This window comes from Mycoplasmopsis pullorum (assembly GCF_001900245.1).
GTDB lineage: Bacteria > Bacillota_I > Bacilli_A > Mycoplasmatales > Metamycoplasmataceae > Mycoplasmopsis > Mycoplasmopsis pullorum.
In genome coordinates this window covers 57,672-115,342 of record NZ_CP017813.1, presented here as the reverse complement: position 1 = coordinate 115,342, position 57,671 = coordinate 57,672, and the positions used below count along the sequence as shown (strand labels likewise).

The window sequence follows — 57,671 nt, the reverse complement described above, 5'->3', positions numbered from 1 at the left end:
ACAAGCTTGATCCAAGAATTAAGATTATTCTAACAATCAATTACATTGTTTTAACATTTATTTCGTCATATTTCATTGATACTTTATTAATTTTGTTACCTTTAGTAATTACATATGTTATTTCAACAAAACGAATTTCACCATTAATTAATTCTGTTAAATTTCCTTTATTTATAACATTTTTTATTTTTATTATTAATGTTTATTCGCTTAAATATAATGATAGTTCTTATAAAGATTGAGCGATTCCAATTTGAAAACAAAAAGATATTTATATTACTTATGAAGCTATAAATAAGACAATTACTTTGTTTTTAAGAATCTATATTATGATTATGGTGACAACTTTATTAACAAATACAACTAAACCAATTTTGTTAACCAAGGCAATCGAGGATTTACTTTTACCTTTAAAATTATTTTTTGTTCCAGTTCATATTATCGCTATGATTATTTCAATCTCCTTGCGTTTTATTCCGACATTATTAGATGAAGCTAACAGAATCGTCAAAGCTCAAACATCACGTGGTGTGGACTTTAAAAATGGAAAAATTAAAGAAAAAGTTGTTGCATTCACTACCTTAATAATCCCTTTATTCGTATCCAGTTTTTCCAAAGCTGAAGATTTATCAAACGCAATGGAAACACGAGGATATAATCCATACAAAAAAAGAACTCGTTATCGTAAATTGCAATTTGGTTTAGGAGATGCTTTAGTATTATTATGATTGATTCTATTAACTTCATTTATTATTATTAATCATGTTAATGCATTTGACTATTTACCTAATTGATACACCTATTATTTTAAAATTGTTTAAATCAATTAAATAGTTATTTGAATATTTGGATAAAAAATATTTTATAGTATAATACAAAAGCACTATTTTAATAGTCATAAAATTAGCTAATTAAATGAAAGGAGATCCTATGGCAAGAAAAGATATGATTACTGGTAAAGGACCTCAATTTGGAAACACACGTTCACACGCTATGAACGCTTCAAGAAGAAAATTTAATGTCAACTTACAAAAAGTTAGAGTTAAAACAGCTTCAGGTGTTAAAACTTTAAGAGTTAGTGCCAAAACAATCAAAACATTAAAAAGCAAAAATTTAATTTAATATTTATTCAAAATTGATCAATTTAAGACACCATTTTGGTGTTTTTTTATTGCTTTTTGTCAAAAAAAAAAAAAAAAAACTAGTCGCGAAGACTAGATATGGTACGTTGTGCAGGGTTCGAACCTGTGACCCGCTGGTTAAGAGCCAGCTGCTCTACCGACTGAGCTAACAACGCAACTTAATTTCTTATATTATAACACTATAATACAAAAATGTTTAATTAAGATTAATTCTTAAAGGTTTTTGGTAATATATAATTTATTTGAATTAAAATAAATTATAGGGGTTTATTATGAGCGAAACAACAGCAGAAAATAATTTTTTTTCTATCAAAAAGACTATAACTTCTATTGATGATATATATGTCAAAAAATATAATAAAGAAATTTCGTTTAAAACAAGACTTTTTGTGTTCATTTTATGCCTTTTATATTTATCATGTAAAAATAAAAACGAAGGTTCTAATAATTCGGAAAGTATCGAAAAAAAATATTATTACTTTTTAAATCAGGATACACATAGCGAAATAATCGATTATTTATTTGAAGGAAAAAAGTATTCTGAAATAAAAATAGATACAAATTTTGCTAAAGAATATTTTACAAAAATTGAAAAATATGAACTTGATGAAAAATATGAATCTATAAATGACGATGTTATAGAGAATTTATTAGAATATAGTCTTTCTCCTAATGGATTTGTAAAAACGAATTATAACGATAATGAAATGAAAGAATATTATGAAAAAATACATTTTCTTAATTTAGACAATAATAATCATTTAAGTAGTAAAAATATCGAAAAATGGATAAGTATAAATCCCGAAAATAAATTTCACTATACATTAATATTAAATTCAGTACTTGAAACCTATAAAATTGCATTAAATTCAGAAATAAAAAAACTTGCAAGACAAAAAATAGAAAACTATAAAAAAACTGAAAACGAAAAAACTATAAATAAAGTTAATGAACTCAACAAAATTCTCGAGGTACTTGAAGAGGTTAAAAATATAGATAAATTATTAGAAATTAAAAGTGAAGTGAATAAATATAATGCAACAGAAGTAAATGATGTAACATATGTAACAGAAGAAAAAAAATTATTTAATAAATATAAATTGAAAAAATTAGCAACAATTGATATTTTATCAAATGATTTATTCGATAAAATTTTGGATGGTCTAAGAATTGAAAACAATTCTTTTGAGAATCACAAATCTATTAGAAAGAAATATATTCAACATAGAATGTTTCTAATATTATTGTTGATTTTTGTTTCACTATTTGGTGCTTCAGGAATAGTTTTCAGTGCTTATGAAATAATAAAAGAATTTTGTCGGCTTACTAAATAAAATTTGAGTTGTGTTATCAATTGTAGTTTTAATAATATTGTTTATTTTCTTTATTTGATTAGCAATTTTCATTGGAATAAACAAAACAAACATGAACCTAAAATTCACAGATAAAATTGAATATAAAAAACATTATATCCCTACAAAATCAGTTGAAAAGGTCTTGGATATTTTGGATGAAATAGCATTGTTAATTAAATCTACAAAAAATGAGAATAATGTTGTTTTAATATCAATAAGAATGGTAGATTTTTCTGAAAAAGATATAAATGTTTATTTTTTATCGAAAATTTCAGATTTTATAAAAAGTGTTTTTCACGCTAAAGCTATCAATACAGCAATTACCAAAAATAAAGAGAAGTATGAAAATATTTATTTTGAAATAATTTTCGATAAAGAAGCATTTGATTATTTAAAAACAAAAAAATATAAATTTATAACTAATTCTAAGAATGTGACATTTTCATATGAAAAAAATAACGAAGTTAAATCAAAGGAATAATACCTATTTGAATATTACTAACTTAAACTAAAACAAGCACCAAAACTAATTTTAATTTATATTAGTTTTGGTGCTTGTTTTAGTTTAATAGTTATTTAGATTCTTAGGATTAAATTGACAATTAATCAAGATAAAAACACTTAAATAAATTAATGATCATAAAATGATAAAACATTGATATTGAAAAATAGCAATTCTGGTGTCTATAGAAATAATACTAGGAGTAAATGATCAATAACTTAAAAATAATGATCGACTTTTTAGATAATATGAAAAATCCGCTTCATCCATCCTGTATCATGGTGAATATGTAGGATAAATTGAAAAATAGACAACAACAATTAAAAGAATAGAAAATAATAATAATGAAAATGTAATTTTTTTTATTTCAGAGTTATTGCTTGTTCTATTATTAGTTTCGATTGGAAAATCTATTTTGTGTAAATATATAAGATCTAAAAACGGAATTAATAAAAATCATGATTTAGGATTTTTAAAAGTCATATTTTTGAATTGTTTGGATAATAAAATAATTCGAAATATGAATATTCAGAAAATACCAGTATATAAAAAAGTAGACAAAAAGTTATATTGTTTATAACCTATTATTAAATATAAATCTCCATCAAAAGTATAAAAAGGATCAATTGGTTTAGAACTAATTTCTCCAAATTTAGGTTCAAGTTTCAGCAAGAATGCTTTTAAAAAAATAGTCAATAAAATGAAAAGTAGTAAAAATGTATTTAAAATTTCGACATAAATTAAATATTTTTTATTAGTATTTAACATATTCGTAATATTTGTTGTTTTCATAAATTAATCTTTGCCTATTGTGTTTGAAAAAGCTATTTCCGTTGTTCTTCAGCTTGAAATATAATTTTTGTATGTTGGTAAATCAGAATATGTCGGAAAATCCAAATCTTGTTTTCTCACTAATACTCATTTATATTTACCTTTTTTATTTACGTTGAATTTAATATATTCCAGATTTTGAAAATTTGAATCAGAACTAGCCAGAACATTACCTTTATCATCTTTTAAAATTAGATCAAAATTTCTTACGAATGGAAATTTTCTTTCTTCTTCTTTGTTATTGTTTTTATGTACGAATTCACTTTCTCAAGCAATCGCACCTCTAATAACATCATTTTTATCAGCTTCTATTGTTTTTAAAAGCATTTCCTTATCTTTGGTTAAGTGTGTATGTGAAAACATTGTTGAGATACTTCATTTATCTGTTACTTTAATATATTGTAAAGAGTCAAAAGATTTTTTTAGTTTTGAATAATCAAAAGTACCTGCTCCATATTCAGATAATTTTTCATTATTTTTATTTAATGAATAAGTTGAAGTACTTGAAGCAGCTAAAGCAATTATATTATTTTTACCTAAGTCATATTTATTTTTATATTCTTGAAGTGTGTAAGATAAAATTCCACTAATGAATGGAGCTGAAAAACTAGTTCCATCGTGTTTTTTGTAATATTTTTCACCATTTGCTAAAAGTGTTACTCTTTTTCTATCTGTGAAATTAGAACGACTTGAAAAACTGCTAATTTCACCTTTTTCATTATTAGAACCTACGACTATACCATTTCAAGCTAATTTATGTCCTAATAAATCATTAAATCAAGTTTCACCGTTATTTCCTGCCGAAGTAACAAAAAGTACTTCTGGTTTTCTTATCATTAAAGAATCGAAAAATGATGAATCTGGATTATATTTTGAATATCACTTTATAACATCTGGTGTTGCACCTTCAGACATAGCACCAAATGATGTGTTAATTACTGAACAATCATTTTTTAAAATTAAATTTTCTATTTTTCTAAAAAAATCACCTTCACCGCTATATCCATCACTATAAATTCTTGTATGAAGATTTACACCTCCTTTACCACCAATTATCGAGGCGACCAGTGTTGCATGTTCCGAAATTCTCGCACCTGCTCCATTATTAACATGAAATACTTGATTAACTCCTTTGTTTCATTTATCAGTGAAAAAATAATCAGAGTCTCCAAAATTTACTAGATACTCATTTTTGTCACTAACTTCAAATACACCGACATTAATTCTATTAACCTTGTCGAATCTATAAAGATTTATATTATCTCTGTCGCCTGAAGTCAATCTATTTGACAGAAAATTTGTTAAATGTGGATTAACAACATAAGCGTTTTTATCCATGTCAGTGCTATCATCAAGTTTAAAAGGTCCCAGAATTGGTACTGAATATTCGCTTTTATTATTTAAAGTTGGATAAACATTAAAACTAAATTCTTCTAATAAATTATCGTTATTTATTTTTTTCAAAAATTTTTCAACTTTTGGAAAATCACTTTCTTTTACGTTTTCAAAATTTAATGAAAAATAATTTACGAGTTGACTTCTATAAATGTTTCATTTAAGGTTCATTAAATTTAATTCATTATTAAGTTTTGTTTCAAATTGATCCATATTAGATTTATTAATAAAGTCAACGTTATAATCTTTTACTCTAAATAAAATTGAAATTTTTTTTAATTCTTCTTTTTTTATTTCATTGCTTGTTGCACCAATCATTAAGAATGGAGTACAGGATATAGTTCCTAGTCCTAAATATTTATAAATTTTTTTTAACATAATTACCTCGTTTTAAATATAAATTTAACTTTTAAGTTTATTTTTATTAAAGATAACAAACTGAGTTTTTATTGAAGTTAAAATACAGATATAAAAAATTGATCATCAAATTAAAGATAAAGAATATTGCATTATAGCTATATTCGTTTTTATTAAAACTACTTTTTCGCTATCATTAAGTTTTAATTCTTTCGAGTTAAGACTTTTTGAACCGTATATTCAATAATATTCTTTTAAACTTATATTCGGATGATATCTATCATTATAAGAATTAATTGACAAAATAATAATTGTCATAACACTTACAATGATAAAAGCTATAATCAAAATAATTTTAATTTTATTTTTAGTTTTTTTAAAAGGGATTAAATTGATATTTTCAATGCTATTTTTATTTAGCAAGAAAAAGACTTCAAAAAATGGAAATAATAAAAATATAAATTTTATTCAATTCTTCAATAATTCTTTTTTTCAATATACGAATAATAAAATAATTCTAAAAGTATAAATAGATATAGCACTAATAACAAAAAAAGTTGTGATTATATTGTAAACTCTATAATCTATTATGAAAATCATTTGTTCTTGGTAATACAAAAAATGTTTTGGAAATGATGTTCAATGGTACACAGCTTTAGCATCTATTGCAGTTTTTCATTTTTTTAATTCGTCTTGTACTCAAAATTTTTCAAAAAGCATTAATAAAATCACACAAATTATTATTGATAAACTTAAAAATAAAGTATTTATTAAATATTTTTTAGTTGTGTAATTCATAAATTAATCCTTTCTCGGGGTTTTAAAATTTAAATCAACACATGGTTTAATTAGATATCAAAAACTTTTATTAATTAAAACTCACGAAATAACAAACATAATGTATTGTGGTATTGTTTTTGTGACGTTCAACTTCAATTCATTATTTCAAAAGTTTACATAACCTACATTATGTAATCGATAACCTGGATAATGATCACAATTAATGCAATCAGGAGCGTTAAGAAATTCTATAACATCTCTCTTTTCAAAAACAAAGGCATTAACTGATAAAGCGAATATAGCAAAAATCACACCAAAAGCAAATGATATCATGACTCAAGACTCATAACATTTTTTAGTGGTATAAGTATCCGGTTTTGAGTTTATTAATTCCAAATTTTGTCTTAGTAAGAATAAATCTAAAAATGGAATTAACAAAATTAATCTTTTAAAAAAATTTTGATTATTTTGTTTTGACCAAAATTTATAAAGTATCGATAATCTATTGATATAGACAAATACTAACGTCACAATTAAAAAACTGTGAATTCAATAGAAATAGTTGTAGCTAGTTGTGTAAATATTATATTTTTGAAAAAAATTCAACGGTTGATTTTTTTGATATAAGAATAAAAATAATAACAACAATACAACCAAAAAACTTAATATTGAACTTTTAAATAAATAGATACGTTTTTGTTTTGTCATTACAAATTCCTTTCGAAGGTTTCATAATATGCACACTTAATTAAATTAACTTTTTTCCTTTCTCACTTTAATTTTATTGAGTTATATGCTTATTTTTCAGAAAATAAAAAAATAGAGATAAAAAACATCTAAATATGAAAAATAAATGAAAAAAACCATTACTTTTCCATTAAAAATGCTCAAAATATGAAATTCTGTTTCATATACTAAAATTAACTATTTAAAGTCTTTTTATTTGCAACAAAAAACGAAACACCGACTATCCAAAGAATAGTTTCATGTTCCGTTTCTTCTTAGAATTATTAAATGTTTATTATTTATTAGTTTGATTTAAAGTTGATAATTTGAATTCAGATTTTAATAAACTGAAAATACTCATATAAATTAATGATCATGCGACTATAAAACTAATATATCCAGATATTGCTAAAATAGTTTTAATATTTATAGCAATATGATCATAATTTGGAATGAATTTATTTAATTTTAAATCGTATGCTCCACTTGATCATCTATATGTGAAAGGATCTATTTCTTGTCATCATTTCAAATTATAAGGCGAAATTTTCATAAAAGTATAAATTAAACTTATAGAAATTACTACCGCTAATAAAATCAGAATTCACTTAAATTTTCATTTGCGATCTTTAAAAGGTTTTTCATTTATATCGTTTATTGAATAGATATTTAAAAACAACATATCTAAAAAAGGGATTAATATAAAAATAAATTTAAGAAGTCTTTTTGAAGTTGTTTTTTGTCAGTACTTGTATAAAACAACACATCTAAATAAATATATCGCAATAGCACTCACCATTAAAAAAGTCGTAATCATGTTGTATGCTCGATAATCAATTATATAAAGTAACATTTCTGGATAATATTGAAAATGTTTATAAAATGATGTTCAGTGATGTAGATAATTTAAAGCATGTCAATTTTTTAGATCTCTTTGCACTCACAAAATTTCGAAAAATACTAAAAGTAATACAAAAATTAAAACCATTAAATTCAATAATTGAGTATTAATGAAATATTTTTTAGTATTTGTGTTTTCTATTTGTGTTTTTTTTCAAAGTTTAAAATCAAGTCTAAAAATTGGTTTAATTAAGTTTCAAAAAGTAAGATTAATTAATACTGAGCATAACAAACAAATAATATATTGTGGTATTGTTTTATAAATATCTAAACTTAAATTTGGAAGTGTAAAATCGAAAAAACCATCTCAAGGTATTCATGTAATTTCTTTAGCTTCTGCTTCTAATGAATTACTTACATTTAAATAAGGAGTCCGTTCAAAACTATAGGCCATAGAATTAATTGAAAAACAAATATAAATCAAAATTAAGCTAATTAGCGGTAATAATCAAAACAAGAATCCTCTGAATTTAGCATTTGAAAAACTATCATTATTTATAGTATTTAAATTCGGATCTTTTTTTAGAATGAATAAATCTAAAAAAGGTACTATTATTAAAAATCAAGTTCAAAAATCGTCTTTAATCTTATTTTTTCAATATTTAGAAAGAATAAAAATTTTATGACCAAAAATAAAAAATATAGAAACTAATAAGAATGAATGTATTAAATAAAAATCTAAATGATAATATAGAGTTCCGTTATATTTGCTAAAAAAGAAGAATCGCTCTCGTGATCATAAAACAATTAATATCAGAAGAAAAACACAAAATAAAACATTTAAACTTTGAGTTATTCATAAATATATAAGTTTTTTTGCTTCATTTTAATCCTTTCCTTTAGTATTAGCAAATGCTATTTCTGATTTATTAAAGTCTGAGAGGGGTATACTTAAAAATAAACCAGTTAATATATGTTTAAAAAATTTTTTTGTCATATTTGACTCCTTTTATTGAGTTTTATTTTTATATTAAAACAATTCTCCTTTCATTTTAATTTTATTTCTTTAACTAAATATTTTTCAAAAAATGAATAGTTTTATCTTTTAGAAATAAATTTATGAAAAATAAATGAAAAAACCATTACTTTTCCATCAAAAATGATAATAATATGAAATTTCGTTTCATAATAAAAAAACAAAAACACACGCACTTTGATATACGTGTGTTTAAAGTTAAATAACTTTATCAAATGTTCTTAATAAACTAATTTCATCTAATATACTTGAAACTGAACTATTTGGATTATTTGAAGATACTGCAACAATTAAACCTTCAACTAGTGGTCCATTAGCAAGAAATACGTTATCAAGTGCAAGCATTTCAATTGCCATTTGAGTGTTCATTAATGAACTTCCTAGTTCACAAAAAACTATGACATCTCCTTTAGGAGCTAATTCTTGGATTTTGTCCATGATAATTGTTGCATCGGTACCATATTCTTCGCTATCTTGTAAACCACCTGCATTAAGAATTTCAAATTCAAACATTTGCATTGATTTTGCAAGATTAATCGCTTCTTGTGCTAATTTTTTATTATGACTAACAACTACAAAATTAATCATTATTCTGCAAGAGTTTCTAAAATTAAGTACATAGTGAGCGATCCAGGATCAGTTGTTCCTTTACTACGCTCACCAAGATAACTAGCACGTCCTTTAGTTGCAATTAAATCTTTACTTTTATCAAGTTGAATTTTCGCAACAGCTAAAGCAGCAGTCATTGCGTCTTTGTGATTTTGACTTTCTTTGAATACACGATCATATTCAATACTTGCTGGTTCAATAATGTCCAGCATAGTCTTTTCGCCTACGACCGCTTTTCCACGTGCTTTGATTCCCTCTGATGCAGCAAGTAGCATTTGGTTAAGATTGTCAACTTTAGACATTCCTAAAAAAGCACTCGCAAGTAATGGACCAGAAGAACCACCAACTTTTGACATTAAAATCATTGCACAATTTTTGAAAATAGTACTTACATTTGCATCTTTTCAAGCACCTAATTGTTCTTGAATATTTGCAAATCCACGTTTAATATTAATTCCGTGGTCACCATCACCAATTAAACGATCTAACTCAGTTAATTCTTCAGAATTTGCAATTAATTTGGTTGCAATTTTATCCAAATAAGTTAATACAGTTGAATTTTCCATCATATCCTTTTAATTAAAATAATGTTGTGAATGTTGGTTCGTCAAATAATTCTTTAGTTTCTTGATCTAACTTAAGAATTGAAATTGAGAAACCTGGCATTTCAAGTGAAGTCATGTAGTTTCCAACTAATGAACGGTAGATTTTTACACCGTGAGCTTGTAATTGTTCATTGACTTCTTTATTAATAATATTTAATTCCATTAATGTTGTAGCACCAAGTCCATTGACTAAAACAACTACTTCTTCGTCTTTAATTTCTGATTCTTTTAATAATTCAGTAAGCATGTATTTAACATGTTCATGTGCACTTTGGAGTTTTTCACGGTGTGTACCAGGTTCTCCGTGGATTCCTAATCCCATTTCGATTTCGTCCCCAGCTAATTCGAAACTTACTTTTCCGCTAGCTGGAACGGTACATCCACCTAATGACATTCCAAGTGTTTTTACATTAGTAATAACTTTTTCAGCTACTGATTTAACTTGAGCTAAAGTGTATCCTTTTTCGGCTGCAGCTCCAGCAATTTTGTGAACTAAAACTGTCCCAGCAACACCACGACGTCCAACTGTGTACAAGCTATTTTTAACAGCAATATCATCATCAACAACAACTTGTTCTACAGCAATATCTTCCATTGCGGCCATTTCTTTTGCCATTTCGAAGTTCATAACGTCCCCGGTGTAGTTTTTGATAATTAAAAGTACACCTTCTCCATTATCGCTGACTTGAATTGCTTTTAAAACTTGATCTGGGGTTGGTGATGTAAACACTTCACCAGACACAGCAGCATCTAACATACCTTTACCAACAAAACCAGCATGAGCAGGTTCGTGACCTGCACCACCACCTGAAACTAAAGCAACTTTTTTACTTTTTTCTTTACGAGCAATAACATTAAAGTCTTCTACTTTGTATACACGTGGATTTGCATATTCCACTCCTTTAAGCATTTCGCTCACAACGTTTTCAACATTATTTAATAATTTTTTCATAATTTACCTTTTTCCTTTTTTTATTCTATTGATTAAGCTTTATATTTGATTCCTAATGCATTTAACATTGGCATTAAGAAGAAGTTAAATGGTTTGTTAAAGTGTGGTAAGAAGAACACGTCGGTTAAAGCAATTTCTGGTAATGTCATTTGTTTTTGAATTGCTAGAGCAAACATGTAAATTGTTTCAACGTGAATATCTTTACCTCATGAACCGATTTGTACACCAAGTAATCTTAAAGTTGTTTTATCATAAACAATCTTGCAAGCTACTTTTGATGCATCTTGCATAAATTCACAACGGTCATTGTCGATTCAATATTCTTCCCCAATATTGTCCGCATCAAAACCATTTTTAACCGCAACAGCTTTTGTGAATCCTGTTGAAGCATAGTGACAATCAAAAACATTAATTGCATTTGTCCCAGCTACACCAGGGAATGGTACATTCGCACCAGCTAAATGTAAAGCGGCAACAAGACCTGACTTAACTGCGTTTGTTGCTAATGCAGTGTGTTCATAATCATTTTTAACACAGTTTTTCATTGCACATGAATCACCTATTGCATAGATGTTTTGGTCGCTAATTGAACGTTGGAATTCATCAACTTTAATTGCACCATTTGGAGTTTTTTCAACATCTGGCAATGCATTTGTGTTAGGTTTAAATCCGATACACATAATTACTAAATCAGCTTTATATTCCCCTTTGTCGGTCACAACAGAAGAAACGTGTTCACCATCTTTAGATTTGAATTCAACAACTTTTTCATTCAATTGAAGTTGTACACCATCACGTTTCATTCTTTCTTCCATCTCAGAGGTAAACTCAACGTCAAAGTAATTTGGTACCACACGGTCTTGTAAATCCACTAAAGTAACTTTTTTACCTTTTTGATGGAATGCTTCAACTAATTCAACACCAATGTATCCAGCACCAACAACAACGATGTTTTTAACTTTTGGATCATTTGCTTTTTCAACAATCGCTTCTGCGTGTTGGAATAATTTTGAAAGCATAATATTTTTGTATTCTTTACCTTTAATATTAGGTTCAATTGGTCATGTTCCACCAGCAAAAACTAATTTGTCATATGTGTCTACAAATTCTTTACCAGATTCAAGATCTTTAACTAAAACTTCTTTTTTAGCACGATCAATATTTAAAATTTCGTGATTGATTTTTAAATCAACACCATATTTTTCTCTTAAAATTTCTGGAGATGAGTAGAATAAACAACTTGGATCTTTAAATAATCCACCTACTCAAATCGCAATTCCACATCCTAAAAATGATGTATTTGTATTACGATCGTAAGCTACAACTTCAGCATTAGGATTAACTGTTTTTAAAGTTCTTAAAAAAGATGTCCCAGCGTGGTTGGCTCCAACTACTAAAATTCTCATAATAACTTTCCTTTCTTTACATGTTATTTATTTAGTTTAATCATAATAATTTTAATTTAAAAAACTGGATTAACTAGTTTTTGAAATTTTTTTCACATTTATGAAATAAAGTTTCAGTTTTTTCCACATTCTTTTTTTTCTCATATATATGAATATAGGATTTAGACTCAAATGTTAACTAAAATTTCTAAATTTAGATCAAAATACAAATTCTAATTCTGAATGTTTTTTAACTTGACAAACTTGTTCTTAGTATTTTTATTTAAAAACTCCTTGCATATAATAAAAGCTAAAACTTTTCAAATTAATAAAAAATATGGTAAATTTTACTATATGCGAAAATTAGTTATAGTTGAGTCACCTAATAAAGTGGAGACAATTCAAAAATATTTAGGTGCAGATTACGATGTTGAAGCAAGCATTGGACATATCGCAAAATTAAAAACTAGCGGTTTGTTTGGTCTTGGGATTGACATCGAAAATTGAGAACCATCATATTCAATCGAACCCGATCGCCGTGAAATTGTAAAGAAGCTTAAATCTTTATCTAAAGATGCAGAGTGAGTTTACATTGCAACTGATCCCGACCGCGAGGGGGAAGCTATTGGGGAACATTTAGTCGATTATTTAAAATTAAATGATAAATATTCACGTGTAAAATACAACGAAATTACTAAAGATGCTATTTTAAAGGCTTTTGAGCATCCAACTACATTGGATGAAAATTTAGTAAATGCTCAAAAAGCACGTCGTATGCTTGATCGTATTATCGGTTTTAGATTAAGTCAATTAATTAAAACTAAAATTTCAAATGCCCCAACTACCCCAAGTGCGGGACGTGTACAATCAATCGCACTGAAGTTGGTAGTGGATCGTGAACGTGAAATTTTAGCTTTTATTCCCGAAAAATACTTCAAACTAACAGCTAAAATTAACGATTTAATTTTTGCTGATTATTTTAATGCTCAAAATCCAAGCGATCGTAAGGAATGAATCTTTCCTGATCAAATCAATGAAATCAAAAAATACTTTGAACAAGCATCAAAGGATTTATTAGTTAGTGATATTAAAGTGACTGAACGTAAAGTCCAAGCAATGACTCCATTTAAGCAAGCTGTGCTTTATCGTCGTAGTCCCTTGAGTTCAACTTCGACTCAATCAGCTGCTCAAAAACTTTACGAGGGATACGGTGAAGGTGGATTGATTTCATATCCAAGAACCGACTCAACTCGTTTAAGTCAAACCTTTGTGGACCAAGCACAGGGGTACATTAAAAACAAATGAGGGGACGCTTATGTTGCGGACAATGTTAAAGGATTCTCTGGGGACCAAGATGCTCACGAGGCTATTAGACCTACCGATGTAACATTAACCCCAGAATTAGCACGTAAAACCTATCCTCAAATGTCAAATAATGAATATACGGTTTATAAATTAATCTACGAAAATACTTTGATGTCATTAATTACTCAACCAATTCGTATTTCTAAACAGTACACATACTTAAATGGTGAATACACATTTAGAAATTCATTCTCGAGTGTTAAATTTGATGGATACTATGTTGTAACTGGATACGAGCCAGATTTACCTGATCCAAATTATGAATTAAATCAAGTGGTACCAGTTGAAGAATTTATCTTTAGTGACCATGAAACTAAACCAGCTCCACGTTATAGCGAGGGTGCACTGATTGAAGCTTTAGATAATATTAAAGTCGGTCGTCCTTCGACCTTTGCTACTACAGTAAAAAATATCAAAGATCGTTTATATGTTGTTAATGAAAATTCAACCTTAAAACCAACTCAATTCGGAATTGATGTATTAGATAAATTAACCAGTTCATTTAGTGATATTATTAATGAATCATATACTGCAAAAGTCGAAGAAGAATTAGATTTAATTGCTGAAAATCAAATTGAGAAAAACACTGTAATGCAGAGTTTTTGGGATGATTTTAACAACGTTTTTGATAAAGCAAAAGACACTATGGAAAAAACTGCATATGCTTTAGAGCAATTAGAAGAACCATGTCCTTTTGACAAAGGTGTTTTGGTAATTAGAAATAATAAAAAAGGACAAAAATTTGTCGGTTGTCTTAATTTTCCAAAATGTAAGTTTGCTGCCGGAATCAATTTAGAAACCAAAGAAATTATTCCAAACGCACCAAAAGAAAAGAAGAAATAGTGTAGTTTACTACACTTTTTTTATATAATTCAAAAATAAGGAGACAAATCTATGGCTGCTAAATTAGTCGAAGCAAAATGCAATATTTGTGACACACAATATTCATACGTTTTTGGAGTTGTGACTGAATTAATCGCGATTAACGAATTCTTAAGAATTATGATTCGTGAACAACGTAATGGACTTGAATCACTCGAAACTTGCACCGAAATCATTAAAAAAATCTTTGAAAAATCTGACGATTATAATCAAATGAATGATGAAGAAAAGTCAGTTTTTATTGAAAAAACATATAAATTCATCACTGAATTCTTTAACGATCAAGAAAAAGAAATTTTTGCAAATGAAATTATAATTAAAGCATCTTGTGAAATTTATCCATATGTTAATTTTGAAGACGTTAAAGAAGATAGACAAGTTCAAAATTTACCTTTAATTACTATTGAAACACTTAACAAAAAACAATACATTCGTACTTATCCAGGACTTTCATACGTTAACTTTAGTAACGATCGAAAATTAATTTTATGTCCAAAAGATTTACAATTAAGTGCAATCGTACAGGAGCAAAAAGATATTTAAACGCAATCAATTTGCGTTTTTTTATCTTTTTTAAATGTAATAATTAATCAGATATGATTCTAAATATAAATTTGATTTCAACAAAATTACTATTTAAAACGTTTCTTATAAGCAAAAAACTGGAAAAAATGAATATTTAATTTTCATATTATTTTTTATAAAAAGTCCTATTTTATAGTTGTTTTGGTCAAAAAAACATTTCCTAAAAAAATACTAAGGTTAAAAATGACTTTTAATACTATAAAATAATGCTAAAAATACAAAAATACTATATAATAAAATTGTATTAATAGATAACTGATATAAGGAGCGTTATGAAACGTTTACAATGTTTATATAGACCAAATGAAAACAAAGAATATCCATGAGCACTTAAGCATCCAAAAGTTAAGTCAGCTTTAGCTTTATTCAAAACTAGACAAGAAGCTACAGACTGATATTTATCTTTACACCTAGAATGTGTGTACTGATTCCAAAATGACAAGCAAATTTGAGCTGGACAAGTTATTTCAGGTAGAGAAGAAAACGGTGAATTTGAACACGAAGTTGTAGTAGATAATTTCGATGGTGCTATTTCATTTGAAGATACATGTAGAGAATTCCACATTAATCCTTCAACATGAAAACGTGATGAAAATGAAGAAAAAAGAAGAGTAGCAAGAATTCAAGATTTCAAATTATTAAAAGATCCTGAAAAATACTTCCCTGTTGAAGATATTAAAAGACCTGTTAGAAAAAGTAAAAAAGATATCGAAATTGCTGAATTAAAAGCTAGAATTTCAGAAATCTTATTATTACTTTCTAAATCTTCAAAAGACTACTCAAAAGAAATTCAAGAATTAAATGACAAATTAAACGATACATCATCAGATAAAAGCGAATTGCTAAAAAGATTAGCTGAATTACAAGCTGAAGTAATGAAAGAAAATCAACAACCTGTTGAAGTTGTCGAAAAAGAACCTGAAGTTGTTGAAGTTGAAAAAATTGTTGAAAAAATTGTTTACGTTGAAAAAGAAGGCGACAATGAAGTTAAAGTTGATTACCACAACGTTGCTAACTATGAATTAAGTGATCAAATTGATGCCTTAGCTTTATACTCAGAAAAAATTCAAGAAATTTCAGACAACTTAACAAACTCAAAAACAAACAACGAAGACTTAGCAGAAATTAAAGCTAACATTAACACAGTAAATATTCACTACTCAAAACTACAAAAATCATTATCAAAAAATCACGAAACTCAAAAACGTACAATCGAAACATTATTGTCAAACTTAAAAGCTAGATCATTAGCATTAATCGAAAAATTAGAATTAGATGAAAATGCTAAAAACACACCAACAACTAAAGCATACTTCCGTGACAACTTCACAAAAGACAATGTTTCAGTTGCTGAAGGTACATCATTCGTCCACTTAAATCAACAACATGTTGGTTTCGTAGAAAAAGACAAATACAAATATTCAGTTGATAAAAGTGCTAAATTAAGAAAACAAAAAGTAGTTATCTTAGAATCAGGTAAAGAAGTAATTGTTGAAAAAGAAGTTATAAGAGAAAGTTCAAAAGTATCTTCAATCTTATGATGAATTTTATCTCCTTTATTGTTAATTTCAGCATTAGTTCTTATTGGTCTATTAATTTACGTAGGTATCCATTTAAGTAAATAAAACACAAAACCACAAAAGTGGTTTTTATTTTCATTTTGAACATGAAATAAATGTGAAAATTTGTTTATCTTTTTAATAACATAATATAAAATAAATGGTATATTTAAGGAAATAAAATATATGCAAAAATTAGTAAATCATCTCAAAAATAGCGGTTTTGTTTTTCAAGGTAGTGAAATTTACGGAGGACTAGCTAACACTTGAGACTATGGTCCTCTTGGTGCTCTTTTGAAAGACAACATCGAAAAAAAATGAAAAGAAAACTTTATTTTTAACGAAGCGAATAATTATTTAATTGACTCGAAAATTTTAATGAATCCACAAGTGTGAGTAACTAGTGGACACGTTGCAAATTTTAGCGATCCACTTATTGAAAACAAAGTTAACGGTAAAAGATACCGTGCTGATAAATTAATTCAAGAAATTGATCCAAACTTAATTCCTGAAAAAATGACTTTTGAACAAATGAGAGATTTTTTAAATGAAAATCTTTTAGAATACGAAAACTCAAAAGCTCAATGATCAGAAATTCGTAAATTTAACTTAATGTTTGAAACTAAGCAAGGTGTAACTGAAGATACTAAAGCGACTGTTTACTTACGTCCTGAAACTGCACAAGGTATCTTTGTTAACTTTAAAAACGTTCAACGCACTATGCGTGCAAAACTACCTCTTGGGATTGGTCAAGTTGGAAAAAGTTTTCGTAACGAAGTCACACCGGGGAACTTTATTTTTAGAACTCGCGAATTTGAACAAATGGAATTAGAAGTGTTTACTCAGCCTGAACAAGCTGATTCAATTTTTAACTACTACATTGACAAATGTTACAAATTCGCCTTAGAATTAGGTATTAAAGAAAAAAGTTTAAGAATTCGTAAACATGACGACGAAGAATTAGCTCACTACTCAAAAGGGACAAGTGACATCGAATTTAACTTTCCATTCGGATGAGGGGAATTGCTTGGTGTTGCCAACAGAAGTGATTTTGATTTAAAATCACACATGCAGGCCACTGGGGAATCTTTAGAATATTTAGATCCAAGTGACAATAAAAAAATTATCCCATGAGTTATTGAACCAAGCATGGGATTAGATAGAATGATGCTTGCCGTTTTAGCTGATGCATACAATGAAGAACAATTAGAAAATGATGAGCGTATTGTTTTAAAATTAGCAAAAGATATTGCTCCATATAAATTTGCTGTTTTACCATTGGTCAAAAAACTCAATGATAAAGCAAGTGAAGTAATTAATCAATTAAAAAAATTGAACCAAAGTTTTACCTACGATGAAGCTGGTTCAATTGGTAAAAGATACAGACGTCAAGATGCAATTGGTACCTATTATTGTTTAACAATTGACTACGATTCACTTGATGATAATTGTGTAACAGTTCGAAACCGGGACACAATGGAACAAATTAGAATTTCAATTGATGAATTACACAAATTAATTTAGATTTAAAATAATTGAAGGTAATAAATGAGCACTCAACAAATGGATTTTTCTCAAATTATTGATAGTACTGATATTGTCGATGTAATTGGTGAAGAGGTTTCTCTTACAAAAAAAGGTAAAGATTACATTGGTTTGTGTCCGTTTCACTCTGACTCAAATCCAAGTATGAGCGTTTCGCCAGAAAAGAGAATTTTTAAGTGTTTTAGTTGTAATAAAGCTGGTAATGTTGTTCGTTACTTGATGCTTAAAAAAGGTTACAACTATTTAGAAGCTATTCAAAATCTAGCTCAACGTCAAGGTATCCACCTTGACTTTAATCGTTTTAATAAGGAACCAAAACTGAGTGAATCACAACAAGAGAGCATTCAAATTTTGTCCGATTTTAATGCTTATTTTAAAGCTTCTTTATTAACTAACCAAAAAGCACTAGATTACTGTAACTTTCGTCGTTTGTCAAATCAAGTACGTGAAAAATTCAACATTGGATTTATTACTAATGATGCAATTTTAAAATTTGGTGAAGAATTAAAATACGAAAAATTCAAACTTCATCAAGCTGGTTTATTAAACTCTGACCTATATCCTATTTTTCGTAATCGTTTAAGTTTCGGAATTTGTAATGAATATGGTCAAATAGTCGGATTTAGTGCTCGGACACTTGAAAAAGACGAAAAACCAAAATATATCAATTCAATCGAAAGTCAAATTTTTAATAAATCCAAAATTTTATACAACTTTCATAACGCTAAAGACGAAATCAAAGCACAAAAAAAGGTGTATCTAACCGAAGGATTTATGGACGTTATCGCAATTGATTCAATTGGTTATCATAACGTCGTGGCCCTAATGGGGACAGCTTTGACACAAGATCAAATCAACCTCATAAAAGGTAACGAAGCGATTTTATTTTTAGACAATGATAGTGCTGGTTTACAAGCTACTAAAAAATCAATTTTAGCTCTACTTAAAAATAAAATAAAAACCTATGTTATTCACAATACCTTTTCAAAAGATCCGGATGAAATACTTAATAAATACGGAAAAGACCAATTAATTAACCTTATTGAAAATAAAAAAGTTGGTGCAATTGACTATATTTATGCATGATTAGTCAAATTCTACAATCTATCAAATAACTCAAGTTTTGAAGATTTTAAAGAATTCAATGCTGAATTTGCACCGTTTTTAGAGAACGAAAATCAACAAATTCAAGAATTTTATTCAAATAAATTCTTTAATAATTACGGTTTCCATCTGAAAATCAAGTCAGTTGTCCCTGGGGAAACTTACGGATATTATTCTGACTCAAATGACTATGATTATTCATATTCCGAAGATGTGGACAACCAATATAATAAAATCATAAATGAACAAATAATCCCAAATAGTCCCTCACATTATAGTTCTCATACCACCAAAAAAGTGGTCATTAAAGGTACTGATCTCTTGTGAGGTAGGGACTGTTCAATTTTGATTTTGATGAATTTATTTCATAACAAAGATTTTTTCAAGTATTTTGTTAGTGAAAGAAACGCGGAATTCGATTTTTATGTTATTTTGAATTCGCTCCGTTATTTTAAAACTTACCAATTCTTTTTTGAACTTAAAAAAATAGTTGAAAAAAATCAGAATTTTGATTTAGTTCATTCTTTTGAAGAATTTAAAAAATTCGAACCTCAGTTTTTAAAATGAATCTTAAATGAAATTTATGTCTATGCTAATGATACAACCGTTTCAATTGACGAATTAAAAAAACTTGTTTGATCTGAGACGGAGTGATCAAGCACGAAATACTATACAATCCTAAGAACTGCAAATGACTTTTTAAATCAATTTAGTTCTGAATTAGAAAATTCTGCGACTACTTGAATTGCCGAAAATCTCAACAAATACAACGATCAAGAACAATTATCAAACGACTTTGTTTTCTCAACTGAATATGATAGTGATTTATGACTATTTGATTATAATTTCTTAAAGTTAATGATTTTACATAAAACTCACCTTATAAAAGACGAAAACGATTTAAAAGACAAACAAAAAACATATATAAAAAACTTATTATTAAAAACAAAACTAAAAAAGGAGCGAAATGAGTAAACACGAAAATATAATAAACGCGATTGATAGATATAGAAAATCATTAAAAAAAGAACATTTATCACAAGAAGAAGTCTATAACTTTTTAGAATCTAAAAATCTATTTATCGAAGATGAAGATGTCGCTGATGAATTATTGCAAGAATTAATGGAAATTGGAATTGTTGAAGATCATGTAGATGATGGTGATGAAAATGATGTTTCTTTTGACGATTTTGAAGGTGTTTCTGAAAAAGAAAAAAACAAAATTAAAAAAGAAATCTCAGCTGATGATGAAGAAGATGAAGAAAACTTTAAGGATTTTTCTGATGAAGACTTAGATTCTGACGTTTTTGATGACTTAGAAGATTTAGAAGATGATTTTAACGAAGATGAAGACTTTTTCGATGATGAAGATGAAGAAGAGTCTGATGAAGAAAATGATAAGGACGATGATGAAGATGAAGAAGACGATGAAGATGATAGCGAAGATGAATCTTTAGACGATCTTGAAGACTTAGATGAAGAAACTAATTTAGAAAACTTAGACTTAAACGCTCTAATTGATGAAGATATTGACTTAGAAGAAAACAACCACCAAAAACTTAAAAATCTTAATAACAAACTTACCGAAACTAATGATATTGTTAAATGATACATGCGTTGAATCGGTAAATATGGTGAATTATTAAAACCCGAAGAAGAAAACGAACTTGCTAAAATGATGAACAAAGGTGGTTTCAGAGGAAAAAGAGCACGTGATAAATTAATCAAACGTAACTTGCGTTTAGTTATTAATAATGCTAAAAAATACAAAAATCGTGGACTATCATTTATCGACTTAATTTCTGAAGGTAATGCAGGTATTTTAAAAGCTGTCCAAAAATATAACGTTGATAAAGGATTTAAGTTTTCAACTTATGCAACTTGATGAATTAGACAAGCAATTACTCGTGCAGTAGCAGACCAAGCTAGAACAATTCGTGTTCCTGTCCACATGGTTGAAACTATTAATAAAATCACAAGATATGAACGTGAATTACAACAAGAACTTGGTAGAGAACCAAGCGATGAAGAAATTGCTAAAAAATTTGGAAAAGATTATAACGCTGAAAAAGTTAGATACATTAGAAAAATTAACATCGATCCTATCTCACTAGATAAACAAATTGGTAAAGAAAATGATTCATCATTTAGTGACTTTGTTAAGGATGAAAGTGTACCAAACCCTGTTGATTACGCTTCACAGGAACAACTTTCTGAATTTTTAGACGAATTAATCGAAAATCACTTAGAACCAGAAGAAAAAGAATTAATTCGTAAGCGTTACGGTGTCGGAGTTAATGAAGATGGTGAAAAATACCGTGTACACAGTTTCGAAGAATTAGCTAAAGAACGTGGTGGTGTTTCAAAAGAAAGAATTCGTCAAATCGAAAACAAAATATTAAGAAAAATTAAAAACACCAAAGATGGTAAATTATTGAGGGACTTTCTTAAAAATTAATAATGCAAATTAAAAAAATTACTGATTATTTACTTAATAAATATCCACTTTCAAATGCTGAAATTTGAGATCCGACCGGCTGAGCAATCAAATTTCGTCTTTCAGAAAAATTAACTGGTGTTATGATTGCAATTGATTTAACTAAAGAAGTTTTAAAAAAAGCAATCGAATTAAACTGTAATTTAATCATCACACATCATCCTTTTTTATTCGAAAAAACACGTGAATTAGAACTGTTAAAAGCTCCTTATAAAAAAGAAATGATTCAAATTATTAAAGAAAAAAGAATCAATGTAATTGGTTTTCACACAAATTATGATAATGATGCTTATGGTACTAGTTATCAAATTGCACGTTATCTAGGAATGCAAAACAACGTGACCTACAAGGATTTTGGATATCCTGTTTCGGTATCATATAATATTAAATTTAACGATTTAATTCAAAAATTAAAAACCGATTTATTACTGAGTGATTTTCGTACAAACGTGAGTGATTTAGAAATGAATTTAAGCAGAATTGGTATCTTAAGTGGTAGTGGTTACATTACTGAAGTTAACAATTTTTCAAGACTAAATTACGACTTAATTATTACCAGCGATATCAAATGAAGTGACTGAATTAATTACGATCAAATTGGTGCAAAAGTGCTAGAAGTACCACATTTAGATGAACAAGTTTTTGTTTGAGATGTCTATGAACAACTTAGATCTAAATTTCCTGAAATTAATCTAAATTTCATGAATTTAGCAGTACCATATAAAAATATCTCTTAATAAGAAAAAATACAAATTGACCAAAACTGTTGTAAAACAGTGATTTTGGTCAATTTTTATTTCTTGAAAGTCTCCTAAGCGTATGTGAGCTTTTTTGTTATCATTGTTATATAACAATGATAAGCTCTAAAAAAGCTTAAAAGGAGTTATTATGAGTAGTAGAAAAAACAAGATAAAAAGAAATTTAGCTGGTGTCATATTCGTATCAGCTTTTTCGTTATTGGCAGCTTCATGTACTAGTCCATTCGGAGCTAAAAAAATCCCTAGTTCAGAAGATGCTAACGTCAAATACGATGACAAAAGTGATGATAACTTTGGTGAAGTGGTTAGATATTCTGATCCGGATAATTCAAATGTTATCAATAACGACAACAAAAACGACGAAAATTATGTTGAATCTGTTGCTAAACTAACCCCAACTTCTGCACTTCCAGTCGAAAAACAAAAGTCAGAACACTTCATTACTGCGGACGATAAAATTCGATACGTGGCTATTGGGGACTCTATTTCTGCCGGTTTTGATGGTACACTACCACGGGACTTTGAAGGTGAATTAGTTAATGGTGAAATTACCGGAGCTAGTTTTCCAGCTTACTTGGCTAGATTACTCAACGGCGAAAATAATCGTGTTGAATTTTTCAGAAACCACGCAAAAACAGGTAGCGAAGTTCAACAATGATTTGAACTTTTAAACTACGATAAGAACATTGACAAAATCGTCCCAGAGTCAGAATTAATCAAAAAATTTGGTACCAATTGACGTGAAAAAGCTAAAGAAATTATCGAAGACTTAAAAAATGCTAACCTTGTAACTGTCACCTTAGGGGCTAATGACTTGTTGCATAACTTACTTAACGCGGTACGTGATTCGGGACTACTGGGTTCACTCAAAAAAATGATTTCAAGCGATCCGGAAATAGGCGGGACATTTTTAAGTATCAAAACTATTTTAGATCATACCATTTTAGAAACTTCGAAAAGATGAGCTAATTTAGTTGCTAATTTACGTCAACTTGCTCCTAATGCAAACATTAACTTAGTTTCATATCCAATGCCAGTTTTAAAAATGAAAAATGTTTTTGACACAGCATTTTCAAACTTAATTGGAATGAAAGATTTTAGTATTACTGACTACTTAATCAAACAACTTAACAACGTTTCAAAAGTTAATGCAAAAAGAAATAATGTTAATTATGTTGATGTTTTTAATAATTCTTTTTGAAGTAACAACACTGACCGTCTGGGTACAATTTGATTTGATATTCATCCCAACAGTAACGGATACAAGAAAATGGCGATGGACATTTTCTTAAAATTAACTAATCCCTCACTAAGAAACCAAGACTATAAATCATTAGGTGAATTTGATTTTTCACAAGATTACTTAATGAAAGATTTTGATGCACTTAATTACCAAATTGAAGTACCAAACTACAAAGAATATATTGCAAAAGTAATTGGTCGTACCAGTTTTGATTACATTAATAAAAAATACGATTTTGATAAACAAATTGATCCACTTAGAGATCCGAATAACTTCGGTTCAAAAATTAACAACGAGATTGTCAAATTCTCTAAAGCAGCAACTTCTGCACTTAAATTAATTCAAGACTCACCAACTCTTAAAGAATACGATCCCGATGGATTAATCATTAACTTTATTACTGAAAATGGCGGTAAAAGAGTTAACCAATTTTTTGATTGAATCGTAAATTCAAACTTCATTTTAGACTCATTAAATGATGTTCAAAAAACACTAACCGAACTAGAAAAAACTACGCGGATTGACCAACCAAAAACCGTGATTGATGTTTTTGTAAACTCATTTACAAAACCAGAAAGAATTTTAAAATTAATTAAAAGTCTAGCAAAAAGCGATTTTATTCAAGAAAATAAAAATGAAATCAAGAACTTGGCTAATGTTTTAGCAAATGGTAAATTATCAGAAAAAATCTACTCACTCCTTATTGATAAAGTACCAAGTTTAGTCGCTCCACACACTGAGAAATACGGAATTACTGAAGATTATATTCGTTCAATTTTAAGCGAAACAATTACTCAAAATGATGTAGCGAATATTTTAATTGCTTTTGTTAATGACTTTATTGATGCAGCTGATGAAATTCAAGAGGTTAAATCATACCGTGAATTAGTATTCTTAATCTTAAGAAAAAACAACGTTTTCAATGCAATCAAAAACAGTGCCTCAAAAATTGTTGAAAAACTACTTGAAAATGAAGTTGTTCGCACCAATATTACCGATATGTTGATGAAATTCTTGAAGTCAAAACATCTTGATACCAACATTGAATCGGCTAAATTACACAATTTAGTACAAGATTTAACATCATTTATTAAAAATAACCCTACTGCAAATGGACTACTTAAAAACTTTGTAACTAGCTTAATCGTTAATATTCAAGCTAACATTTTAGAAACTGATGATATTTCATTAATTGTGAAAAATTCACTTAAATCAGCAGTTTCAGCTACATCTCAAGACTTATTTAAAGATAATACAATCAATAAATTGATTAATGGTTTAATTGAAAGTCGATTGGTGACCAAAAATGCTGCAACAATCAAACAATTACTAAAAAACTTATTGTCAAATCCAGACAATATTATTGATAAACTTGTTGATAGCTTCTTACCACAACCATCTGATTCAAGTTATAAATTCGTTGAACGTGAAAATGTTAAAGATTTAGTGACATTCGTTCTAACTCATCCAGAATTTAAGTCAATTGCAAGTTCTTTAATTGACGTTTTAGTTGACAATATCAATAATTTTGCTAACGTGCAAAATAGCAAAGACCTTGCCTTTGTGTTATTAAAATCAATAGTACAAAACACTGACAAGCAAAAATTGAAAAACTTCTTGAACTCAATTTTAAATTACGTACAAGAACGTGGCATTCTAAAAAATATCATCAAACGTTACTTTGAATTAATTGGACTTAATAGTGGTATTGAAAAATACGCAAAATTAATCAATGACCTTAGTGTTCAACTCGACAGCTTCATTAATGACTATGCAATTGTAGATCAATTAATTGACCAGTTATACACAAATGTACAAAATTCAATTTCATCGAATGACTTTTTCAATAATCTAACTGCTTTATTTACTCCAGTTTTAAGTAATTTAATCCAAAGTAATGAATTTTCAGTTGGAATCTTATTTGATAAATTATTCAATTCACGTATTTACAATGAAAATTCTGAAGCTATCTCAGATTTAATTTCAGCTTCATACGATTACCTAAAAAATAAAAAAATTTTCAGAACTATTATTAATGCTTTAGTTAACAAAATACCACCTGCACTAACTCAATACATCTCTTTAGGTGAATTACAAAATTTAGTTTACGAATTAATTCGTAGTGAAGAAGTTGATTCAATTTTCAAAGCTTTATTGCAACAATTAATTACAAATAAAGAATGATTTAAAAAATTACCTAACTGAAGTGCAGCAATTGGTTCAATTTTACAAAACGAGCAATTTAAAAACCTACTTAAAAACCAATTGCCAAGCGTAATTAATCAATTAGCTCACAATTCACAATTTAGTCGAATTTTGGTTGGACTATTAAATAACTGAATCGTACGTAATCACCTTGATACAAATATTAGTGACACCAATGCATTGGTAAATCTTTTCTACAATGTTGTACGTGACAATGTTTTAGATTCTGCAACAATCAATAATTTAATTGCTGAAATTATTGATGCTCTAGCTGCTCAAAATTCTGAACAGGGCTCAAACTTTGGTTCGCAAATTTTCAAATTATTGGAAAAATCAGCTTGACGAATCTTCAAAGACATCATCAACAATCCACAAGTGGAAGCTAAATACACTGACATTCGTCAATTGGTAACTAACATTTTTAATCACTACTCAAGTCCTGCCAAAATTGTTGAATTAGTTGCATTCATTCAAAAATTCCAAATCCTTCCTGAATTTATCGATACTAAAACACTCGAAACATTCTTGCAGAATTTAATCACTCAAGCACAAGTTAAAGAATTATTCTTGAGCTTACTTGACCAAATTCACAATAACAAAGCAGCATATAGTCAACTTGATTCATTCAACGAATTAGTTAAAGCAATCTTTGTTGATAATCAAAGTCCGTTTGCACAACAATTCAAAACTTCAACTAAATTATTAATTACTCAAATCATTGAAAATAAAGCAACTAAAGATTTATTAACTAAATCAATTACCAATTTAATTAAAAATCAAAATAATGCCAACGACTGAATTTTCGAAGGTGTTTCAGATCTTGAAACATTAGTTTCAAACTTAATTTCAATTATTAATAATCTTGAAACTGAATTACAATTCAAAGAAAACTTAAGCAATGTTTTAATTACCAACTTTGCAAATAACGGTTTTAAATTTAGTAAATTCGACTGAAGTGGACTATTTAGACAAATTATTAGTTTTGATAATCCGACTCAAACCGAACAACAAATTATTGCATTAGTTAAAAAAGTTGCGGCAACGCCTGAGTTTACAACTTTAGCAAATGATTTAAAACAAATTTTATTCAACGTTTACAATCGCTTCAAAAATCACGACGGTACAATTGAAAAATTCGTTGAAAATCTTAACCTTTTATTTCCAAGTTTAGTTGAACCAATTTTCAACTCACAACAGAACTTGGTTAAATTAATTAAATTCTTAGTTAACAACCAAGATTTTGATGCTATTTTTAAATCACTTGTCGGAAACATTTTTAATAATGTGCAAAGCTTATCAAATGCAAATAGTTATGGTGATTTAATCAAATTAATGCTACAAAACTTCGATTTTGATTCACTTCAACAAAACTTTAAGAATTTATTTAACGAGTTAATCACTAATGACGTGACTAAGACAATCTTAAAAGAGATCTTAAGTAAACAAATTGCAAAATATGTAACTACTAATGCAAGTCAAATCGACAACTTTACGACTAAATTAGTTAACGATTTACCGCAAATTTCACAAATTTTAAGTTTAGCAGATACAATTATTCCGAACTTATTTGCAAAACTAAAAGAAATTCAAACCAGCACAAATCCTTTAGAAGTATTTGATTCACTCATTTCATCTATTTTTAAAGACTTAATCGATAAAGTTTCAGCAAATCCATATCAATTTGTCAAAAGCATTCTTGACTTACCAAGCATTTCATCACACCGTTCTTTAGTTGCTGAATTAGTCGAAAATCTTTACGAACAAATTTCAAAATCAATTAATTGACAACCAATTGCACAAAAAATTGCCAAAATCTTATCTGACAAATCAAATTCTTTAGTCGATCAAACTGAAGTTTCAGTTTTAATTAATTCAGTTTTATCAATTCCACAAACTCATTCAATTATTAAAAAATTAATTGCTAATGTAATTAACACTCCTGAGATTTTAAATCAAAGCGACACAAACAAATTACTTGATCAATTATTATTTACTAATTCAACAAACGAACAAATTGCTCCATTTATTAGTGAAATTTTAGACACTATTTTACCTGATCAATTAAGCAATTTAACTATCACACTGTCGAATTTAATTAATAAGCAATTGCAAAAATTCAATTTATCATTAACTCAAGACGAAGCTAAAACAATCACTAGCGATTTAATTAAATTAATTAAACAAGTTGCTGAAAAACTTGGCGGATTCTCACAGTTAAGCACTAAAATTGGTGAATTACTTGCTCAAAGTACTTCAGTTAGTGATTTTACAAATAAAGTGATTGCACACTTTAGTTCATTATTTAACTTAAGTGATTACTCATGATTCAAATTAATTATTAGTAGTGAATTAGTCCAAAATAACAAAGAACTACTCAAATCAAAAGTTGTCGCATTGGTTGATTTTCTAGTTACAAGTGAAGAAGTTCGTGCAAAAATTAAAGAAATTGACTTAGCTACAAAAATAAATTCACAAGATACTTCAATTAATGAAACCTTTAAATCTTTAGTTGATAAATACTTAGCAAATGACGATCTTAAAACCTTATTTAAAAATGCGATTGAGTTCCTATTTGATAATGTCGAGGCAATTAGTCAATTCAACTCATACAACGAATTAGTTCGATTTATTCTAAAACAAAGAAACTTCTGAAGTCAAAATCAAGATTTATTAGTTTCAATCGTAAAACAAATCTTGAATGACGAACAAATTCAAAGCTTAATTGCTAAATTTGCTGATTCATACACAGCTAAGGACGAGTGAAGTTGAGTTTTTGAAAAAGTAACAAACAAAAGTGAATGAATCAAACAAGCGATCAAATCACTTGTTCAAATCGAAAGTTTCATCAACTTATCAAACAAAATTATTACTCCATTAATTAATTCAGACGAGTCACAAAACTTTGAAACAAATAACTATATTAATAAAGTTATTGATTTATTTAAAAATGAATTTAATAATGAAGCAACAATTATTAATTTAATCAAGCAAATAGTTAATACTCCATTACTTAACCAACAAAAAGATAATACTTTCCAAATTATTAAGAACATTTACAACCGTTTAGCAACTAATGAAGAATTATTAGATAAATTATTAGGTATTATTCCAAGTTCACTCAAATCTCAAATCAATAGTTCAATTACTGATGTTGAATTAAAAAACTTAATTCAAAAAGTATTGACCAATAGTGACTTTAAAAATGTGATTTTTAGTGCATTAGATTCAGCTAAAAACAACTTACAAAATCTTAATAATGCAAGCAGCTACTCAGATTTAATCAAAATTTTAGTTGCAAATATTAATTTTGATACAAGCAAAGTACAAATCAAACGTGTAATTAACTCATTGCTTGCAGATTCTAGCGTTCAGAGAATTTTCGGTGATTTTGTACGTAATTGAATTAGTAACAATTTAGGAATTGATGCACAAGATGCACAGTTAAATTCCTTCACTACATCATTAGCTCAAAACTTACAAAATCTTTTAAACACTCAAAATGTTTATGATGAATTACTTGATATCATCTTTAACAAACTAAAAACCGCACAAGCTAGCGATGACTTTTTAGGTAATTTTGCAGGTGTATCAAGTGAAATTATCAATTACTTCAAAACAATGGAAAATCCAATTGGATTTATCAAGGAAATTCTTAATCAATCTCCATTTAGCACCAATAAAGATTTATTAGCAAAAATTCTAAATAAACTTTATGACAAATTTATTAGTACTGAATCAATGGTTAATAAAGCAAAAGAGTTGATTCAAAATGCTAGCTCAAATGCGACACTTAATAAATATACCGATGCTAATGAACTAGCGGAATTATTTGTCGAGTTAATTAATAACAAAGACTTTAACAACATAATTCACACAACCATTGAGAATTTAATTACTAACCAAAACTGATTAAACAACAGTTCAGATTTAGCCTCATTAAGCTTTGCAGCACTTAAACAATCACAAATTTTCAATAATTCGCAAGGTTTAAGTAATGTAATTAACACGATCTTAAAATCTCCGAACTTACAAAATACTTGAGCTAAAGTTTTAAATACAGTTTTAGCTCAAAAAGTTAGTCCAAATATTACAATTACTCCTGCTTTTGCAAAAGATTTAATTACTACAATTACTAATGTTATTAACCAAAACGGTACATTAGCAAAAATTATAACTGCTGCAAATACTGCTTTAACTAGTTCAAACAATTGAAATGAATTTGTAAATTCAGTCTTTAAGGAAATTGCAAAAGTAATCGACTTTAAAGATTACTCATACATGCACGCATTCTTGCAAAGTAATTTTGCTCTCACACACAAAGATGAATTACACAATTTAATTAGTCAAATTTTTGATGAATACATCAAAACTAATGACTTGAGTTTCATTGACAATTCGTCAATCTTTAACTCACTTGCTAAATACAACATCAACACTAATGAATTAATTACTTTAATTAAAAACACAATCAAATCTGATTCAGTTAAAGAGATTTTATTATTAATTAGTGACGATTTAAGTACTAACTTAACACAATATCGTTTAGCAAATTCATACAATCAATTATTCAAATCAATCATTCAAAATGTAAATCAAAACGGTACACTTGAAACCAAAATTGTCGCAATCGTGAAAAAGATTATCAATGATTCAAATGCTAAAGAATTAATTAGCAAAATCATTTCTCAAGAACTAAACAATGAAAAAATTGCACCAATTTTTGCTAATCTGCGTGATAAAGATGGTTTAATTCGTGATTTTGTCAACTTATATGACACTTTAGATACACACTTGGATTTAAGTGTCCTAATCACTCGTGCATTTTTAATTAATGCTTCGGAAAATGGATTGGAATTCAATTTCTCAAGCATCATTAGTTCAATTTTTGGAGCAATTAAACAAAAATTCACTGGTGACAATGCAAATCAATTGATTTTCAACTTGCTTCAAGATCTTTTAAGTTCTGACTTTATTAGTAATAATAAAGATGACATTAAGCAAATTTTCAAAAACTTATTTAACTTGTTTAAAACTAACGACGAATTTACCAATAATTTATTCAACCTACTTATTCCAGAATCATCAAGACCAAGTTTGGAAGAATATATTAGCTTCGACGAGTTTAAAACAGTGGTGAAATTTGTAATTAATCATGCAAGTTTTGAACGTATTTTTAACAATGTAATTACCAAAACACTTGATAATGTTGAACAACTCAAACAAGCGACTGACTTGAATGATTTAATTAAGAAAGTACTTAATAACATTGATTTTAATCAAATCAAAAATGACATTAAGACCTTAGTAACTGATTTATTAACTCAAAATTCAATTAAAAACATTTTGAAAAACACCTTGAGAAAAACATTGCAAACTAACGGAGTGACAATCGATGCAAATGTAGAGAGCTTCATCAATGATTTTGTTGACTCAGTAAAACAAATTCTCGATGCAATCGATTTATTTGATCCGATTTTAGATAAAGTAACACAAGTACTTAATGAATCGAAAAACTCTCCAGATGCAACAAATATCATTAGCCAAATTCAAGATGCAATTTCAAGTTTAATTAAAGAAAAAGTTACAAATAATGTTAAAGCGTATGCTCAAAAAATATTAGCAATTCCAACAATTGCAAATCATAAAACTACAATTGTTAAAATCATTAACCAAGTTTTACGTCACTTGGTAAATAATGACACAATTACTTCAATTGTTAATAAACAAATTAACAAATTAGAGATTACAAGCAAGATTTTCGAATATGCTGATGGCTCAGATTTAAAACTTTTAATTGATCATACAATTAAAGCTGAAAGTTTCTTAAATCTAGTTGAATTAGTCTTGCCACAATTAATCGATAATCTAGATTGACTTGATCATCTCAATGAACCAATTGAATTAATTAAATCGATTTTAACCTTACCAAATCTAATCGAACAAAACAAAAATAATGTTAAAAATTTAATTAACACTATTCTGTCAAACGAAAACTTTGGTGCTATTTTAGTTAAATCAGCTAAAAAACTTGCACAAGAGCAAAATCTAGATTTATCATCAGTGTCAAACTTTGATCTTTTAGGAAAATCATTTAGTAAAAACTTAGTTCCTTTACTTCAAAGCTGAGGAATTTATGATGATTTAATTAATAACACTTTAAATGTGTTTAAAGATGCTCAAAATTACACCGATTTAGCAAATTCAATAATTAACGCGGTTAAACCATTATTTGATTTTAGTGACTACAAATTCGTTAAAGGAATTTTAAATAGTGAAATTATTTTAAATAATCAACAAGCTTGAAAAGATTTATTTAATACTTTAATTGATTATTTAATTAATGATGAAAATAAAATTGATACTTTATTAAGCAAATTAGATCTTAAAAAATCATTGCTACCAAATTCATCAATTTCAAGCGAAACATTAAATGGTTTAATTAAGAAAATCCTTAAGAAGGATGAATTAGTACAGTTACTCAAAGGTGCTCTTGCAGTAGCGGTTGATTCAGCACCAGAGCTTAAAAATGCAAATTCATATGATGAATTATTCAAAATGATTTTTGCAAATTCAACAATTAAGCAACAAATTAAAACTCCTTTAATCAAATTATTAAAAGTAATTTTAAATGATGATGAAATTGTCGAATCGGTTGCTTTAGTTGCTAAAGAATTTATCAGCTCGAATTCGAACTACAGCTGAATGATGAATCAAGTTTCTCAACCACAAACCTTGATTAAGAACATCATTCAACTAGTTCCTGATTTAGACGAACAAATTGATATCTTTGACAAACTATTCGACTCAATTAGTAGTGAAATTGCTCAAAATGGATTTTCAATTAATCTTTCAAATGTCGCTAATAGTCTAATAAGCAAAATCAAAAATGTAATTTCACAAAATCCAGATGCACAAATTACTCAATTACTAAAAGTATTAATTAAAAATCCACTGTTTGCAAGCGAAGCTAATGCTAACGATTTAAAACAATTTATCAAAAATATTCTTAATTATCTTGCTGATAATAAAGTATTAAATGATAAATTAATTTCAGCTTTAGGTGCTAAGACTAAAGCTGAATTAAACAAATATATCAGTGATGAGCAAATGAGTGCGGTGATTTCAAAAATCTTAAAATCACAACCTATTTACGATTTAGTTACTGATATTGTTGATTTCTTTAAAGCAAATCAAAATTCACTTGAAGATGTTAATGATTTATCATCATTAATAAGAACATTGTTGTCAGATTCACAACAAAATGAACAATTCAAACAACACATTAAAGATTTAATTGAATTCTTATTAAAAGATTCAACAATCATTAATACACTTAAAAATGTTGTAAATTACTTCTTAAACTTTAGTGGTGTGGACACACAAGATTCTAAAGTTGTAAACTTTGTTAATGCGTTAGTTGTAGATATTAGTGCATTCTTAAAACGCATGGACTTATTCGACAAACTTGTGGATCCTTTAATTGATCAAATTGCACAAACACAAGATATACTCGGATATTTAAGCAATATTACTTCAATTGTGACAACTAATTTAGACATTAGTAACTACAAAGTCTTTGCAAAATTAATTAACGATCCAATCATTGATTCGCACAAACCAGCAATTAAATTTATTGCTCAAAGTGCATTTGATACATATGTTAAATCAGATGGAAAGCTTGAAAAAATTCTCTCAACCTTAAACATAGCCAAAATCATCGTCGGTTCAGATGCAAATGTCGATTATGATTTAATTAACCGCGGAATCACTAAAGTTTTACGTAATGAAGAATTATTCAAAGTTGTTAATGTTCTAATCAACTCAATTGTTGATTCAAACAAGCAATATGCTCAATTAAGCACTTGACATGCCGCAATTCAAAAATTCTTATCATCAAATGAAGCTAAAAATATTAAAACTAATATTTTAAATTGATTAAATCAAACCATTGATGCTGAAAATCCTGATGCTAAAGGTGCAGTTGGACAAATTTTCGCTTCATTCTTAAATAAAGCAGGTATTAGGACTAGCTCCGAAGATGGTCAACTGTTATCTCAAATTGCTTGAGGTGTATTAAAAGGATTAAAAGAACAAAATAAACTTAGTCAAATGATTAATAAAATCTTTGATAAGGTTCAAAAAATCGGATACTCAAATGATGAACAATACATGAATGATCTTAAAAACGCAATCCGTCTTGGTGCTTTATCAATTATTACTACCGATGATGAATCGCAATATGATTTAGGTAAAATTCTTGACTTAAATGCTCTAATTAGATCTATAATTCTAAATAGTGGTGATGCTAACTTTGTTGACTTTGTTAACTTATTATTCGATCGAAGTGATTTAGCTTCAAGAAGCGGAATTTACGGAATTTTGGAAAGTTTATTAAAAGGTTCTAGTTCTAGTTCATCAAATTCTAAACCAAGTGGAGTTCATGTTGGTGCTACAATTTTCACAGCATCTTCACGTGCACAAACTTTAGTAAAAGAATTAGTTGCACCTTTCTATAGACAAATGCATTTAAAAGCACAACAAAATAGATTACCGAAATTCATTACTGACGATTCAAGTTATCGCGCTTTATTCAGAGTTAACGAATTCTTATTATGATTCTTCTACAAAAACAAACCAAGTATCGTTTCATTCTGAAATACAGCATTAAATAGAAGCGATACCATGGAAGGAATCGTCAACTTAGGGAACGAAAAAGCTTTTGATGAAGCTAAAAGTTGATATCCTAATCCAGCTAATACAGAAAAAGCAAAAATCGGATACTCAGGTAATAGTTTTAACAAAGATTATCCTTTCGGAAGTAGAAATAATTGAACAAGCAACTCAAACTATAGCAATGATCAACTTCTTGCTTACATTTACTGAATGAATTCAAATCCAAAAGATCGTCACGATCCACGTAAAACAAAAGAACAAGTCCTTTGAGAAGCTTTTGAAAAAGGATATATCGGAAACAAGAGATAATTTTACACTTAAACTAAGTCGCATTCGTGCGGCTTTTATTTTCCTACCTGCGTTTCAAAGTTGTAATGAAGAAAAACGAATACACCTTATTTGTAGATGTATTCGTTTTTTATAAAGTTCTAACTTGGAAACTCAGGGTTCGCTTTTCAGAATAATTTATCTATATTTTGGTTATATTCATCATAATTTGCAATGATTTTTAAAACTGCTACTCTTCTATTTCCTTCAATTACAATGAATTTATCTTCATCTTTTTGAACAACTTCAATAAAATCAGAATTAGGTAATCATTTGATATTGATTGAATTAAAAAGTTCAATAAAACTTTCTTTGTTTTCACAAAGTAAATTAGCAATTTCGCTCATTTCTTGGTCAAGGTTATATCTAAAATTAGCACTTTTTGAGCGCTTAATATAATCAAAATTAAACTCGTTAATAATTTCAAACCTTGGGTTTTCAAGTCCAAGTTCTAATTTATTTAATAACTCTTTATTACCTATCATTAGATACCACCTTATTTTATTTTCTTATTATCTATCTCAATTAAATTACCTTTAAACGCGTGCTTAAGCAAAATGGAAAAATTAATTAATAAATACATTTCAAATATTAAACTTTTCATTTTCTCACTTACTTTTACTATATAGGAAATTTAATATAAAAATAACGAATATAACTGTTTTCTAGACTTATTCGTTCTTTTGGTTTAAAAAAATCAAATTATTTATCAGATTTTTTAAGTGAATAAATATCTTGAATTAAAGCAATGATTGCTTTATTTCTATTTTCAATTTTTTCTTTAGTTCACTCTTTCTCAATTTTGAGAATTTCAATTTTTTCATCATAGTTTTTATATTGATTTTCAATTAATTCTAGCAATTTATCTAAATATTTATCTTTTACTTCTTTAATTGTGAATTTCACACCTGTAAAAGACATCATCGATTTTTCCGTATATTTATATAATTTTTCATATTTCTCAGCAGGAGGATTATTTTTACCTTTACTGTTTGCTTGCATATTTAAGACAAAACCATTACCAATAGAATCAATTAAATTAGAGTCTTTTTGTGCTTGTTCTATTTCAGGATCTTTTGAGTCTTCTTGTATTTTTTTAGAATAAAAATGCTCTCAGCTTGAATTTTTACTAAATAAATTTAAAAATTTTGTTAATTCCGAATTATCTTTTAAGTAGCTTCAATTTGGAAAATTATTAAAATCATTCATTAAAAAACATTCAACTCTTCTTATAAGCATTACGTAGTCTTTATTGCTATTTGTAATTCTTTTAGATGGTTCTGAAAGTCTATTTTCTATATCTTTATCAAAAGTACTAATTATTTCTTTAATTGTACTTTGCGGATTAATTCATTTATAAAGTTCTTTTCTTAAATCTTCGATATTTTCGATATTATCACTATCATCACGATGTTGAATTTTATCAGCTCAACGTTTAACAATATCTCTAATTGATTGACCTTCGAAATAACTTGTTTTTCAAATTCATCTAAATCTTTCGATTTCAAAAAGTCATCTTATAGCTTTATTAAAGTTGGTTAAATTATCATCTTTAGATGCAAATTCATTAAAACTTATGATGTTAAATTTTTGTAAGATGCTATAAACAATTAAAAATAAAACTGTTGTATCAGCAACTTTAGTAAGGCGCATAAAAGGGAAAATAGAAATTAACATATGTTTGTTTGCTTCACTAATTTCTTTAGCAAATACCATTTTCTGTGAATCAAATAATTTCTCTAATTCATTAGCATTTTCAGTTAATATAAATTTAAAAATTCAAAGATCTTTAGAAATCACATCTAAAAACTTTTGAAAGTCTCCATTAAATTCTTTGTGTTTAGTTTCAATGAAATTTTTAAGAATGTAATATGCTTTATATTCATTATTTCTTTCGCTATCACAGTTAAGATTGTGTTTGTAATTAATAAAATTAGCAAAAATTTCAATTTTCTTATCATCTTCGATAGTTTCATCGTTTTTTACTTTGTAAAAATGCTCTGATATATTTTTCTTAAAACTATTTACACAACCAGGATAATTGAAAGGGTCTCAAAGTTTATAAATTAATGAATTAATTAAATCAATATTATTTAATCTTTGACTAAGGAGGTTCATTTTTTCAAAAATTTTATCTTCATACTTGCTTTGCACAAACATAATGTTGAAATAAAGATTCTCAAGGAAAACCTTAGTTAATTTTTCAATTTTTTCCTTATTAAACCCAATTTTACTATTTAAAATGCTTCAAATGTGATCTAAATTATTCTTTATTTTAGATTTAAACTCTTTTTCAACATCAGGTACAAAAACTTTCCTAATTTGCTTAATATCGCTTGAAAATAGTAGTTTTAAGTACTGATATGATTCTGATTCTTCGTAATTTCTAAGATTCATTCAATGTTTTTTGTTTTTGAACATATCAGCAAAAACTTCAGGAATAAGAATTTTATCTTCATTATTAACATTATAATGGAGAATCATTTTATATAGTGCATATGAAAACAAAATCAATGTCATTGTTCTTTGTTGTCCATCAACAATGTTTAAAGTGTTGTTTATTTGTGAAAATGTTATAGAACCTAAGAAATGTTTTTTATTTTCTTCTTCAATTAAAACTTCAATATCTCCAAATAAAATGTCAATTAATCTTTCATTTCAAGAATAATTTCTTTGATATAAAGGTAAGAATATTTCGTTTTTTATAGTAGAGAAATTAAGTAAATAGTTTAAATTGAACACAAAAGATTTAAATGGCGTATTATCATCTACTATATTTGAAGAAATATCTAAATTTCCATTAAATTCGTAAAAACCATTTGTATAACCTAATTTCTCAGAAGCAAAACTAGAATAATCAAAATGTAATATTTCTTGATCTTTTTCTTTTATCCCTAATGCTGTGATAAATTTATCTAAAATTAATTTCACATTAAACGGATTTTTTCCAGCGCAAATATAGTTACAAAATTCACCTCAACGCTTTATTACATTCGCAGATCTATTTTTCTTGTTCAAATATTCATTAATTAAATTATAGTAAGTATCTCCGAAATTCTCTATAAAGTTTTTGCTAAGTGATAAAAGAATTGAATTCATTCAATTACTATGATTTATATCATAAAAAAATTTCTCTTTGATTATTAGTTAAATAACTTACAAAGTCAACTTGTTTTGATTTAGTTTCCTTTTTCTTAGCATTGTAATCATTAAAGATATATATATAACGATTTAATTTATTGGTAATTTTTTCAAAAATATATTCTCTAGTTGTATTTTCTCAATTCGAAATTGGATCATCCTTTAATTTTTGGATAAATTCGTTTTTTAAATAAAAAATGGCCGGTTCATTATCTTTTGAATTTGTCTCTAAAATGTCACAAATTTTTAAAAATTGCACAACTTGGTTTAAAGTGCTCTTTGATAAGTCCTTTTTGTAAAATTCAAATTCTTCTTCGGTGGCATCTTTATAAACAATTGCATTTATTGTTAAATGACTTATTAAATCTCCATTTATATAATCATTTGAAATATGAGGATTGTGAAGTCATTTTAAAATCGTATTGTCGAAATATCCTTTTACATTTGTACCGATATCTCAAATTTCAGTTAAGAAGTTTTCTTTACTTTTTTTCGCCATTTTTATCCTCTTTACTATTTAATAAATGAATATTTCAAATTGCTTCAAAAATCCTTTTTAAAACATTTACATCAATTGAATTTCTTGCTTGTCTTCATAATGCTTCTTTAGTTAAAATCCCGCTATTTATAAATGGTTTTAGCTTGTCAAAATCCTTATCTTCAAATCCCATAATTTTGTAGCTTTCTCTTGGTGAAACAAACCTATAATCGAGCTTTTTAGAGTTATTTGCTTTTAAATTTAAATATCCGATATTTGGAATCCGATCTTGCTTAGTAGTTAGTGTATTAATGGTGTATTTGTTTTTATGTGCAAATTCTAGGTCATTCAGATCTCTTCCTTCATTAATCATTCTGACTCTAGAAGGTGTGTTATTAACTAAATAGTTGTTTAGCTCTTCAAGATTTTTATTATTTAAATCAAAGATTTTATGATACTCTTTTTTCCTTTGCTCTAAGCTAGTTAATTTATACTTGCTACCTAAAGAAAGCAAGTATTCTTTGTACTGAGCATCATTTTTAAAAGGGGTTTTGATGCTTTTAAGCACACTAATAACAAAAACCCTTTCTCTTTTTTGGAGCGATCCAAAATCATTAGCATTAAACACTGCTGTGAAAGTTTTATAACCTAATTTTTTCAATTGATCTTTTCATTGCTCATATTCAGCATGGTATTGATTAACTAAGTTTTTAACATTTTCTAAAAGTAAATATTTAGGCTTATTTTTAGCTTGCTTTAAAATCTTTCCAATTTGCCAAACTAAATGGCTTGTGCTTGAAGCATCATTAATCCCTTTAGAACGCCCCATATTAGCTACTGAAAGCCCTTGACAAGGAAATGAATAAGTAAGTAGATCAATTTCATGCAAATCTAAAATTTCTCCTGAGACAGCATTAATGTCAGGGAAATTGTTATTTAAAGAATTTGCTACAACTAATACCTTCTTAGTTTCAATTGGTAATCTTTTAATGTATTTTATAGGGGTTTTAGAGTTACTGCTAAAAATCCTTTGTGATAAATACTCATCAATTTTTGCTTCAGAATCAAACTTATTTTTGCATACTTTTTCAATTTTTGCTTCACTTAAGCCATTATGAATTGATGCATAAGAAATAATCGCTCTTATATCTCAATCTGATGTGGCTACTACTTCAAATTCACTCTTTATTTGCTTGTTAACTCACGAAATGCTTTTATGCTGTGCGCCAATACCAGCAAAAGCTTCAAAGACTTTAATTTTCATATTCTAGGAATAGACAAAAAAGTTGAATGCTAAGCACTCAACTTTTTCTTATTTTTAAATGAATTAACAAAATGAAAAAGTGGATTTAAATTGAAGTTATTATGTAAATAAGTTAAAGTGTGGTTTCTATATATATATATATATATTGGACACCTTGTTTTTAATACTTATTAAATCTATAACATTTTTCATAATATAAATTATATTATAAATTTTTGGTTTTTAAGCAGTTATCTATAGTTAGATAACTGACATTTCTCTTTTAATTAGAGAGTATCCACATTAATATTCATATTCCACTTTTCTTCTCTTAAGAGCAAGAATAATTAATATAAGTCCCATTGTGGCAATTGTACCAGCGGTAAGGATTAGTAATAGTCAAATTTTGCTATTTACTTTTGTATTAAGTAAATGAGTTTGTTCTTTAAGATAGCCATTTGTATGTTTATCAAGATTATCTAAGATGTTATTGAATTCTTAATTGCAGCATTAATAGCATCTTTTTGTTCTTTAGTGAATTTATTTCACTTATCTGTTTTAGTTAATTTTTGTAAGTCATTAAGTGAAGCAATTAAGTCTTTAGTATCAAGAAATTCAATAATATTTTCATTTTCCTTGTTCTTCCTAAGTTTGACACTTTTGAAACTAAAAAAACAACGAATACCATACAAAATAGAGTCATCCCTTGTTTTTAAATTTGCTTTTCATATATAGTAAGCTTCAAAATTGTCAAAATTAGGATATTTTTTAATTTAAAATTAAGAATTATTTTTTTCTTTTTTAACTAAAATACGAATCGTTATAGCTGCAAGAGTTGTGCTTAAACCTAAAGCTAAATATCAAAGTCAACTTAATTTGTCTTTAATATCTCCTTTTTCTCTTAATAGTGTTTCAAATAATGATTTTTCAATTTTATTTAATGGATCATAATTAAGTTTTAATAATTCTTGAATTAATTTTTTGTTTAAATTGCTTTCTGGTTTATAAGTATCAAAATATGAAGTATTTAAGATACTATTAGCAAATTCAACAAACTTAGTTTGATTTAATTGTTCTAACTTATTAGTTGCATCAATAAATTTAGTTTTATCCACATTTTTAAGAGCGTCAAAATAACTTATTTCAGCTTCTGCAAAATTTATATTATATTGATTCTGATTTATAACAAAATTTTTGCTTGTATCTAATTTGCTATTTAAATTGCTTGATTTCACTAAATTAATTAATTCAGTAACTGAATTAATTTTAGCATTCAAGTCTTGAATTGCTTTTGCAGTATCAGGATTTTTAACATCTGAATTATTTCATTGTTCGTGTAATGATTTAAGTAATTTACCTTGTTCAACTAATTCAATCAATTTATTAATGTTTTTAATATCTTCGCCATAGTTAACTAATTCATCTAAAATGTCTTGAATTTCTTTTGGTAATTCTTTATTATCAACATCTTTTTGATATTCAATAATTTTGGCATTTAATTTCTCATATAGATCATTAATTTTCTTAGCATCCTCAATTTCCTTAGCTTCATCATCAATTGCTTTCAAGGCTTGTTTAATTTTATCTAAAATTTCTTGAGTTTCAGAAACTGAAGTATTTGCACTATTATAACCATTTGGAGTTTCATTATTAATTAATTTTTTACCATTAGAAATTGCTTTATCATAAGCGTCTTTTTTATCTTGATCTGCACGTTGATATTTATAACTATTAATCACATCAGGATATTTATCTGTTAATTCTTTAATTTGATTGAGTAAATCATTTAACTGATCAGCAATATCTTTATTGGTTTTTGCTTCATTTAAGTCACTAGTTTTAATTTGATTAATTAAGTGATCTTTTTGACTTTGATTAATTAAATTACTTTGATTATTAATTACATCCTGATTAATATAATCAATTAAAGCTTCTTTTTGTCTTTGAATTTCATCCATTTGATTTTGAATTTCATCTAAAGCTTTTTGTTCTTGCTCAAGATTATTAGTTTTATTATTTTCAGCAACTTTATTAACTTGTGCAATTGATTGATTTTTCTCATTATTTGTTAATAAATAATCAGTTTCTTTAATTTTTTCAATTAAAACAACTTCTTTACCATTTAATCTTTGGTAAGCGCCGTCTAAAGAATACTTATTAGTGTGATTATCAATTAAATTATCTAAATTAAATTGATTATTATCTAGTCCATTATCAGTTGTAGACTGGCTTAATTCTTTGGCTTTGTTTAATATTTCATCAAATTGAGTTTTATTATCTGCTTTATGATATTTAACATTAGATTGATCAGCAATTAATTGATCATAGTGATTAATTAAATCATTCAATTTCTTCATTTTGTCATTAATTGAACTATATGCTTCGAAGTTTTTAAGAGCTTGATTGTAATCTGGAGCATTAATTAAACTATCTTTTAAATCTGCTTTTTGTTTTGGATTTAAATATGGATAGGTTTTATCAATTTGATTGATTAAATCAGTAATTTTAGCTTTATTAAGGATATTATCAACTTGCTCTTTAGTAGTACTTTTATCAATATTATCTTTAAATAGAGCTTTTTCGTTTTCACTTAAGTTATCAAGTGCATCAACTGCTTTTTTAGCCTCTTTTTTGTATTTGTCTAATTGGTTTAAGAAACCACTTAAAGTAATAGTTTCAAAGCTTTGTGATTCAATATCAGTTAAGTTTTCCTTAGTTGAAGCAATTTTATATTTAAAGCTAATTGAGCCATCAATATCGTTAGCAGTTAAATCAATAATTTTTAAATTAGCTTGATTAATTGCCTCATTATCTAAGTTTGTATCAAAATATGTACTTAGATTATTTAACACCTCTTCTTTATTAGCTAATAATTCTGAAGGTAAAATTTGGGCTTGATTATCTAATTTATATTCCGCATGTGCCTGAATTGTATCATTTGTTAATAAAGCATCAATTCTTTCTTGCTCAGTTAAAAATCCATTGATAGTGAATGTTTTATCATCAACATGAATGTCATTTAAACCATCTCTTGTTGAATAAACGCTATAAGTAACACTTAAAGTACCGTTTCTGTCATCACGGGTTTTGTTATTAATTGTAATATTAGCAGTTTTGGCATCATTTTGATTTAAATTATCAATAACAATTGTAGTATCTGAAGCTTGTTTTTGATTTTTATCACTAACATTATTATTAAAATCAAGAACAAGATCTTTTAATCTTTGTAATTCAGTTTTAAAGCCACTTAATTTATTAGTGTTAGCACTTCTTGTTTCATTAACAATAATTTCTACACCTTCTAAACCTTCTTTAGTTGATTGCAAGGTATAAGTTACTTTAATATATCCTTCACGGTCATCACGCTCAGTAATAGTTAATGAATTTTCTTTAATTTTCATGTGATTTTGTTCTAAAGTTTCATTGTTGTTTAATTTAACAATTACTTTTGAAGCAATTACATCACTTTCATTATAAAGTGGTAAGTATTGATCACGATTTTCAAAATCAAGCACAATTTGCGGTAATAAACCTTCGATTCTTCTTTCTTCTTCTTTAGCATTAGTTAAAAAGCCATCAAAATTAATAGGATTTGATTCTTTAGAAATTACCTGTTGTTCATTAAATGTTTCTTTTCAATTACTTACTAATTTTTTCAAATTGTTTTGATCAGTATTTACTTGTCTATTTGAAATTAATTTGTATTTAACTCCAATTTGACCTGTATTATCATTAGCATCTGTTAAAAGTAAATCAGAAATGCGATTGCTTGTGCTATCACCATTTTCTTTAATTGAAGCACTAAAACTATCTTTAGTTAAATTTGAAGCTTTTTGATTTGCTTTATCAACAGTGCTATTTAATGAAATATTATATGGATCAGTATCAACTAACTTATTTAATCTTTGTAATTCTGTTTCAAAACCATTAAGAATAATTTCTTTAGTATCAGAAACTACAGAAGCAAAATCTGGTTTAGTTGATCTAATTTGGAAACTTAAACGAATTTCACCAGTTAAATCATTGTAACCAAGAATTTTTTGATTAATAAACTCATAATTATCATTATTAAAGGTATCTCAAGTTCAATTAGTAGTTGCATCTGTTAAACTTGAAGCTTGTTCATTTGCTTTATTTTGATAATCAATGTGATAAATGATTCCATTTTCATTTTTGTCAGTAAAATCAAGAGAATCTAATCTTTCTTTCTCAATTTGAGCTAAAGTTTTAAAACCACTTAAAGTACCTGATTTGTTATATTGTTTACTTGAAGTTACAGTGTTTAAATTTTGTGAATTAACCACACCTCTATTAGAAACAATTTGTCAAGTATAACTAATTTGAGCTGTGTTATCATTAGCTGATTTATCTACTACTTTTAAGTTGTAGCTTGGATCTTGATTAGATGCTAATTTATTTAAAATTAAGTCTTTTAATAATTTTGATGCAGTTGATTTATTATATTGCTCGCTTGTAAGGTTTTTGATTCCAGCTTCAATTTCTAAATTTTGAATAATTTCATCAAGACGCATTTGTTCAGTTTTAAAGCCTTTAATTTGAACATATTTATCATCTGATGTTACATTTTGATAAATTTCATCGCTTTTTTGAGAAACTAAATGGTATTTAACTCCAATATAACCTTCAATTTCATGTCTTGCATTAATTTCATCAATTACAACTCTAGCTTCCGGATTAGCTTCTTGGATAGTTGCAATTACTTTTTTAATAACCGCATCTGAAGGTAAGGTTGCGATTTTGTTTTCATAATCTAATGTAACAGTTAAATTATTTAAACGTGCTTTTTCTGCTTCACGATCAATTCTATCTTGCTCTGCTTTAGTTCTAAAGCCAGATAAACTAATAGAACCTAAATCAGTATTATCTGAAACAGGATTTGCAAAAGAAGTATTAGGATCAACTTCTCAATTAGAAATTAATTGAGCTTGAGTCTTGATTGATCTAAGTTGAGCTGCAATATTAGCAATTCCTGCATCATCATCTACACTTACTTTAGAAACATTGATTAATTCAGCTTTATTTTGAGTGCTTTGAGTATAGTAGAAATTACTTAAATTATTATTAGCGGTTGCTTTTGAAGGTATTAATAATGATTTTTGTGGATAATCAACATTAATATTTTGATTATACATTTGCTTACGTAAATTGTCTAATCTACCTTTTTCGGTTAAATAATTATTAATAATAATTTCTTTTGGTTCTGAAACTACATCTTGACCGTTTTTGTTACTAATAACTTTAAATTGAACTTTTAAAGCTCCAATTACATCATTATAACCACTTACACTAGTGATGCTAATTCTTTCGTTAGAGTGATTATCTGGAGTTTTGAAAGTTAAGTTAATTTCATTATACTTAGAAGCGTTATTGAAAGCAGAAGCTAATTGATTTGTATCTCCTAAACCAACAAATTCATTATTGGTGTAAGCATCAATTATTTCTTTTTCTCTATCAATTGGACCTTGGAAACCACCAATTGTAATTTCTTTAATTACACTTGAAGTAACGTCACTTAAATTATCTTTAGTAGAAGTTAAATTATAAGTAACAATTACTTGTTGATTATTATTTGGATCTACTTTGACATTAGTAATTTCGATTTTAGCTTTTGAATCACTTAATAATGTTTGGTTTGGACTTAGCATTTGTTTAGTCACTTCTGAAGCTAAAACTTTATTTTGAGGTTTTTGGTTAGCATAAGTAATTTCTTTAGTGATTGTATTATCATTGATTACTTTGTCTAATCTTTGACTTTCAGTTAAAGTATTGAAAGTAGCAGTTCTTACCTCAGTAGAAACAATATCATCTAAATTAGCTCTTTTTGATTTAATCTTGTATTCAACGGTAAATGCTCCAGTTTTATCATTAATAGAATTTGAAACAATTTCAACTTCATAAGCTTGATCTGTTTCACTTGTAGCAAAAATGATATCACTTGGTTCTATTTCAGAAGCAGTTTTATTTAATTTAGCATTTTCACTTAAACTAGGTTGATAATTAAGAGCATCAATTCTTTCTTGCTCAGTTTTATATTTATCATTAGTTTCCAATTTAAAAGTGTAGGTTTTAACTGCAGTTTCTGCGTCAGTTAAATTTTCTTTAGTTGATCTTAATTTATATGAAATAATTAAATTTCCACTGCGATCATTTTGATTAGTAACGGTTAAATCAACCACTTTAGCTTCACTATTTTCAGGTAAAACGACAGCTAAAGCACTATCAATATTAGTAGCAGAAATTTCAGAAGGCATTAGTTGTGCATTTTTATTTTCATATGAAACTGTTAATGCATTTAAACGATTAATTTCTTCAACTTGAGAAGTTGAATAACCCGCAAACGTTGCATTGTTAGATTGTTTAGATTTAATAGGATCTAAATTAGTATTAGCAGGTTCTCAATTATCTGAAACTAAATCATTTCTTGTTGAAATTAATGTGTAAGCTACCTTAATTTCTCCTGCACCATCATTTGGATTTAATGTTAAATTAGAATCGATTTGAACATTTTCATTAGCAAGAGAATTTGGAACATTAATAACAAAATCAGTTGATGTTAAATTAGAAGGTTTTTTGTTTGTTGTTCCAGATTTTTGACTAATAACAGAAGCAGGAGGAGTATTTGTAACTAATTCATTGATTCTGTCTAATTCAGTTTTAAAGCCAGAAATAGTTACAAATTTTTCTTCTGATTTAATGTTTTGAAGATTGTCTTTAGTTGATTGTAATTTAAATCCTAATTTAATTTCTCCAGTAATATCATTATAAGCAACAATTCTTTTGTCAACAAAGCTATATTGACCATCTGTTTCAGGATTTCAATTTCATTTATCACTATCTAAATCATTTAAAGTAACTTTAGAAGCTAAAATTTCAGATTTATTAATTCTGTCAATTGTATAACCACTTAAGCCGTCTAATCTAGTTTTTTCACTATTTTTAAATCCAGTAATTATTACACTATTAGCGTCAGATTTTGGAGCAGTATAAGTAATATCTGCTAAGTTATTATCACTTCTTCAGAATAAATCTTCTTTAGTTTTAGTAGAAGTTAAAGTGAAGTTTAAAGTACTTCTACCATAATCAGCTTCTGGATTAATTTCTGTAATATCGAAAGTTAAATTTTGATTTGTTGCACTTGGATATGAATAATTATCTTTATTTTTAGCAGTTTCCGAATTAGCGAATTCATTTGCAACTGTAAAACTGCGATTAATTTTACTTTGATCTTGATTAAAGCTATTAGCAATAGTATTTAATCTTTGTTTTTCAGTTTGATAATTATCATTAGTATCTGATTTAAAAATGTAAGTTTGCACTTTAGTTTTAACATCAGTTAAATTAGCTTTATTTGAAACTATTTCATAAGTAATTTCAAGTTTACCATCAACATCATTAGCAGCAATTACTTTAATATTTTCAATAGTTGCTTGTGGATCATTACTATTAATGGTTACACTAAAAGGACTTTTATCAGTTGCATAATTTTTAGCCACATTAGTAGCAAACAATGTTCGATCGTTATTAATATGATTAATATCTAAACTATATAAACGAGTGCTTTCAGCAAGTTTATCTTTTAATTGACTTAATTCACGTTTTAAAGCTTGGAAATTAGTTAATGCCTTAGTATAAAGTCCACTGTAATTATTCGGATCACTTTGCTCCACTTTACTAAATTTATCTTTATTTTCATTACCATCTTGTAAATTCAAGTTGTAAGCAGTAGTTAATTTATCACTTAAGTTATTAGCAGCAGTTTTGAGTGAATCAATAGCATTTTTATAACCTACATTACTATCAACTACATAATTAGTTTGTCATTCGTTAATTTTCTTTAATTCCAAACCAATGTATTGGTCTAAGGCTTTAACTTTCTTAAATTGATCTTCTTTAGCACTATCACCACCAGTCATAGCATCAATTTCTTTTAACAATTGTTGCTTCAATTCAACTGTCATGTATTTTAATTCATTTTGTCTTGGTAAATATGAACTAGATCCATCTAATTTTGATTTTGCATCTTCAAGATTTCTTAATAAAGTTTGAATTTCTTCGCTATTAGTAATTGGAGTATTATCAGAATCATCAACTACTGTTTTGGTTTTCTCAATAAGGTTTTTGTAATTGTCTTTTTCACTTTGAGTTTTTTCATAAACATAAAGTTCATCAGTAATTTCGCCACTTGCATTTGGTTTAAGTGAATCAGGTAATTTATTATAGTAATCTCTCAATGCCTTCATTTGAGTATCTAAATTAGTTACATTTGTTTTGAATGTTTCATAATTTTCAGGATTTACATAATTACTATTATTTGAATCTGCAACATTAATTTGATCAATCAAAGCTTGTTTTTGTTTAGTAGTTAAATTAGTTAATGAACGAATGTAATCAACTAAGACCGCTCTATCATAAATTAGTTTTAAATTAGCATCATTACCAAATTTACTAAATTCAGTACTAATTGGATTAAGTTGAGCATCATTAACTAATTGAATATACTGATCTCTTTCATTTTGTGTTAAATTAGTTAATTCATTCAATTTAGCAGTTAAATTATTTTTAGCTTTATCAAAAATAGTATTAATTTGATTAGCTAATTTTTGATTATTAGAAGTTCAATTTGTATTTGTTACAACTCCATCATTAGCTTGATAGTTATTTGGTGATTCAGTTATTAAAGTATTAAATTGTTGTCTTTCAGCTTCAGAACCTTGAACAAAAACAAACGATTCAACTGCTTTTTTAGCTTGATTTTTGTTACCATCTAAAGCTTGTAAAGTTTCAGTTAAGGTAGTTAATCCATTTTCTAATTTAGTTTTGAAATTATTAAATTTATCATAGTTTGATAAAAATTGTTTTGCTGGATCATTTAAGAAAATTTGTTGATATTCAGCATTATCAAATGCATCAATAAATTTATTGTATTCTTCTTGTCCCTCTTCACCTTCACGAGTTGATAAGGTGTTTTTTGAAACAGTTTCTTTTCATTCACCAGCATCTTTTAAATTATTTTTAATTCAAGTTACATAATCATTCAAATATTTACGTTTTTGAATTGCATCAGCTACTGTTGCTTGAAATTCTCTTAATTTATCTAAATTCGCAGTTGAATTAGTTTCAATTAAATTATCAATACCATTATTAGTTGATGTTAAAGTAAATTGATTATTAATTATTTCAATTGCTTTATCTTTAAATAATTTATATAGATTGTCCTTTTCTTTTTGACTTAAAGATTCGTATAGGTCTGAATAAGTATTTTTAAATTCACTAGTAGCAATATTATAAATATTTCCACTTGCTGTATTGTTAACAACTTTATATCCATCTAATTTAGCTACTTCTTGATCATATTTTTTATGATTGAAACCTGGATTCTCGTCATCTAAAATACTTTTTAATTTAATACCTCATTCAGTAGCGCTTTTTTGCCCTTCTGGTAGAGGCTGATTATTTTTTAAAGCATTTTTTCCGGTAGATAAATAATTATGAAGTTTGACTACCATATCTTTTAAATCTTGAGTAGAAGAATAAGCAAAATTTAATTGAGAAATTAATTTGTTTTCATCGTTAGATAATGCTTTATTGGTATCAGAATAATAAGTTTCATCAACCTCTGCAGCAAATTGAATCATAGGAATCATTAGTCTTAACACTTTCATGAAAGTGTATACATATTTTTTATCATCTGGGATGCTTGTGCTTTTATGATCATTAAATCAAACATCACTTTCGCTAGTATTTTCTCCCCTTGATTTAAATTCATTACTAATAAAATTTTGAACCAAGTCACTAACTCATCCTGATAAATTAGGAAATTCTGTTTGTAACATTTGCTCAATTCTTAATCTATCAGTAACAAGCGGAGTATATACTAAATCATCAAAAACATAAAAACCTTCAGAATCTTTGTCTGTAGAAGAAAGTTGTGCCTCTGCAATTTTTCATTGATTGCTAAAATTGGTGTCTTTAATTATTGCTTTAATTTTCAAAGTGTTTGGATCAATATCACCAAGAGCTAAATTTAAATTATATTCACTGTAGTATTCTGTTGCATTTTTTATTTTATTGTACTGAATTCTATCTAAATCAAATAATTTAATTTCTGTACCACCTTGATTAGTGTAATAAACACCTACTTCATACAATTTTTCATCAATTTCATTGTCTTCTCTTCTTTTAAATGATTTAGGTAAATAGAAGTTAGAATCAGATGAACCAACTCTTTCTTTAATTCTAAATTTATATTGAGTTGATTTAGCTCTTTCACTTCTTATGATAAATCCGGATTCACCTTCAAAACCAGAGTTATATCCAACATCAAAAAGAGTATAAGCTCCACCTAAAAAGGTTGGAACAGAAGTTTTTCCATTTCATTTAAAATTAGGATTATCAACAGTTTCAAATTCAACAACTACAACGTAATCATCCTCTATTTCTAGCATTTGGTGCATCAATAAAGAAAGTGAACATATATCCAGCATTTTGGTTTAATAAATTTCAAAAACCAGCACCGTCGTTATTTAATAAATCTTCATCATATAAACCATCTTGTTTTAATCTGGTTGCAACATTTCCATTATCAAAGTGATTAATTTTTTTAGTAGATTTGTGATAAAAACCTGGATTTCCCTTTCCAAGCGATGTAACTGGATCGTTAATTAATCTATTAGCAATTACTTCACGACTATCACGAGTTAAACCATTTTTTTGAGCAACTGCTAATTCTTCTGATGTTCAAGGGTAAGCAGAATTAGTTCACAATCCTCTTAATCTAATTTCACTATTATTGTTATAACCAGCCGCTCCAGCAGTAGTAGTATTTTGTGGATTTACTCAGTTAACAATATTTTCTCATTTATCTTCAAAATAAGGATTTTGAGAATAAAGCGGATTAATAAAAGTGTAATTATTTTTATTGGTTGGCAATTGACTTCATGAAACTGGAATTTCTTTAGTCGAAACATTTGCATAATCAATTTGATTAATATCAGCTGTATAAAATGAAAATTTAACGAATGAATTATCCGCTAAAATTATGTCTTCAGAAAAATAGAAACCACCTAAATATCTGTTATCTCTAAAACTAGATGGTTGTTGTTTATGATAAATTAATTTTCATTTTCTGCGTCTACCATCTAATGATTTAGGATCAACTCAATTATATTTTTGACTAAATCTACTATAATAATTTGTATTTAAGAAATTAGGATTTCTATTATCAGTTACTGATGGATCACCTACAGTGACAAAATTTTGAGTTCCAATATAACCTTCAAATCTATAATCTACACTACCATCTCATGAACCATATGGACTATATCTTGAATTAGAATAAATGTCAGTATCTTCATAAAAGAAACTGTCATATTTATTATCAGCAGTATCTTTTCCCATGTAGACAGGAACTAACCCAGAAAAAGGAATTAAAAATACAGATGAAGAAAGAGTAGCTCCTAAAAGCTTAAATATATTTTTTTTATTCATAAAAAAAATCTCCTATTAATTTTTTAAAGTAAATGTAAATATAAACACATAAGATAAACATAATAATAATTCAATCTAATGCAAGTTAGTATTAATGATTTTCAAATATATACAAAATCATTCTTTGTCTTTATATTTTTTAATATATATTACAACTTTTTTATATAAATTGAAAATAAAAATTGGAAAAGTGAACGCGAACCCTAAAAGCCAAAAATAACAATTCTTTTTTGGTGCTTAAATCACCATATTTCCCACTTAGGTCGGTTTTTTACATTTTTGCACCAGTATATATTTATAAATAAATATGTGCATTAAAAAAAGTATAAAAAATCCCGCAAGTGTAAAATGCAGAATTAAATTAAACTCAAACTGAAAATATAGAATAAAATAGGACTTGAAATACGGACATTCTGTGTTTCAAGTTTTTTTATTGCAAAAATTAATATTAAAAACACCACTTCCAATTAAATAAGAAGTGGTGTTTAAAAGCAACGGAAGTTAAAATATTATTCCTTTTTCTCAGTCTTCTCCTAAAAGGAAATCAAATAATCCGATATAAATAATTCCATTTTCATCTCTTTTCATTTTTGAGTAATTTTTCACAATCACTATTTTATTAAATGCATCTTTTATATTAAGTAAAGATTTAGTTTCTTGTTCTAGCTTCAAAGGATCATCAATATTTAATGCTGATTGAATATAAAGTATTTGATCGTGTTTTCTAGCAACAAAATCAACCTCTAATTGATTGTAATTGGTCGAAGTTCTTTGTTCTACCATTCCAACATCAACAAGATATCCCCTCGATCTTAATTCATTATAGATAACATTTTCCATAATGTGAGTTTCTTCGGTTTGTCTAAAGTTCAATCTTGCATTTCTTAATCCCATATCGGTAAAAAAATACTTAAATGACGAAGTTACGTATTTTCGACCTTTGATATTGAATTTTATTGCTTCTTCAATTAAAAATGAATTTTTTAACTCCTCGATATACTTACTTAAAAAATAATTAGAAATATCCAAATTATGAACACTTTTGAATGTGTTTTTAATATTACTTAAATTAGTAATACAACCAATATTTGAAGCGATTATGTCGGTCAGTTCATCAAGTACAATTGTTTTAGTTCATTTATTTCGTTCCACTATATCTTTAAAATAAGTTTCATTAATAAGAGATTTTAGGAAAATTTTCTTATCTTCATTAGGTAATTTTACTATAAGCGGAATTCCGCCATATTCAAAATATTCGTTTCAAACTTCTAAAACATTACTATCTTCTTTTCTTTTTTCTCAAATTTCTTTAAATGAGAGCGGAAATAAATGAATAACATCACCTCGACCTCTAAATTCAGTTACAACATCGCTTGAAAGAAATTTTGAGTTACTACCAGTAACATAAATGTCATAATTACCTTTTGATAAAAGTTCGTTTAAAACAGGTACAAAATGCATCAATAATTGAATTTCATCAACTAATAAAACGTTTATTCTATTGTTTTGACTTTTTGAATACACATAATTTAAAAATTCTTCTGGATTTTGATATTTAAAGTTACTAAAATGATCTAATTGAATTTCAATTATTTGTTCTTCCTTGTAATCATTCATTAACAGGTAATTTTTAAATAAATTAAAAATCAGATATGATTTTCCACTTCTGCGGAGACCTGCGACTATTTTAATTAGACCGTTATTCATTTTTCGAATTAGTTGATTCAAATATTTTTCTCTTTGAAAAACAAAATTACTCATATTAATTTGACCTTTACATAAATTCATGATATTTTTTAAAATAAGTTCGATTTTTATCACTAAAAATACTTATATTTATAATTTAGTTATTTTAATTTTACTTCATTTATGTAATGAATTTTAAAAAAAGAGCTATTTTTTTTAATTTGATTACATAAATGTAATGATTTTAAAAAACTTTGTCATTTTTTTTAAATTTACTACATTTATGTAATGAATTTAAAAAATTTGTAAATTATACTCATTCAAGCTTGTGAACTTTAGGTCACCACCGTGAAATTAAATAGAAAAGAAAAACACAGACCTCTTACTTATAATGATCTGTGTTTTATCTATTTATATATGAATTAGTTTGAAAAAGCTCTTGTTAATTCGTCTTTTACTCACTTAAATGTTTGGTTAAATTGTGGATAATCATTAGTTGTTGTATTACTAAATAAATTCTTTAATGCATCTAGTAATTCAGTATTTTGACCTAATAATTTCTCGATATACAATAACATTCCTAAAGAATTTAATTTTTCTTTTGCAGATTCATTGTTTTCTTTTAATTTTGTTTGTGTTAAATCAGAAGATAATTTTGAAATAGGGTGTTCAAATAATGGTTTTAATTCTTCACTTAATTTAACTTTTTGTCTTTGATCAGCACTAGAAATACCAAAACTTAATTTTCTTAATGTATCAACAAAAGCTCTTGTATTTTTTTCATTGTTAATTGTAAATAATTTATCATTTTTGATTAAATTATTAATAACTATTTTTGTTTGAGACGCAATTGAATCAATACCATCTACATCTTTTTTAGCAATCATTACAACTAATCTTGGTAATAACAATTGTTCAAAATGTAAAGGATTGTCGATAAACTTACCTTTACCTCAAGCAAAGTTTCCATGAAGTGTAACAGTATAATTTGTGATATTTTTTACATAAATATCAAGAACACGAACAGCATTTGCATAAATTTCAGGAGTAAGAACATCAGTGCCGTAAATTAATGCTCCAGCAATTTTACTTGGAATTGCAAATCATGTTGGATATGTAGCAGATGTTGATGCATCATATTTTGTTCCGTCAGAACCAGTTAATTCATCTGAGAAGTAATTAGTAAAGAAGTATTGGACAAAATCATTAATAATTTTTTTAGTTTCATCATTTTTTACAGATGCTGTACCATTAGCATATTGATTTACTAATTTAATGAATTTTGGAAATGCATTATTTAATTTTATTAAAGCATCTTTATTTGTGGCTTCAGTGTTATTTGATGCTTTATTTTGAGCAATTTCTTTTGCTTGTGCAGCATTAGATGCAAAACTTAAAAATACTGCAACAGGATCATCTTTGTAAATTTTTTCATCAGCAGTGTATTCTATTTTTTTATTAAACTCTAAAATCTTATTGTTTAATTCTGTTGTCTCAGAATCTTCTGCTAACACATGATTTGATGCTTTAACAGCGTCTGAACCAAAAATTTGTCCAGAAGTAATTAATTTTTCTTTAAAGTAATCAACTCCAGCACCTTCTTCATCAACAACTACTTCATGGTCGCTAATTTGAGCTTGTGTACCAGATGAAGTTTTTGTTAAAGTAAATGATACTTTTGATTTTCCTGTGATTTTTGATTCAATTGTAAAGTTTCAGTTCGAAATTTCATATCCATCTGGATTTGCAGGTTGAGTTGATGAATTAATTGATACGGCAACTTCTTGAGCTTTTGCTTCAACGATTGCTATATCAGTGGCGAATCCAGTGAGTACATCAAATTCTTTAGTTGTATCTTCGTAACCATCTTGTTTAAAGATTCCGGCAACTTTTAAAGTTCCTTGGTTATCATTTGCTTTTCTAAGAATAAATTCAACACTAATACCATCGTGAGCAGCATCTCCATAATCAACTACTAAGTCAGTTGTCGAACTTGATATGTCTACATTAGATGGTAATTTTGTTTTTGCATTATCACTAGCACTTAATGAAACATTTTGCAATGATACTGCTAATTGATTGATTTTGAATCCATCAAATTCAAAAGTGTGTTCTGCTTTTGGTGTATCTGATTGATTAGTTTTTAATTTTAATGAAAGTTTGTATTTTAAAGTACCAGTTTGATCATTTGCTTCACTGAATTCTTTATCAAAAATTACAACATTATCTGGAACGACAATTGGATTAAACGCTTCATTTGTTACACGACTTGGATAAGTTTGAGTTTTATCAAAATCATCTTTTAGTGTTACACTTAGACCTTCTCTAACTTGATCTAAGTAAGCTTGTTCAGTAATGAATCCGTTAATTACAAGATCATCAGTTGTAGAGGTTTTACCTTTAAATTCAATTTTGTAACTTACAACTAAAGAACCGGTTTTGTTGTTTGGTTTTAAAACAACATCTTTAACTTTAATTTCTGAGTTACTTACTTTTAATTTTAATCTATCAATTGTTACTTCACTAGCTAAAGTGTTTGCTCTTGAAGCTTCTTCAGCATAAGCGTGTGAGATAGTGTGTTCAGGAACTTCAAGCTGTACGTAGGTTACGTATTTGCTGAATAAACTAATTTTTTCTTTATTATTAGTTTCGTCCAATAATTCCAAGGTTAATAATAATTGATTTGGTTTTTCTGGATCTTCTTGAGTCAATTTAAGATTTCATTTTTCAAAAGGTAATGTTTGTGCTGCAATTGTAGGAATAAATTTAGCATATCTATCATTAAGACGTTTTTGATCTAAGAATACGTTTGCTTTGTTTTGTGCATTAAAGTCACTCACAAATTTTTCAACTGTTTCTCAAGAATTACGTGTTAATAATAATGAGTTAAATCTAGCAGGACGCATTAAGATTTGAGTGTCAAAGAATTTAGTAAATGTATTTTCAAGAATTTCATACTCAGCTAATTTTAAGTTTTTAGCTAATTGTAATCATTTTGAATTATTTTCTAAAACTTTATCTAATTTTCATTTAGCTTTATACTCATTACTTAATTTTGCCGAGAAGTATTGCACAGCAAAATCTAAATCTTTATATGCAGTATAAATTGATGAATTTAAAGAAATTGTTAAATTCAATAATCTTACTGTATTAATTAGAGCAGAAAGAGTTGTATCGTCTTTATCAAAGTCACTTGGTAAAAGAACTTCCTTTTCGATTAAGTTTTGGTAAACTTCGACTAATTTTGGAGCTAAATTATCTAAATCGTGATTTGGATCGTCATTAATTAAACTAAACAATTTGGCAATTAAGACATCATTAACATGGTTTGGACGATCAAATAATTTATTTCCATAAGTGTTTTTACTATATGGTAAAGGTGCATAGTGTGTTAAATCACTAACAAAATAGTTAATTGCTTTAGCAGCTTTTTTAACTACTTCATCTGCAAAACTTCCGTCCATACGGTACAATAAGTTTTTTGCCAATAAATTTGGAACACTAATGTATCAAATTCCATAAGGTCCATATTCGTTTTGTACTACTAAGTCACCATTAACTTCTTTAGTTCCATAGTAGTAATTATCAATAAAGTCACTAAAGTAACCTTGTAAGAAACGAGTTAATTCTGGTTTTTGGAATTCAGCATGTGCAATGTTTAATGAATTAAGTGGTGTAATCACATTTTTTAAATCATCAAAAATTACAGCTAAAGCACTTTTTTCTTCATCAAATTTACGTTTTTTATCAACGATTACTTCTGCTTGTGAAGCGACTAAATTACTAAATTCTTCAACTTTAGCTAAAGCAGTTGCAGGATCTGCAATTTGTGCTTTTAAGTAAATTAAGGTTAAAACACGATCTTTAGCAATTTCTTTTTCTTCATCACTTAAGTCATTTCTGTTTGCAAATTTAATAATTGCATATAATAAATCGCTAAATTGATCCGCTTTAGAATTGTAGTAACCAACATAAGTATTTAAGTTGTCATTAACTAATTGAACAATATTACTTACTTCTTGCAAGTTAAATACTTTAGCAACACGATATGATTCATTACCGTCACTAATGCTAAAGTGAGCAATTAAACGACCTTCGAATGGATTAACTACATAATTAACCTCACTTAAAGTTATACCTTCTCCAGCATTAATTAATTTAAAGCTTGGAATATTTTTACGAATTGCTTTTAAGCTTAATGGATTATCTGAAATGGTTGAATACAATTTAATACGGTTGTAAGCTTCAAATAATTTTGGATTATTTAATTTAAGTAATTCTAATTCACTTAAATCTTTAAATCCAGTTAATTGAACTAAACGCTCATTTGATTTTTTACCATCTTGAGTTAATTTAA

30 protein-coding genes and 1 tRNA gene (2 of these 31 cut by a window edge) are annotated in these 57,671 nt (G+C 27.1%); 13 read left to right on the top strand and 18 right to left on the bottom strand.

Annotated features, from left to right (window positions below; genetic code table 4):
- On the top strand, positions 1-821 hold the 3' portion of the coding sequence (locus BLA55_RS00405; RefSeq protein WP_073372161.1) for an energy-coupling factor transporter transmembrane component T family protein. It extends 46 nt beyond the left edge of the window; the window shows 821 of its 867 coding nt (coding positions 47-867); the start codon falls outside the window, past its left edge; it ends in the stop codon at positions 819-821.
- Positions 822-930: 109 nt separating this feature from the next.
- Entirely contained in the window at positions 931-1,122 is a 192-nt protein-coding gene (rpmB, locus tag BLA55_RS00400) for a 50S ribosomal protein L28 (RefSeq protein ID WP_073372160.1), read from the top strand.
- A 99-nt stretch (positions 1,123-1,221) separates the two neighbouring features.
- On the opposite strand, the gene BLA55_RS00395 is transcribed toward rpmB, so the two are convergent.
- Positions 1,222-1,297 (bottom strand) — tRNA-Lys (locus BLA55_RS00395).
- A 117-nt stretch (positions 1,298-1,414) separates the two neighbouring features.
- Between BLA55_RS00395 and BLA55_RS00390 the strand changes: the two genes are divergently transcribed.
- Positions 1,415-2,476 carry a hypothetical protein gene (locus BLA55_RS00390; protein WP_073372159.1) on the top strand — a complete coding sequence of 354 codons (1,062 nt, stop codon included), beginning with the start codon at positions 1,415-1,417 and terminating at the stop codon, positions 2,474-2,476.
- A 91-nt stretch (positions 2,477-2,567) separates the two neighbouring features.
- Positions 2,568-2,978: a hypothetical protein gene (locus BLA55_RS00385; RefSeq protein WP_073372158.1), complete on the top strand. Its 411-nt coding sequence runs from the start codon at positions 2,568-2,570 to the stop codon at positions 2,976-2,978.
- A gap of 84 nt (positions 2,979-3,062) precedes the next feature.
- Here BLA55_RS00385 and BLA55_RS00380 read toward each other — a convergent pair whose 3' ends face one another.
- From BLA55_RS00380 to BLA55_RS00370, 3 genes are read right to left on the bottom strand one after another with little or no spacing between them, the layout of a single operon-like run.
- Entirely contained in the window at positions 3,063-3,791 is a 729-nt protein-coding gene (locus tag BLA55_RS00380; protein ID WP_073372157.1) for a hypothetical protein, read from the bottom strand.
- A gap of 3 nt (positions 3,792-3,794) precedes the next feature.
- A complete protein-coding gene (locus BLA55_RS00375) occupies positions 3,795-5,603 on the bottom strand; it encodes a S8 family serine peptidase (protein ID WP_084107611.1) in 1,809 nt (602 codons plus the stop codon).
- Positions 5,604-5,627: 24 nt separating this feature from the next.
- Entirely contained in the window at positions 5,628-6,380 is a 753-nt protein-coding gene (locus BLA55_RS00370; protein ID WP_073372155.1) for a hypothetical protein, read from the bottom strand.
- Between the two features lie 205 nt (positions 6,381-6,585).
- On the opposite strand from BLA55_RS00370, the gene BLA55_RS04480 reads away from it, so the two are divergent.
- Positions 6,586-6,711 (top strand): hypothetical protein, encoded by a 126-nt coding sequence (locus BLA55_RS04480; protein ID WP_256373943.1) that lies wholly within the window; start codon positions 6,586-6,588, stop codon positions 6,709-6,711.
- A gap of 672 nt (positions 6,712-7,383) precedes the next feature.
- Here BLA55_RS04480 and BLA55_RS00360 read toward each other — a convergent pair.
- The 5 genes from BLA55_RS00360 to BLA55_RS00340 all read right to left on the bottom strand — a co-directional run bounded on the left by BLA55_RS00360 (position 7,384) and on the right by BLA55_RS00340 (position 12,536).
- Positions 7,384-8,382, bottom strand: coding sequence for a hypothetical protein (locus BLA55_RS00360; protein WP_073372153.1), 999 nt, complete (start codon positions 8,380-8,382; stop codon positions 7,384-7,386).
- 780 nt (positions 8,383-9,162) lie between these two features.
- On the bottom strand, positions 9,163-9,552 hold the full coding sequence (gene dhaM / locus BLA55_RS00355; protein ID WP_073372152.1) for a dihydroxyacetone kinase phosphoryl donor subunit DhaM: 390 nt from the start codon (positions 9,550-9,552) through the stop codon (positions 9,163-9,165).
- Positions 9,552-10,139 carry a dihydroxyacetone kinase subunit DhaL gene (gene dhaL / locus BLA55_RS00350; RefSeq protein WP_084107609.1) on the bottom strand — a complete coding sequence of 196 codons (588 nt, stop codon included), beginning with the start codon at positions 10,137-10,139 and terminating at the stop codon, positions 9,552-9,554. Before dhaL ends, dhaM begins: the two co-directional genes overlap by 1 nt.
- A 13-nt stretch (positions 10,140-10,152) precedes the next feature.
- The gene (gene dhaK / locus BLA55_RS00345; protein ID WP_073372150.1) at positions 10,153-11,130 is read right to left on the bottom strand and encodes a dihydroxyacetone kinase subunit DhaK; all 978 of its coding nucleotides are present in this window, start codon (positions 11,128-11,130) and stop codon (positions 10,153-10,155) included.
- 32 nt (positions 11,131-11,162) lie between these two features.
- Positions 11,163-12,536, bottom strand: coding sequence for an FAD-dependent oxidoreductase (locus BLA55_RS00340; RefSeq protein ID WP_073372149.1), 1,374 nt, complete (start codon positions 12,534-12,536; stop codon positions 11,163-11,165).
- Between the two features lie 333 nt (positions 12,537-12,869).
- Between BLA55_RS00340 and topA the strand changes: the two genes are divergently transcribed.
- From topA to BLA55_RS00300, 8 genes are all read left to right on the top strand, one after another.
- Positions 12,870-14,723 (top strand): type I DNA topoisomerase, encoded by a 1,854-nt coding sequence (topA, locus tag BLA55_RS00335; protein WP_073372148.1) that lies wholly within the window; start codon positions 12,870-12,872, stop codon positions 14,721-14,723.
- Positions 14,724-14,774: 51 nt separating this feature from the next.
- Positions 14,775-15,305: a hypothetical protein gene (locus tag BLA55_RS00330; RefSeq protein ID WP_073372147.1), complete on the top strand. Its 531-nt coding sequence runs from the start codon at positions 14,775-14,777 to the stop codon at positions 15,303-15,305.
- A gap of 314 nt (positions 15,306-15,619) precedes the next feature.
- Positions 15,620-16,972 carry an MAG3090 family protein gene (locus tag BLA55_RS00325; RefSeq protein ID WP_073372146.1) on the top strand — a complete coding sequence of 451 codons (1,353 nt, stop codon included), beginning with the start codon at positions 15,620-15,622 and terminating at the stop codon, positions 16,970-16,972.
- Between the two features lie 120 nt (positions 16,973-17,092).
- On the top strand, positions 17,093-18,430 hold the full coding sequence (locus BLA55_RS00320) for a glycine--tRNA ligase (protein ID WP_073372145.1): 1,338 nt from the start codon (positions 17,093-17,095) through the stop codon (positions 18,428-18,430).
- Positions 18,431-18,454: 24 nt separating this feature from the next.
- A complete protein-coding gene (gene dnaG, locus BLA55_RS00315) occupies positions 18,455-20,530 on the top strand; it encodes a DNA primase (protein WP_073372144.1) in 2,076 nt (691 codons plus the stop codon).
- Positions 20,523-22,013, top strand: a complete 1,491-nt coding sequence (locus tag BLA55_RS00310; RefSeq protein ID WP_073372143.1) for an RNA polymerase sigma factor — start codon at positions 20,523-20,525, stop codon at positions 22,011-22,013. Before dnaG ends, BLA55_RS00310 begins: the two co-directional genes overlap by 8 nt.
- Before the next feature lie 2 nt (positions 22,014-22,015).
- On the top strand, positions 22,016-22,789 hold the full coding sequence (locus tag BLA55_RS00305; protein ID WP_073372142.1) for a Nif3-like dinuclear metal center hexameric protein: 774 nt from the start codon (positions 22,016-22,018) through the stop codon (positions 22,787-22,789).
- Between the two features lie 151 nt (positions 22,790-22,940).
- Positions 22,941-35,240 carry an SGNH/GDSL hydrolase family protein gene (locus tag BLA55_RS00300; protein ID WP_073372141.1) on the top strand — a complete coding sequence of 4,100 codons (12,300 nt, stop codon included), beginning with the start codon at positions 22,941-22,943 and terminating at the stop codon, positions 35,238-35,240.
- Positions 35,241-35,359: 119 nt separating this feature from the next.
- On the opposite strand, the gene BLA55_RS00295 is transcribed toward BLA55_RS00300, so the two are convergent.
- The 9 genes from BLA55_RS00295 to BLA55_RS00255 all read right to left on the bottom strand — a co-directional run.
- On the bottom strand, positions 35,360-35,743 hold the full coding sequence (locus BLA55_RS00295) for a hypothetical protein (RefSeq protein WP_073372140.1): 384 nt from the start codon (positions 35,741-35,743) through the stop codon (positions 35,360-35,362).
- Positions 35,744-35,960: 217 nt separating this feature from the next.
- Entirely contained in the window at positions 35,961-38,357 is a 2,397-nt protein-coding gene (locus tag BLA55_RS00290; RefSeq protein ID WP_073372139.1) for a DUF262 domain-containing protein, read from the bottom strand.
- 7 nt (positions 38,358-38,364) lie between these two features.
- Complete coding sequence (locus BLA55_RS00285) at positions 38,365-38,898, bottom strand: YdeI/OmpD-associated family protein (RefSeq protein ID WP_073372138.1); 534 nt, start codon at positions 38,896-38,898, stop codon at positions 38,365-38,367.
- Positions 38,882-40,141 carry a DNA (cytosine-5-)-methyltransferase gene (gene dcm, locus BLA55_RS00280; RefSeq protein ID WP_073372137.1) on the bottom strand — a complete coding sequence of 420 codons (1,260 nt, stop codon included), beginning with the start codon at positions 40,139-40,141 and terminating at the stop codon, positions 38,882-38,884. Before dcm ends, BLA55_RS00285 begins: the two co-directional genes overlap by 17 nt.
- A 458-nt stretch (positions 40,142-40,599) precedes the next feature.
- The gene (locus BLA55_RS00275; protein ID WP_073372136.1) at positions 40,600-40,812 is read right to left on the bottom strand and encodes a hypothetical protein; all 213 of its coding nucleotides are present in this window, start codon (positions 40,810-40,812) and stop codon (positions 40,600-40,602) included.
- Between the two features lie 87 nt (positions 40,813-40,899).
- Positions 40,900-50,586: a lipoprotein 17-related variable surface protein gene (locus BLA55_RS00270; RefSeq protein ID WP_073372135.1), complete on the bottom strand. Its 9,687-nt coding sequence runs from the start codon at positions 50,584-50,586 to the stop codon at positions 40,900-40,902.
- Complete coding sequence (locus BLA55_RS00265) at positions 50,531-51,628, bottom strand: hypothetical protein (RefSeq protein ID WP_073372134.1); 1,098 nt, start codon at positions 51,626-51,628, stop codon at positions 50,531-50,533. The genes BLA55_RS00270 and BLA55_RS00265 overlap by 56 nt, the downstream gene beginning before the upstream one ends.
- A gap of 501 nt (positions 51,629-52,129) precedes the next feature.
- The gene (locus tag BLA55_RS00260) at positions 52,130-53,416 is read right to left on the bottom strand and encodes an ATP-binding protein (RefSeq protein WP_235631836.1); all 1,287 of its coding nucleotides are present in this window, start codon (positions 53,414-53,416) and stop codon (positions 52,130-52,132) included.
- A gap of 320 nt (positions 53,417-53,736) precedes the next feature.
- Positions 53,737-57,671 carry the 3' portion of a lipoprotein 17-related variable surface protein gene (locus tag BLA55_RS00255; protein ID WP_073372132.1) on the bottom strand. The gene runs 868 nt beyond the window's last position, so the window shows 3,935 of its 4,803 coding nt (coding positions 869-4,803); the start codon falls outside the window, past its right edge; its stop codon occupies positions 53,737-53,739.